Origin of the sequence: Paenibacillus segetis (genome assembly GCF_014639155.1) — a bacterium.
GTDB lineage: Bacteria > Bacillota > Bacilli > Paenibacillales > Paenibacillaceae > Fontibacillus > Fontibacillus segetis.
Map to the genome: position 1 here is coordinate 288358 of NZ_BMFT01000004.1, position 57671 is coordinate 346028.

46 protein-coding genes (2 of these 46 only partly in view) are annotated in these 57671 nt (G+C 42.3%); 30 read left to right on the forward strand and 16 right to left on the reverse strand.

All coding sequences use genetic code 11. The annotated features are described in order from the left end of the window. The 7 genes from IEW05_RS22200 to IEW05_RS22230 all read right to left on the reverse strand — a co-directional run. A protein-coding gene (locus IEW05_RS22200; protein WP_188542045.1) for a GerAB/ArcD/ProY family transporter crosses the window boundary here: on the reverse strand, positions 1-924 show its 5' portion. 195 nt of this gene lie to the left of the window's left edge; the window shows 924 of its 1119 coding nt (coding positions 1-924); the start codon lies at positions 922-924; its stop codon lies off the left edge, out of view. Positions 925-950: 26 nt separating this feature from the next. Beyond that, positions 951-1184, reverse strand: coding sequence for a hypothetical protein (locus tag IEW05_RS22205; RefSeq protein WP_188542046.1), 234 nt, complete (start codon positions 1182-1184; stop codon positions 951-953). 19 nt (positions 1185-1203) lie between these two features. Then, entirely contained in the window at positions 1204-2310 is a 1107-nt protein-coding gene (locus tag IEW05_RS22210; RefSeq protein ID WP_188542047.1) for a GerAB/ArcD/ProY family transporter, read from the reverse strand. Positions 2311-2332: 22 nt separating this feature from the next. Then, entirely contained in the window at positions 2333-3526 is a 1194-nt protein-coding gene (locus tag IEW05_RS22215; RefSeq protein ID WP_188542048.1) for a Ger(x)C family spore germination protein, read from the reverse strand. A 15-nt stretch (positions 3527-3541) separates the two neighbouring features. Next, on the reverse strand, positions 3542-5137 hold the full coding sequence (locus IEW05_RS22220) for a spore germination protein (protein ID WP_188542049.1): 1596 nt from the start codon (positions 5135-5137) through the stop codon (positions 3542-3544). Positions 5138-5235: 98 nt separating this feature from the next. Beyond that, entirely contained in the window at positions 5236-6252 is a 1017-nt protein-coding gene (locus IEW05_RS22225; protein WP_229753660.1) for a bifunctional glycosyltransferase family 2/GtrA family protein, read from the reverse strand. A 6-nt stretch (positions 6253-6258) separates the two neighbouring features. Beyond that, positions 6259-7224, reverse strand: a complete 966-nt coding sequence (locus tag IEW05_RS22230; protein ID WP_229753662.1) for a phosphodiester glycosidase family protein — start codon at positions 7222-7224, stop codon at positions 6259-6261. Positions 7225-7455: 231 nt separating this feature from the next. Between IEW05_RS22230 and IEW05_RS22235 the strand changes: the two genes are divergently transcribed. The 4 genes from IEW05_RS22235 (at position 7456) to IEW05_RS22250 (ending at position 10197) form a co-directional block, all read left to right on the forward strand. Next, positions 7456-7920, forward strand: coding sequence for a MarR family winged helix-turn-helix transcriptional regulator (locus IEW05_RS22235; protein ID WP_188542050.1), 465 nt, complete (start codon positions 7456-7458; stop codon positions 7918-7920). Further along, positions 7913-8764: a DUF6544 family protein gene (locus tag IEW05_RS22240; protein ID WP_229753663.1), complete on the forward strand. Its 852-nt coding sequence runs from the start codon at positions 7913-7915 to the stop codon at positions 8762-8764. Before IEW05_RS22235 ends, IEW05_RS22240 begins: the two co-directional genes overlap by 8 nt. Positions 8765-8918: 154 nt before the next feature. Continuing rightward, entirely contained in the window at positions 8919-9461 is a 543-nt protein-coding gene (locus tag IEW05_RS22245; protein WP_229753664.1) for a PadR family transcriptional regulator, read from the forward strand. Beyond that, a complete protein-coding gene (locus IEW05_RS22250) occupies positions 9442-10197 on the forward strand; it encodes a CPBP family intramembrane glutamic endopeptidase (RefSeq protein ID WP_188542052.1) in 756 nt (251 codons plus the stop codon). The genes IEW05_RS22245 and IEW05_RS22250 overlap by 20 nt, the downstream gene beginning before the upstream one ends. Before the next feature lie 77 nt (positions 10198-10274). On the opposite strand, the gene IEW05_RS22255 is transcribed toward IEW05_RS22250, so the two are convergent. Further along, positions 10275-11120: an AraC family transcriptional regulator gene (locus tag IEW05_RS22255; RefSeq protein ID WP_188542053.1), complete on the reverse strand. Its 846-nt coding sequence runs from the start codon at positions 11118-11120 to the stop codon at positions 10275-10277. A gap of 202 nt (positions 11121-11322) precedes the next feature. Here IEW05_RS22255 and IEW05_RS22260 point away from each other — a divergent pair, with 202 nt between their 5' ends. The 3 genes from IEW05_RS22260 to IEW05_RS22270 all read left to right on the forward strand — a co-directional run bounded on the left by IEW05_RS22260 (position 11323) and on the right by IEW05_RS22270 (position 14890). Then, positions 11323-12621: an alpha-glucosidase/alpha-galactosidase gene (locus IEW05_RS22260; RefSeq protein WP_188542054.1), complete on the forward strand. Its 1299-nt coding sequence runs from the start codon at positions 11323-11325 to the stop codon at positions 12619-12621. Between the two features lie 165 nt (positions 12622-12786). Beyond that, on the forward strand, positions 12787-13446 hold the full coding sequence (gene rnhA, locus IEW05_RS22265) for a ribonuclease H (RefSeq protein ID WP_188542055.1): 660 nt from the start codon (positions 12787-12789) through the stop codon (positions 13444-13446). A gap of 64 nt (positions 13447-13510) precedes the next feature. Further along, the gene (locus IEW05_RS22270) at positions 13511-14890 is read left to right on the forward strand and encodes an aldehyde dehydrogenase (RefSeq protein ID WP_188542104.1); all 1380 of its coding nucleotides are present in this window, start codon (positions 13511-13513) and stop codon (positions 14888-14890) included. Here IEW05_RS22270 and IEW05_RS22275 read toward each other — a convergent pair. Then, on the reverse strand, positions 14868-15686 hold the full coding sequence (locus tag IEW05_RS22275) for a CPBP family intramembrane glutamic endopeptidase (protein WP_188542056.1): 819 nt from the start codon (positions 15684-15686) through the stop codon (positions 14868-14870). The genes IEW05_RS22270 and IEW05_RS22275 overlap by 23 nt on opposite strands. 170 nt (positions 15687-15856) lie before the next feature. Between IEW05_RS22275 and IEW05_RS22280 the strand changes: the two genes are divergently transcribed. After that, positions 15857-17653 carry a helix-turn-helix transcriptional regulator gene (locus IEW05_RS22280; protein WP_188542057.1) on the forward strand — a complete coding sequence of 599 codons (1797 nt, stop codon included), beginning with the start codon at positions 15857-15859 and terminating at the stop codon, positions 17651-17653. 8 nt (positions 17654-17661) lie between these two features. On the opposite strand, the gene IEW05_RS22285 is transcribed toward IEW05_RS22280, so the two are convergent. Continuing rightward, positions 17662-18573 carry a carbohydrate deacetylase gene (locus IEW05_RS22285; protein ID WP_188542058.1) on the reverse strand — a complete coding sequence of 304 codons (912 nt, stop codon included), beginning with the start codon at positions 18571-18573 and terminating at the stop codon, positions 17662-17664. Between the two features lie 162 nt (positions 18574-18735). Between IEW05_RS22285 and tgl the strand changes: the two genes are divergently transcribed. Together tgl and IEW05_RS22295 are read left to right on the forward strand one after the other, a co-directional pair. Beyond that, complete coding sequence (gene tgl, locus IEW05_RS22290; protein WP_188542059.1) at positions 18736-19467, forward strand: spore coat transglutaminase TGL; 732 nt, start codon at positions 18736-18738, stop codon at positions 19465-19467. A gap of 97 nt (positions 19468-19564) precedes the next feature. Then, positions 19565-20464: an aldo/keto reductase gene (locus IEW05_RS22295; protein WP_188542060.1), complete on the forward strand. Its 900-nt coding sequence runs from the start codon at positions 19565-19567 to the stop codon at positions 20462-20464. A gap of 208 nt (positions 20465-20672) precedes the next feature. Here the strand turns inward: IEW05_RS22295 and IEW05_RS22300 are convergent, their stop codons facing one another. Continuing rightward, on the reverse strand, positions 20673-21341 hold the full coding sequence (locus IEW05_RS22300) for an oxidoreductase (RefSeq protein ID WP_188542061.1): 669 nt from the start codon (positions 21339-21341) through the stop codon (positions 20673-20675). Positions 21342-21563: 222 nt separating this feature from the next. On the opposite strand from IEW05_RS22300, the gene IEW05_RS22305 reads away from it, so the two are divergent. Then, a complete protein-coding gene (locus IEW05_RS22305) occupies positions 21564-21773 on the forward strand; it encodes an aspartyl-phosphate phosphatase Spo0E family protein (RefSeq protein ID WP_188542062.1) in 210 nt (69 codons plus the stop codon). Positions 21774-21972: 199 nt separating this feature from the next. Next, complete coding sequence (locus IEW05_RS22310; RefSeq protein ID WP_188542063.1) at positions 21973-23901, forward strand: LTA synthase family protein; 1929 nt, start codon at positions 21973-21975, stop codon at positions 23899-23901. A gap of 71 nt (positions 23902-23972) precedes the next feature. On the opposite strand, the gene IEW05_RS22315 is transcribed toward IEW05_RS22310, so the two are convergent. After that, positions 23973-24386 carry a hypothetical protein gene (locus tag IEW05_RS22315; protein ID WP_188542064.1) on the reverse strand — a complete coding sequence of 138 codons (414 nt, stop codon included), beginning with the start codon at positions 24384-24386 and terminating at the stop codon, positions 23973-23975. Positions 24387-24708: 322 nt separating this feature from the next. Here IEW05_RS22315 and IEW05_RS22320 point away from each other — a divergent pair, with 322 nt between their 5' ends. The 5 genes from IEW05_RS22320 to IEW05_RS22340 all read left to right on the forward strand — a co-directional run bounded on the left by IEW05_RS22320 (position 24709) and on the right by IEW05_RS22340 (position 31290). After that, on the forward strand, positions 24709-27720 hold the full coding sequence (locus tag IEW05_RS22320; RefSeq protein WP_188542065.1) for a copper amine oxidase N-terminal domain-containing protein: 3012 nt from the start codon (positions 24709-24711) through the stop codon (positions 27718-27720). A 163-nt stretch (positions 27721-27883) separates the two neighbouring features. Then, positions 27884-28891, forward strand: coding sequence for a phosphotransferase family protein (locus IEW05_RS22325; RefSeq protein WP_188542066.1), 1008 nt, complete (start codon positions 27884-27886; stop codon positions 28889-28891). Continuing rightward, positions 28888-29886, forward strand: coding sequence for a glycosyltransferase (locus tag IEW05_RS22330; RefSeq protein ID WP_188542067.1), 999 nt, complete (start codon positions 28888-28890; stop codon positions 29884-29886). Before IEW05_RS22325 ends, IEW05_RS22330 begins: the two co-directional genes overlap by 4 nt. Beyond that, positions 29874-30653 (forward strand): GNAT family N-acetyltransferase, encoded by a 780-nt coding sequence (locus tag IEW05_RS22335; protein WP_188542068.1) that lies wholly within the window; start codon positions 29874-29876, stop codon positions 30651-30653. Before IEW05_RS22330 ends, IEW05_RS22335 begins: the two co-directional genes overlap by 13 nt. 166 nt (positions 30654-30819) lie before the next feature. Beyond that, positions 30820-31290, forward strand: coding sequence for an RDD family protein (locus IEW05_RS22340; protein WP_188542069.1), 471 nt, complete (start codon positions 30820-30822; stop codon positions 31288-31290). Between the two features lie 83 nt (positions 31291-31373). Here the strand turns inward: IEW05_RS22340 and IEW05_RS22345 are convergent, their stop codons facing one another. After that, a complete protein-coding gene (locus tag IEW05_RS22345) occupies positions 31374-33101 on the reverse strand; it encodes a putative bifunctional diguanylate cyclase/phosphodiesterase (protein ID WP_188542070.1) in 1728 nt (575 codons plus the stop codon). Positions 33102-33479: 378 nt separating this feature from the next. On the opposite strand from IEW05_RS22345, the gene IEW05_RS22350 reads away from it, so the two are divergent. Next, the gene (locus IEW05_RS22350) at positions 33480-34961 is read left to right on the forward strand and encodes a glutamate synthase subunit beta (protein WP_188542071.1); all 1482 of its coding nucleotides are present in this window, start codon (positions 33480-33482) and stop codon (positions 34959-34961) included. Positions 34962-35052: 91 nt separating this feature from the next. On the opposite strand, the gene IEW05_RS22355 is transcribed toward IEW05_RS22350, so the two are convergent. Next, complete coding sequence (locus IEW05_RS22355) at positions 35053-35877, reverse strand: hypothetical protein (protein WP_194434155.1); 825 nt, start codon at positions 35875-35877, stop codon at positions 35053-35055. Between the two features lie 172 nt (positions 35878-36049). Further along, a complete protein-coding gene (locus IEW05_RS22360) occupies positions 36050-36202 on the reverse strand; it encodes a hypothetical protein (protein ID WP_188542073.1) in 153 nt (50 codons plus the stop codon). Between the two features lie 237 nt (positions 36203-36439). Between IEW05_RS22360 and IEW05_RS22365 the strand changes: the two genes are divergently transcribed. After that, the gene (locus IEW05_RS22365) at positions 36440-37237 is read left to right on the forward strand and encodes a formate/nitrite transporter family protein (RefSeq protein WP_188542074.1); all 798 of its coding nucleotides are present in this window, start codon (positions 36440-36442) and stop codon (positions 37235-37237) included. A 224-nt stretch (positions 37238-37461) separates the two neighbouring features. Beyond that, positions 37462-40332 carry a sensor domain-containing protein gene (locus IEW05_RS22370; protein ID WP_188542075.1) on the forward strand — a complete coding sequence of 957 codons (2871 nt, stop codon included), beginning with the start codon at positions 37462-37464 and terminating at the stop codon, positions 40330-40332. Between the two features lie 79 nt (positions 40333-40411). Here IEW05_RS22370 and IEW05_RS22375 read toward each other — a convergent pair whose 3' ends face one another. Continuing rightward, the gene (locus tag IEW05_RS22375; RefSeq protein WP_188542076.1) at positions 40412-41599 is read right to left on the reverse strand and encodes an ROK family protein; all 1188 of its coding nucleotides are present in this window, start codon (positions 41597-41599) and stop codon (positions 40412-40414) included. A 221-nt stretch (positions 41600-41820) separates the two neighbouring features. Between IEW05_RS22375 and xylA the strand changes: the two genes are divergently transcribed. The 10 genes from xylA to IEW05_RS22425 all read left to right on the forward strand — a co-directional run. Then, positions 41821-43137, forward strand: coding sequence for a xylose isomerase (xylA, locus tag IEW05_RS22380; protein WP_188542077.1), 1317 nt, complete (start codon positions 41821-41823; stop codon positions 43135-43137). A gap of 138 nt (positions 43138-43275) precedes the next feature. Next, positions 43276-44772, forward strand: coding sequence for a xylulokinase (xylB, locus tag IEW05_RS22385; protein ID WP_188542078.1), 1497 nt, complete (start codon positions 43276-43278; stop codon positions 44770-44772). 146 nt (positions 44773-44918) lie between these two features. Beyond that, the gene (locus IEW05_RS22390; RefSeq protein ID WP_188542079.1) at positions 44919-46739 is read left to right on the forward strand and encodes a sensor histidine kinase; all 1821 of its coding nucleotides are present in this window, start codon (positions 44919-44921) and stop codon (positions 46737-46739) included. Beyond that, a complete protein-coding gene (locus IEW05_RS22395) occupies positions 46732-48255 on the forward strand; it encodes a response regulator transcription factor (RefSeq protein ID WP_188542080.1) in 1524 nt (507 codons plus the stop codon). Before IEW05_RS22390 ends, IEW05_RS22395 begins: the two co-directional genes overlap by 8 nt. 175 nt (positions 48256-48430) lie before the next feature. Then, on the forward strand, positions 48431-49921 hold the full coding sequence (locus IEW05_RS22400) for an ABC transporter substrate-binding protein (RefSeq protein WP_188542081.1): 1491 nt from the start codon (positions 48431-48433) through the stop codon (positions 49919-49921). Positions 49922-50071: 150 nt separating this feature from the next. Then, positions 50072-51004 (forward strand): ABC transporter permease, encoded by a 933-nt coding sequence (locus IEW05_RS22405; protein ID WP_188542105.1) that lies wholly within the window; start codon positions 50072-50074, stop codon positions 51002-51004. A 73-nt stretch (positions 51005-51077) separates the two neighbouring features. Continuing rightward, complete coding sequence (locus tag IEW05_RS22410) at positions 51078-51944, forward strand: carbohydrate ABC transporter permease (protein WP_373285856.1); 867 nt, start codon at positions 51078-51080, stop codon at positions 51942-51944. A 29-nt stretch (positions 51945-51973) separates the two neighbouring features. Then, positions 51974-54271, forward strand: coding sequence for a glycoside hydrolase family 3 N-terminal domain-containing protein (locus IEW05_RS22415; RefSeq protein ID WP_188542083.1), 2298 nt, complete (start codon positions 51974-51976; stop codon positions 54269-54271). A 5-nt stretch (positions 54272-54276) separates the two neighbouring features. Then, complete coding sequence (locus IEW05_RS22420) at positions 54277-57390, forward strand: alpha-mannosidase (RefSeq protein WP_188542084.1); 3114 nt, start codon at positions 54277-54279, stop codon at positions 57388-57390. Positions 57391-57419: 29 nt separating this feature from the next. Next, positions 57420-57671 carry the 5' portion of a glycoside hydrolase family 125 protein gene (locus IEW05_RS22425; RefSeq protein WP_188542085.1) on the forward strand. Its footprint extends 1068 nt past the window's final position, so the window shows 252 of its 1320 coding nt (coding positions 1-252); the start codon lies at positions 57420-57422; its stop codon lies off the right edge, out of view.

The following is a 57671-nucleotide window of genomic DNA, read 5'->3' on the forward strand; positions in this document are numbered from 1 at the left end:
CAATGTATGAGCGATACCTACAGCGGATATATAAAATAAAAGGGCTAACCGTACAAAGATTGTGATAAACCACATGAACGCCATGATAACCTCAATCCGTTGTAAAAAATTCCCCATGCTGATCGTTTTGGCTAAGGCAAAGCTAGGGTAGGCATAGCTTACCGTCTTTGTGCCCAACACTAAAATGGTGAGCGTCGTAATGACGACCAATATCACTCCCCCGATGAAGATGCCTGTAAATAAGGCTTTTCCGTTCTTATCCGTGCGTGAAACAAATGGAAATATCATGATTAGAACAATGGGTTCTAGAAAGGGATAGGCGATAAATATGAGAGAAGCCCTCAGCACGGGCTTTATTCCATTATCAAGCATGGGTTGTACAAATTTAAAACTAACATGTGGAAAAACCAATACAATAAACAGAATAAAGAGAAGGATAACAAATGGAAAAAACAGTTCTGCTGCACGAGCTAAGGGTTCGAGCCCAAGTCTAGTGGCCATGATCACTACACTCATGATGATGATAAGAATTGCTTGGATCGGGGTATCCATCATAATTTGAGTTGTCATGAAGTCCCCGATGTTACGAAGCGTAAGTATAGCAATGAGTACAGGAAACGTAAAAATAAACAAAAGTGAAATTACCTTTCCTATCCACTTGCCGAGAAGTCTCTCCGTATACCAAGTAAAGATAGCTTGGGAGAAGCGTTTGCCAAGATAGATGTACAAAGGCAAAATGATTAACCCTACGGCCATCCCTAGCACTGCCGCCATCCAAGTATCTTGTTTCGCCACGATTTGTAACATGGCTGGAATGTTCAGAATGGCGCTGCCGACCATATATAATGCTACCACTATGGAAAACTGGCGTGAGCTTATGTTTACCTTGCCCAACAAATTTACGGTTCCATTATCTTTGGTCATTGCTATATCTCCCTACGCCAGAATTATCATTGTAACCAAGCATCGATCAGATTAGAAATAGGTTTGTACACTGCGATCATGAAGTCCATGGGATTGGGAATATGAATACGTAATGCTTGAGCAATACCTAACGTAGTGCCGAGAAATAGCAGAATGGAAAATACCCAAAGTTCCTTTCGTAGCTTCTTCCTCACAAGAGTTGGCACATCCAATGCGATAATTATTGCAACAACGGCAAGAATTCCTACAGTAGTGAGCATGATATCTCCTCCCTATCCCTCAAGTTTGAGCAGGTACTTTATTTAACTTGCGACAAAAATATACGGCGATTAATAACAAAGGGAAGAGTAAGCCATAAGTAAGATCAAAATATATCCAATATTTTGATAGCAGCCTATTGTAATAGGCGATGTTTGGGGTGATGACTGGAGAAAGCGCGATAAGAAGCACAGCTGAAGGGAAGGCCAACATCCGGTGTTCTTTTAATTTGCACAATTGTGCCAATCCTAGAATGAAACTATAGAAATATATAGATATCTTAAAAAACATGGTAAGCAACCACAACAGAGCTATGGTGGATTCGACTCTATCGAGAAAGTGATCGATAGTCACCCTTCTTGCTAAAGAATAGCTGGGATATATACTTCGGGCAGTCTGTTCGGCACCTAGTACAAGAATGGAAGCAAACGTAAGAAGAGTTAAGATGATTCCCCCTATTAGAGCACCTTGTAGCAAGCTCTGCTTAATCTTTGATGGAGTGTTCACATAGGGGAATACCATCAAGAAAACTACGAGCTCTACAAAAGGGAAAGCTAAACAAGAAATGGACCCATGTAATATGGGTTTTATTCCGTCCTCTAGGATGGGTTGTATTCGCTCAAATTCATATTCAGGTGCAAGGAAGAAGAACAGTATAAAAAACAGGATGAAAATCAACGGTGTGAAAATTTCGGCTGTACGTCCAATGACCTCAAGCCCCAATTGCGCTGCCATGATAATAATACATATAAAGATGATTTGAATTGCCTGGGTAGGGGTCTGCTGCATCATCTCTATAGTCATAAAATCCCCTATCTCCCGTACATGTGCTGTAGCGGATAGAAAGAAGTACACGAGGAACAGGAGGGAAACGAGGGTCCCAAACCATTTACCTAAAATCTGTTGAATCGATTGAATCAAGGTCAAATGGGGATTCAGTTTCCATACCTTGTAGAATAAGTAGACGGTAGACAAACCTGTTACCATTCCGATTAAAATGGATATCCATGCATCTTGCTTCGCATCGAAAGTTGCTATAGAAGGTAATACCAGAATAGAGTCTCCCAGGGTAACGAGCATCACCAATATAGTGAGCTGACGAACACTTATCTTACCGCCCTCGAGCATAGCTTCATTTCACCCCAGATCATTAATTCATTTGTTCCAGGAAGGAGTTGGATACCTTACCTAGAGTTCGAATGGAGTACTTAACCTTCACATTGATCGGAATTTTCACAAAGGTTTGATCCCAATTCTTCTTTAACTTTTTCCAGGCTTTTGGGTTGGAACGATGAATGACTTCACCAAATCCGAAAATATCGACCTTGTATTCGTCCTGCACTTTTTTTACCGTTGTTTCTATTAAATTTTCTAGTTTACGATTCGTCCATTTTTCTACCTCCGCAATATTTTCCGCTTTAGTCAGATCGAGATGACATTGTACCTCGCCTATATTCGCTTCCGAATTCACTTCAATATCGATTCGAGGTTGTTCATCAATTACGCTTCCTTTTACCTTCGTATTTGAGCGAATAACCTTTAATGATATTCTTCCTCCATCGGGACAATCCACATGGCCAACCGTACCTTTAATTTGATTGTCGATATAGTTATAGGCTTTGCCCTCGTCGTCATTTAACCAACCGATGAGCTTATCTTTTTTAAAGACGGCTAATCCTGAGTACTCCAATTCAGTAGGAGACTTGACGCTTTCTATATTTCTCAGGATTTGCCCCTTTTCTGGGTCTCCAAGAATTTTAAGTCCTGTTAATATAGGGTGCTTTCCGTCACTCACTAGATCAAACACAAGTTGATCTATTTTAACTGTTGCTGTAGGTGCCCAAAGTTTCTCTGATGTCTCTAAACTGGAGAACAATCTAACGGCAGGTAACTTTTCAATGTTGGTCAAGACTTTTAACGTATCACTAGCCTTTGCGTCTTTGGCTACAACAATATAGAAGTCATTCCGTGTCTCAGGATCCCTAGACAAGAAATCCAGAGCTTCTCCGATTCCTTCTCTAGCCAATGATTCACCTAGAACCAGGATCCGTAGATGGGAAGTATATATTTTACGGGGACTAATCGTAGTCATTTCCCTAAGTGCCTCTAATACGCTGTAGCCTGAAGCTTCGTATAAGGTCACGGGTGAGCTTGCGCCCCCCTTTTTTCCGGCAACTTCACTTGGCTCTACAATTTGTGCTGAAACCCGGTATTTATCACCTGATTTATCGATGCCTAGACCAACGGCAATAGCCAGATCGTTCAATTCTTTGCGGTTCCAACAGCCGGACAGAAATACAGCCAAGATCATGAAAATACAAAGTAACAGTCCCTTCCGTTTCATAAGAGAACCTCCTGTTTAATCCTGTGGCTTTTCCGGAAGATTACTTTGCTCGCGAATGAAATTTTTCTTCCGACTGATAAGCCGCGGGCGGGAGAACATGGTCCAATGGGGCATTCGGATAAGGGCATCCTTTTGATCCTCAAGGATAAATGGAGCGAACGGGCTCATATAGGGAACACCAAATGATCTTAAGCTGCACATATGTAAGACAATCGCAATAACCCCAATAATAATTCCGAACAAACCGAACGAAGCGGCGAGCATCATCATGGGGAATCGGAGCATTCTGATGGTCATGGACAGGTCAAAAGAAGGTAACACAAAGCTGGAAACGGCTGTAATGGCTACGACAATGACCATAGCCGCGGATATAATTCCGGCCTCAACGGCTGCTGTTCCTATAACTAGTGTCCCGACGATAGATATCGATTGGGCAATTGCTTTGGGCATTCTTATACTGGCTTCTCTCAGAATTTCAAACGATGCTTCCATCATGAGGGCTTCAATGAAAGCAGGAAAAGGAACTCCTTCTCGTTGAGCAGCCAAACTGATCAACAACTGTGTCGGCAACATTTCCTGATGAAATGTTGTGACAGCTATATAGAGGGAAGGGCCTAGAAGAGAAATAAAAATACTGATAAAACGGAGCATACGAATAAGTGAACTGATGTCCGAACGTTGATAATAATCCTCTGCGGCTTGTACAAAGGATATGAACATACTTGGAACAACCAATACGATGGGTGTTCCATCCACCAATATTGCAACTTTACCTTCCAAAAGATCAGCAGCAATGACATCTGGACGTTCTGTATGATAAATTGTCGGAAACGGAGTGTACGTTTCATCTTGTACCAATTCTTCGATATATCCACTTTCCAGTATCCCGTCGATATCAATCCGATCTAATCGCTGATGAACCTCTTGAACGATTGTGTCCTTTGTAATTCCCTTGATGTACATAATAGCAACGTTGGTCTTGGTTACTCTTCCAATTTCTTTCGTTTCTAGCCAAAGGTTTGGGTCCTTAATTTTTCGGCGTATAAGTGCGGTGTTGGTGCGCAGATTCTCAGTAAAACCTTCTTTAGGTCCCCGGATGACGGTTTCAGTAGAAGTTTCCGTTACACCACGGTCTTTCCATTCACGCATACCAATGGTGAAGCCTTGCGTATATCCATCCAATAATAGAATGACATCTCCCGATAGCAGGGACGTGAACAAAGTACGAAATTCGTTAACATCCTTGATCTCTCCAACGGTAAGAATACGCTCCTTTAAGACCTGAAGGGGGTCTTGATGATCCGATCGCATGTTATCCAGACTTGAATTTACGTTATTTTGCAGGAGTGTTTCCATAATGAAGTTCTGCACGGACTTCGCATCGCTTAATCCATCCGTATAAAAAATCGCAGCTTTGATTTGTTTGCCAGGTCCGATCTGTATTTCTCTGACAATAAGATCAGTGCTGTTTCCAAGTGTCGTTTTTATATATTGAATATTGTCCTGAAGATTTGGTTTACACGAATCCTTAGGCAACTCCTTAGTTGAGTCGGATTTTATTTGAGTATTACCTTTAAAAGTTCGTGTGATTAATTCGTTCAAAAATTTCATGAGTTGTTATCCCTTTCCATAAGGTGCTATCAAGATTATCTCCGAAAGGAAAGCGACTTATTCGAAATGGAGGGATCATGATGGGGTGACCCCTACTCTTAATACACATATTTGCGCTGCACCCAATAGCTGAACAGGAAGACGGAAGCCTCAGTCAATAATTTGGCTATAAAGAGTGGAATGGCCAGACCTTCGTGATATAGATAAAGAAGTCCATAATTTAATAGAAGTACAACGATGACGAGACCAAAGTATCTCGGTAGAGAATGGTGGATGTTAGACGTTTTGCTCATACCAAATACATATTTCCTATTCATCGTATAGTTACATATGGAGCTGCACATTCTTGCGACCACCACAGATAGGAATAGATGGTTTGTGAGACTTTGGATTAGGAACAATAGGGCAAAGTCCAGTATTGCTGATAGGATAGAGGAGGCGCTGAACATGAGAATAGGGAGATATACTCTGAAAGAGTCCACAAGAGGATGGAAATGTGACGATTTATTTTTGTCCAGATAAATTGTATCGATATACTCTTCAGTGATGAGGAAACCATCCTTATGTGCCCTTAGTAGCATGTTCATTTCATATTCAAAACGTTCCCCCGGAATCTCACAAAGCCAATCTAGCATGGAGACTGAATATCCGCGTAATCCGGTTTGCGTATCGTGTATCTTTGTACCCGTTGACAGGGTGAAGATTCCGCGTGTAACAACATTGCCAAAGCGACTCCTGAGCGGTACTTTTCCGCTAAATCGCCGGCTTCCGAGGACAAACCTATGGCCCATATGATCTAGTGAATGGGCAATCTTTATAATATCTTCGGGCAAATGTTGCCCATCGCTATCTGCACATATTACATGGCCTTCTAGTCCTGCTTCTCGAATATAGTGAAACCCTGTTTTGAGGGCGCGGCCTTTACCAAGATTGGTATCGTGACGTAAGACCTTACAACCACACGCCTCCACCTCTTGGAAAATATCATGATATCGGTCACCACTGCCGTCATCCACGACAATAATACTAACATTCAAGAGGGCCCTTAACTGAGAGATTAGGTTAAGTAATCTTTCATCAGGTTCATAGGCTGGAATCAGCACGGATATCGTCATGTTTATCTACCTCTCTTTGATATAAAGTATGTCGCTAACACCTCGCTCTTGGTTTTTACCGAGTGGATTATTAACGACCCTACCCATGAAATACATCGTGGATGAACCACCGCCATCCAGATTGTAAGCTTCGGTACATCCAAGATCAGCAAAAACGTCAGCCAACTCTGTTAAAGTCATTCCGCGGCTGTAACCCTGTTTGCGACCATCTACCACGATGAACACATAATGATTGGGAGCGATCATTCCAATCGCGGTTCTAGGATTAGCACCTTGAATAGAGCGATTGCCAAAATTAGTGTCGATCATGACATGGCTGAAGTCCTGGGTGATCTGACCGTCTTCGATCAGTGTTGGTCCAAAGGACAAAGTATGGGTAACACCATCTGCTAGTAGAGTAGAAGAGGGGAGTTGTTCCTCATCGAAAGATTTCATCGTGCCGTCATTGAATAGAGCCAGAGCGGTTCGTACCGGACTATCTCGGAATAAGGTCCCATTCCGAATAATGACACCATCGTTACGGAAACCGTAGTAATCACCGTTAATGGCGAAGATAGCATCATTGCTAGATGCAATCTCTGAAGTGTTCTCTATGATGTTACGACCGAAGCTATTATCGGCAAATGCAGAGAGTAAGTTGCTTGAATCCTGGAGGGTGACGTCGGCTACAAAGTAGGTAATCTGATCAGAACCGGATCCAGTCTGGACCTGATCAATCTTGATCTTGATGTCATCACTGGTATAACTCCAATCATCGTAGGTTGCACTTGACCTCGTGACACCAGCATTGCTCGTACCTTCGGCTGACGACTGTTCATCAGACACGACGACTTCAACGTGTTCAATTAAATAGCGATCCGCGAGTCCATATAGTACAGACCCAATGACCAGAATGATTACAATGGAAATGATGTATAGCTTTCGTTTGGGTTTCTTGCTCGTCAATTTTTTCGTCGTTTTGTTCATCATCATCAGTGCAACACCACCTCGTTATTTGCATATCGCGCCCCTCTCAAGCAAAAGGGGAATGCCTAGCCATCATGATACTTCCGTTAGCTGAATTGAAACTGAGTAGGAGGTGAAAGTGAGTTGAAAGTTTGGGCGGTCGGGTCCTAATTCAATTAGAAGCATTGACAAACCAGCATATAGGTAATATCTTACCTATATGAGTAATATATTACCTTTAGCGAATTGGAGAATATCATGAAGAACAACGTAGAGACGGAACAACAACAAATCGAATTGTTTGGAGGGATCTTTTTACTTGCTAATAAGCTTCAAACCATTGGTGATAGCTATTTGAAGGAGGTCACAACGAAACAGTGGTTCCTAATGATGATCGTAGAGCAATTTGGTGATTATCATCCGACGTTGTCTGAAGTGGCCAAAGAGGTGGGCAGTTCAAGACAGAATTTGAAGCAGATTGCATTGAAGCTGCAAGACAAAGGATTACTAATCATCGAGAAGGATACCAAGGATAGCAGAATTCTTCGGCTGAGTTTGAGTGAGAAAAGCCGAGAATTTTGGGGGAAGAGGGCAGAGCAGGACAAAGATTTTATAATGGGCCTATTTCATGAACTAAGCCCGGATGAAATTGGAGCCATGTGGAGTGGGTTTCATAAGCTGTATGCAAATATCTGCAAATTGGGTGAGAAGTATAGTGAGTAAGAAGAAAATGCTATTTTTTGCGATTGGAGTACTCATTGTACTAGTAATAGGAATCTGTTTCTTTGGGGAGCGAGCTATGAGAACAAGTTATGAAGACAAGGTGAACCATGCCTTATCTACTTCAAAAGTAGTGCAGGATATTGTAACAGAAGAGGACATTGCTGATCTGCCTGCACCTGTGCAGAAATATCTACACTATGTTGGGGTAGTAGGCAAACCCAAAGCACATAATCTACATATGAAAATTGAAGGTGAAATGAAGCGAGGGTTGGATAAGCCTTGGATGAAGGTTGTCGTTGACCAGCATAATTTTTATGATGAATTTACGAGATTGTTCTATATAAAGGGGAAGATGTTCGGTATTCCACTAACTGGTATAGATTCTTATATTGAAGGTAAAGGTAGGATGTTAATTAAATTAGCATCTGTAATTAAAGTAGCTGATGAGACTGGGGAACAGATGAACCAAGCGGAACTGGTTACATTATTAAACGATATTAGCTTGTTATCGCCTTCCGCATTAGTAGATAAACGGATTACTTGGAAAACGGTAGATGAACAAAGCGTTGAGTGTTCAATCGAGGACAAGGGGATGAAGGTGTCGGCAATCCTGTACTTTAATGCGGAGGGTGCATTGATAAATTTTGTAACAGAGGATAGGTATTACACTACACCAAATGGAGAGTTCATCAAAACAAAGTGGAGTACCCCAGTCAAGGATTATAAAACGGTCAATGGCGTAACGTTTCCTACCTATGGAGAAGGCGTTTGGCATTTAGAGAGTGGGGAGTTTATTTACGCAAAGTTTCATATGAAGAATGTCGAATATAATGTTGTGAAATGAAGCAGATTGGTTGGAGTAAGGGCGAGGTGCATAGCACTGAGGTCCTTACTCTTTTTTTTATGGAAAAATAACCCTTGACTATTGATTAAAAATTTATATAATAAAATGTATCAAGACGATATATCGAATAGATACATATTTGAGGTGAATGGGAATGCTGGAATACGTAATTTTAGGTCTGCTGATGGAACAACCGATGAGCGGATATGACATCAAGAAAACGATAGATAGTACGGTTGGATTTTTTCTCAAGGCGAGCTATGGCAGTCTGTACCCGGCTTTGAAGAGATTAACGGAGAAAGGCCACTTGTCTGTAATAGAGACAGAGAATAGTAAGAACAAGAAGATATATACCTTGCTACCGAGTGGGAAAGAGTTGTTCTTGAACTGGTTAGCGGAGCCTTTAGAGACACCCCGTAATGAGCTGCTTGGTAGAATTTTTTTCTATGATCATTTGGATGAAACTACTCGTGAGCAGCGTTTAACCGAATACCTCTACAAACTGGAGCAAGAGATTAAAGGGGTAGGAATGGTACAGCAAATCGTTTCACAAGAGCTAGCGGTACTTCCGAATCCGCAGGACTATTATTACCGGGTGTCCGTTTTGTACAACGGATTAAACCAACTTACCATGGTAAAAGAATGGATCAACAACATTAAAGAGAGGAATGATTTGAATGCTACAAACTCAAAGTAATAAATCATCATTTTTTGTGAAACGTCCGATACTGTTCGTTATTGTTGTAGAGGTATTACTTCTTATCATCGTCACGGTAGGCGGAGCGATTGCTACAATTAAGGAACTGGATTATATCGCTGCCATTTGGGTTTCATTTACTCCAATCGCGCTTATACTCGTTATTTATTTGACCTGGAAGAGGAAGTGGGGTAGCCTCGGGTTCCAGTCACTTTCTACAATTACGAAGCAGAACTGGTTATATCATTTGCCTTTAATTTTGGTGTTGATCACGATTAGTTTGAAGGGCTTTGAAGATTTATCGGTGTCCAAGGTCATCCAATTTGTATCCTTCACCCTGTTGGTAGGGTTTGTTGAGGAGACCGTTTATCGGGGGCTTATTTTAAAAGCGATGCTGAATGTAGGTGTGAAGGCTGCCGTTATTACTTCAAGTCTGTTGTTCGCAGTCACGCATGCTTTGAATATGATCTCTGGTCAAGATCTTGCTAATACGGTCGTACAGATTGTATATTCTCTGCTAATTGGTGTAGTGTTGGCATTACTTATGGTTCGTGGCAGTAATATTTATCCGCTCATCTTGTTTCACTTCTTACATAACTTGATTCAGTTCTTAGGTCCAGAAGCTACTGGTGTGACTTACTTCGATGTGATTGCACTGGTTATCCTGGTTATCTACAGTATTGTACTAATTAAAAGTCTCAACAAGAAGACCATCAAAGGTTCCATCGCAGCATAAAGACATATTGATGAATGACGATCTTGGAGTGATAGTGCAAAACCCGACTTGGATGTTGATCCGGTCGGGTTTTTGCATTATTCAGTCGGTTTCAGATCGCGGGAGTTTCTAGGTGAACTGCCGGTGACTTTCTTGAACATTTTAGAGAAGAGGAATGGATCGGTATAACCGACAGAACGGGAAATATCGCTGACGGACAGCTCTGGATTATGGAGTAATTCGGCAGCTCGGTTCATGCGGTATTCTAACAGAAAGGATTGTAGTGATATACCGAACTTCGCTTTGAACAGGCTAGACAAGTACGTCCGGTCCAGACCAACATAAGTCGCGATGTCTAGAATCGTGATCTTTTGACTGTAGTTGTTCTCCATAAATTTGATTGCCTGTCTAATGTAAGCCTCTTTGGACGGGGAGGTCTTGGGTTCCAGGTTTGGCACCTCTGAGCCAGAGATTAATTCAGCCATCAGTCGATAGAGAATACTTTGACTTAATACATCACCGCTTCGCTGGGAGCGAGCATCCAGCAGATCGTCATAAAATGAGTCGAAATGAGAGCTGTTCTGACCTGTATCAAAGATGAGATGAGCAGGCCCTAAATTTGCACGCTGCATGAAGGATTTGGCATGTAGACCGCTGAAACCAATCCATGAATAGGTCCAAGGATCATGCTCATTTGCTTGGTAATGGACAATGGTATCTGGAGGGATAAGAAATCCTTGCCCAGCCTTTAGGGATTGAATTTCTTCACCGCTACCAAAGACACCACTTCCACTATGGATGTAATGAATAAGGTAGGAATCGCGCAAGCCGGGCCCCCAGGCATGTCCAGGCAGACACTCCTCCTTACCGAAAAATAGTAGATTAAGATCCAAATGACGGGGTAAGGTTTCACTAGTGAAGGTGATATCAATTCGAGATTGCAAGGGTTGTCCTCCTTGAATATTTCTAGTTCAAATAGGAAATGGATGGTCCTTATATTATAACAGGTAATTTAGAGTTATTTACTATGAAAACGGTTAACTAAATTGGATTATGACATGTTTTGAATGGGTTGATCCATGTTGATTTCGCCAATCAAAGTCTATACTGAGGTTACATTCTTACTTAATTGGAGGCGAACATGTAATGTCCAAAATTACTTTTATGGGTGCAGGTAGTACGGTTTTTGCCAAAAATGTTCTCGGCGATGTGATGTTGACTGAAGCGTTGCAGGGATTTGAGCTCGCTTTGTACGATATAAATGAGGAACGTCTTCGCGATTCAGAGAGATTGCTTAATAGCATGAGACAGTCGCTTGGCAGTCAGTGCACCGTAAAGGCGTATACCGACCGCAAGGCAGCGCTGAAGGGTGCTAAATACGTTATTAATGCGATTCAAGTCGGTGGCTACGACCCATGTACGATTACAGATTTTGAAATACCTAAGAAGTATGGCCTACGTCAGACGATCGCAGATACCCTTGGAATAGGAGGGGTCTTCCGTAATTTGCGAACGATTCCGGTGATGCTCGATTTCGCCAAAGATATGCAGGAAGTGTGTCCAGATGCGTGGTTCTTCAACTATACAAACCCAATGGCTGTGCTAACCAATGTCATGAACACTGTAGGCGGAATCAAGACGGTGGGTCTTTGTCACAGTGTGCAGACCTGTGTATCGGGATTGTTTGATGCGCTTGGCATGGATCAAGACGGACTTAAGACTAAAATCGCTGGTATAAATCATATGGCTTGGTTGCTGGAAGTATCTCGTGATGGAGTGGACTTGTATCCAGAGATTAAACGCAGAGCAGCAGAGAAACAGAAGGAGACCCACCATGATATGGTCCGGTACGAGCTTATGCAACGCTTCGGTTATTATGTAACGGAATCGTCAGAGCATAGTGCTGAATACCATCCATACTTCATCAAAAAGAACTATCCAGAGCTGATTGAACGCTTCAATATTCCGCTCGATGAATATCCTCGTCGTTGCATTGAGCAGATCAAGGGCTGGTCCGATATGCGTGAGAAATTATTCGCCAGTCAGCATATTGAGCATGTGCGCAGTTTGGAATATGCTTCCTATATGTTAGAGGCGATGGAAACGAACAAGCCATACAAAATCGGTGGTAATGTCATGAATACGGGACTAATTACCAACCTGCCTTCAGAAGCGTGCGTGGAAGTGCCTTGTCTTGTAGATGCCTCGGGTATTACACCAACTTATGTTGGAGACCTCCCACCACAGCTTGCAGCCTTGAATAGAACGAACATCAACACCCAATTACTTACGATTGAAGCTGCGGTGACCGGGAAGAAAGAACATATTTACCACGCGGCTATGCTTGATCCGCATACGGCTGCGGAGTTGTCTATGGATGATATTGTTGCGATGTGTGACGATCTTATCGAAGCACATGGTAACTGGCTTCCAGCTTATAAATAGTTGTTACTGAAAGTAATTCAAGAAGAGAGATATCTTTAACCTTAGCAAAAGGGGAGAGGATATCTCTTTTTGTTATTTGTACAATGGAATCCGCGCTCGTTATGGTGTATCGTGGTTACAGTAGAACATGCGGATGTATAGTTGTAGTAGGAGGAGAGAAGTGTAGTGGCGAAACAGAAATATTACGTAGTTTGGGTGGGAAAACGCCCAGGCATATACCATAGCTGGGCAGAGTGTAAGGAGCAGGTGGAGCAAGTCAAAGATGCTAAATATAAATCTTATGATTCTAGTAGTGAGGCACAGAAGGCTTATAGCGAAGGCTGGACCAAACATTGGGGGAAGAAGCAGACAGGTAGTAGCGGGTCCAAGGGAACTTCATCAAGCCGTGCTTCATCTTCTTCGTCAGCATCTAGTGCTAGCATCGACTATGATAGCGTATCTGTAGATGTAGGAACTAGAGGGAATCCAGGACCGATTGAATATCAAGGTGTAGACACAAAGACGGGGGAAGTTCTTTTTGCCGTTGGTCCTATTCCTAATGGTACAAATAATCTAGGTGAATTTCTGGCGATTGTGCACTCACTAGCCTATTTGAAGCAACTGGGAAGTACAAAGACGGTATACAGTGATTCAAGAACAGCATTGAAATGGGTTCGTGAGAAGCAAGTGGCTACGAGCCTGGTTCGAGATGAATCGACGAAAGAGGTTTGGAATTTGGTGGACCGGGCGTTGAAATGGTTGGAGAATAATCGCTACGAGAATAAATTGCTGAAATGGGAAACCAAGGAGTGGGGCGAGATCAAAGCGGATTATGGAAGAAAATAGTGAATTGTTGTATTCTGATCAAAGATCTAATTTGAAAAAAGAACGGGGGATTCCTGTGAATGAAATGGATTCTAAAGCCGTGTTATCAATGGTGAGTAAACAACAGCAATATGTCCGCTCAGGTCATACGAAATCAATTGAATTTCGGTTAGAGCAGTTGAAACGATTAAAGACAGTAATTCAGCAAAATGAAAGCTTGATTGCAGATGCTCTATATAAGGATCTTCGGAAGTCTCCATTTGAAGCTTATGCAACGGAAATCGGCTATGTATATGACAGTATTAGTTATTGCATAAAACATCTGAAACAATGGGCTAAGCCCAAGCGGGTCGCTACACCGATTATCCATTTTGGGTCAAAAAGCTATATCTACCCTGAGCCGTATGGTTCAGTCCTCATCATAGGCCCTTTTAATTATCCCTTTATGTTGGTAATGGATCCGCTGATCGGAGCGATCTCGGCGGGAAATTCCGCCATTGTTAAGCCATCTGAGTACACGCCTCATGTATCTGCGGCCATAAGTAAGCTGCTTCGTGACAACTTTGATGAGTCCTATATCGCAGTTGTTGAGGGTGGAAAGGAAGCTACTTCGGCGTTGATTCACGCTCCAGTAGATCTGATCTTTTTTACGGGAAGTACGAAGGTTGGGAAGATCGTGATGCAAGCAGCGGCAGAGAATCTCGTACCGGTTGTGCTTGAACTGGGGGGTAAGAGTCCCTGCATTGTAGATCGTACCGTCGATCTCGACCTGGCTGCTCAGCGTATCGTTTGGGGGAAATTCCTGAATAATGGCCAGACCTGTGTTGCACCGGACTATCTGCTCGTTCATAAGGAGATCAAGCCAGCACTCATCGCAAAGATGAAGGAGCAGCTAATGGCTTTCTATGGAGAAGATCCAAAGCTTAGTGAAGACTACGGGAGAATCGTAAACGAACAACAATGGGACCGTCTTCGTGGCCTTGTTAATGAATCAAAGGTTGTTGTCGGTGGTGAGGGAGATCGTGAAGATATGTATTTCGCACCAACGATTATGAACAATGTAGCTTGGACTGACAAAGTGATGGAAGAAGAAATATTTGGCCCCATTTTACCTGTATTGGAGTATAGCGATCTTGATGAAGCAATTGAAAGTATTAACCTCAGACCCAAGCCTCTGGCCCTCTATTTATTTACGAAAAATAAGGTAACAGAGACTAAGGTGATGGAGCAGGTGTCATTTGGTGGCGGATGTATCAACGATACGGTGTTGCATCTAGTAAGTCCTTATCTTCCTTTTGGAGGAGTTGGGGCTTCAGGAATGGGCGCTTATCATGGTCGGCATAGCTTTGAAACGTTCTCTCATTTAAAAAGTGTGCTAAAGAAATCGACTAAAATCAATTTGAGTCTCATTTATCCACCCTCTAGCTCCAAGAAATTGAAGCTTATAAAGAAATTTTTGAAGTGACTGTAGTTTTGTTGCTTCGCATGAACACAAAGAGCGCTAAGGCATAACCGATAATTAATAGAATTCCGGCATCACCTGTTAAGTATTTAACAATCGACATTTGATTTTGCGTGAACATATCGCCATACGACCATGCTAAGTTATGTGCGCTGTGTGCGATCAGAGCCGGCCAGATACTATTGCTTTTCAAACGAAGAAAACCGATAAACATCCCCGCAAGTACGACGTTTAACAGAAACAGCGGGATGTATACATATAAATTAACGTCGCTATGATAAAGATCTGTAAATATCATAATAGGCAAATGAAATAACCCCCAGATGACACTACTCCATAGAAGCGCTTTGCTTGTGCCCAGACTTGTTAACCTCGGTAGTAAGTATCCACGCCAGCCGAGTTCTTCACCTAGAACAACAGTTACGGCCCCACCGACTAACGTAATGATAAAACGGATAGCTAACTCCACACCTTTTCCGGAATTCTCAGGTGAGACACCGAGGACGCCCAGGCCAGTTGTCCAGATGATAGCGTAAGAGACCCCGATGAGCAATATAGGGGTTAGAAGACCAATCATGAAGGTTTTACCTTGGAAGGTTCCAAACCCTAGTGACTTCCAACCTTCCTTATGCAGCGCTTCACGGGTCACAAGCATAGTAATTAAGGCAGCAATCGAAGGCACTAACATAAACATCGCCGTATTCAGTTCGATTGGTAAGATGAGAAGAACGGCTTCTAATACGGCGACCATGATTATAAATAGAATAGCGTTCCGAAGTGTAATGTTCTTGTTATTCATGTGATTTAACCCCTTCGCGGATATGTTTTATAATCCGATCTTACCGATTGGGGTGTCATAACAACTAGTGATACCGTGTCACATGTTTAAATGACAAAGGGAATTAGCGGTATTACGTTCATTGAACAGCAAAATACAACATGTGTGATAGCATGGATTGGGGATGTTCTATGTTGGCTTGGAGATTGAAATGGAATGATTGGGTACTCTATATCATCCGAACGATTTTTTTGATTTCTGTACTTTATTTTGCGGAGAAATATGGGACGAATAGCTCTGCGCCTATGTGGTTGATATTTGGACTCATCTTGGTTTCTTATGCCGTACCTTTACTTTTATTGCAACTGGGGAAGAAGCCTTATCTTATTTCTGAACTAATATTACTTGCTTTGTTGGTCCCTTACTTAACCTCGATCAATCACTTGCTCACAGGTAATCTAGTCATGTACTGCATGATGGTTGGTTTTTATAATGAACGTAAAATGTACATGGGCTCAGGGATTGCTATCTTACTCATTGCTTTTGCAGGACCCGTGGTATTGTTACCCGAGGCACCCGTTTCGTATTTGTCAATTACGTCGTCATGTCTGATCTATACGGCTTTGGGATTTGTTTTTCATATCCTCGTATCCTCCAAAGAAGAGATTGAGAAGCGTAATGTGATTATTCAAGAGCAATACCGCTTACTGGAGCAGCATGCACGGCAAGTGGAGCAGAACTCGATCCTTAAGGAAAGAGACCGAATTTTTAATGAACTTCAGCACTCTATTAGCCATACATATACAACCCTTGTACTTGGTTTGGAATCATTGAAACAAGAAATATCGACGGAGCGCGAGGCGAACATGGTTGAGCGGATTATGGACGTAACTCACAGCGGATTGAATGAAGTGAAGCAGGCCGTTCAGGACCTAGGGCCATTAGAGTTGAATTTTACCCTGAGCGAAATGATTCATTTAGCAATAGACGAACTCAATAGTACGGGGTGCGAGGTAATTCTACGATTCAGTGGGGAAGAAAGAGATCTTTCCAAGGAGCAGAAGCTTCTATTGATACGTTGTCTGCATGAGGCGGTGTCACTTGCCAAAAGGGAAGGGAACGCAGCTCATATTCAGATCACGGTGAAATGCTTGGATACTAACGTCGAGCTTATTTTACAGGATGATGGGCATGGTACTGAAGAGGAACGTCTATCGAGTGGACTTGAATCGTTACAAGGACGGCTTCAAGATTTAGGTGGCCATCTGCAAATTTCGTCCTTTCTAAATCAGGGAATGACGGTTACGTGTACGCTTCCTATCATTATGGATCAAGCAAATACAACGATTGGAATAGTTGTAGCAGATAGTGAGCCGATCGTTCGGGAGGCATTGGCAGCATTATTATCGATGCAAGACGATATGCAGGTCATCGCCGCCTCTTCTAGTGGATCTGAGCTGTTAGAGTTGTGCCGGGCGGAGCACCCTGACGTGATTCTTCTCTCATCTGAGTATGAAGAAGGCGATTGTCTTGCTTTGATCGGAGCAATAAAGGAAATTTCACCTGAGATCAAGATCATTGTGATGACCAGTTCGGATAGCGACCAACATGTAGTCATGGAAGCCATTCAACTTGGCGTGGAAGGCTGCATGGAGAAAGTTATCTCTTCAAGAGAGCTATTATCCAAAATTAGATCCCTCTATCGCGGTGAGATGATTATTACTCAGCAGCTTGCCAAGCAGCTGGTGCAGTCAGCGAAAGAAGGTTCCCTACGTGATGACGATAAGAAAAATGAGTATGGATTAACGGAGCGAGAACTGGAAGTGCTGCAATATCTGTCTGAGAATTTGAAATATAAAGAGATTGCCGAACGATTATTTCTGGCGGAGGGTACGGTTCGCAACTACTTGTCAGTCATTTACTCTAAAATGAATGTGACTAGTAGAACAGAAGCCACGGAGAAGGCACAAAGTGAGGGGATCATTTAAACGCTGAACTATTTGTGAGTTCTCTTGTTGCGTAATGGATGACGTTTGGCCCGTTTGGTGCGATGGCGAGTTTTTGTAGTAGTAGTAGTTGAGAGTCTCCTTGTTCGAGGTAGCCGTCTCGTTTTGTTGGGAGAGTGAGAATGGCGGCTCGGATGAGGAGATTTTTGTAAGTCATGGACTTTTGTGAGATGCCCATAATGAATCAACTGAATATCCTGTTCACGAAGAATAGTAGGTATTCGGTGATCGGTTAGCGCGAGGAATTCTCGCCCACGTGAATCATGCTTGGAGGGATCCAAGCGTAAACCATACTCAGGATATCCCGGATGACACATAAGTTCTGTCGTTCCATGATTTAGTTCTATTAAATGGGATAGTAGGCGAGAGGCTCCATTCGATGTATCGTAAGTATCCAATATAAGGTGGTCAGTTGTCATCAGTGGACGATCCAGGATGTCAGTTGTATTTGGATTTAACCGTAAAGGAAGTCCGTATTGATTGGCAAACTTCTTCAACACTGAATACACCCGTGGATTTTCAATATGAATGTGATGATGCGAATCCAAATGTGTTGGTGGGAGTCCTGCTGCGACCATTTTGTTATATTGGCTTTGAAACTCCAGTTCAATGTCTTCCTCACACCATTGACCTCGATTACCTGAAAAAGAGCCATCCTCTATTATGAGGGAAGCGACTTTCCCCGGCTCTGAGATCGGTTTTCCCCAAGTTAGGTTGAAATGAAGTCCCACACCTAAAGTTGGTGTTAGTTTTGCCCACCTAACAGCCTGTTCAAAACCTTTCATGTTTACCATAAGGGAGGCACTTGTTAAAGGTCCAAAGGTGTGGGCTTCCATTATTCCTTGGTTTACATACTCAGACATTCCAAAATCGTCTCCGTTTATGATAAGAAACTTCGCCAATGGAACTTCCTCCTTATGTAGATTAGATTATTGTATGCAAGGATAGGGGGACAGGCACCTTGTCCCACCTAAGATGAGATAAAGAACCTGTCCCTCTGTCCCTATGCACGTAAACCGCCCGGTGTGCGTACAATAACCTAGTACGTCATGGGAGGAATGACGATGATTGTTACGATAAATACAGGTGCAGAACAAGCGAACATGCTCGATCTCACAGAAGCTGAGAAAGCGATTTTACAGGCTAAGAAGCAGAGCCCAGTTGTATACAGATATGATTCTCCAGAGGCTTTGAGATTTGAACTAAAGATGAGGACAAAGATCGTGGAAGCTGCGAAAGCATTAAATGGTAGTGGAGTCCAATTTGCTAGGTTCAAGGACTCCCGCTGTAATGAGAGATATTGGTCCCGCACAGATGAGGGAGGCTTTCAATTAAAGCCGTATGTGCTACCTTCAGATGGGATCAATGATATTTTTGCGAATGGATCATTGTATGCATTTGAATGTGCTACCGCTATCGTTATTATTTTGTATAAAGCAGTGCTCGATATGTTGGGTCCTACGGTATTTAATCAGTATTTCAGGGACCTATTACTGTGGGATTGGAATTACGATAAGGACCTTCAGTTAGTTTCAAATAATGGTGTGAAAGAAGCCTACCCCGGCGATGTGTTATATTTCCAAAATCCTGACCATAACCCCAAAACGCCCGAATGGCAGGGGGAGAATGTCATCAAGCTCGCCGATGATTTATATTTTGGACACGGGATAGGAATAACTTCTTCGGAAGATATTCTATCGGCACTAAACGCGAGAAGAACGCCGGGAAGTACGACCCCAGCTTTTCTCACGGATCAGGTAATACACCCTGACTTCGAATATTTACGCAAACTGTAAAACTGGACTTTCCTACGCTCACAAGTGTACAATTTGGGCATTGGTTAGAGATGCCAACGCACATGTGAAGTACAAATTTTGAGCGGGAGGGATTTTCTTGAAGTATCGTAGACTAGGTAAAACAGAGTTGAATGTTTCGGTCATCGGCCTGGGAACATGGCAGTTCGGTGGGGAATGGGGACAGCAGTTCGACCAACACGAAGTTGATGCCATACTCGACAAAGGGCAGGAACTAGGGATTAACCTGATAGACACTGCGGAATGTTATGGAGATCACCTGTCAGAATCATTTATTGGGAACTATATAAGTCGTCGTAAGCGTGAGGACTGGATCATTGCAACAAAATTCGGCCATCACTTCCATGAACGGTTTACGCGTACGGATGTGTTCGATGCCAAGGAAGTAATTAAACAATTGGATGCATCACTAAAAGCGTTGAATACTGAATATATCGATCTGTATCAATTCCACTCTGGCCCGGATGCAGCATTCGATAATGATGATCTGTGGAGTACGTTAGATAAGCAAATCGCTGCAGGTAAGATCCGTCATTTGGGCACTTCCATTGGGAGTAACGATAATCTTCACCAGACAGAGTCCTCGACCAAAGTAAATTCTCAAGTGATTCAAGTCGTATTCAATCGATTGGATCGCACACCGGAGAATAGAGTATTCCCTTCTTGCGAACGCCAAGACTTAGGGGTTCTCGCTCGCGTACCGCTCGCAAGTGGGTATCTCAGTGGTAAATATAAGCCGGGAGCGCATTTTGACAATACCGATGTAAGACATCGTCATGATCCGGAGAGCACGAGATTAAAACTTCAAGAGGTAGAGAAAATTAAACGCGATGAAGTACCAGAGGGTGTAAACATGGCTCAGTGGGCACTGGCTTGGTGCTTGAGACATCCAGCCGTAAGTGCAGTTATACCAGGTTGTAAGAATCCAGCGCAAGTTGAGTCCAATGCTAGTGCAGCGGAGCTTGTTGCGGAGCGTTAAGTCAGGGATGTTGAGGGGAGCTCATTATGACTATTTTATGGGAAAATGTTCTTATAACGCTTCTTGGACTGCTCGTCGTGGCAGGAATCCTATTTGGCGTAATATACATCCTAGTTAAGTCATTTAAGAAATAGTGAGCTATGATTTGCAAAAGGACTGTTCACACAAGTTGAACTAATTCTAACTTGTGTGACAGTCCTTTTTATAGTCAATATTCCTTTGATGCAATCGAAGCCAGTTGATCAGAGGAATAGACGGTAACTCCTGATGTAGACATTTGAGCAGCCCGATACATGGCAAGTGCTACGCTCTTAGCTTGTATAGCTCTATACTTTCTTAATGGGCCTACAAATAAAGGCGAGGCCACTTTAAGGATAACCCCACTAAAGCGTTCCCCTAACCGGAACTCTTTACGATTTCCCAGAAGCAGTGAAGGACGAAGGATAGAGATTGATTGATAGTTGAGCTTACGGAGCTCTTGTTCGAGATTTCCTTTCATTCTCGAATACCATACAGATGAATGGGGGTTAGCCCCCATGGAGCTGATAAGAAGGTACTGCTGTGCACCTTTATCTTTGGCCATTCGGGCTATTGTTAGCGGATATTCTACATCCACTTTATACATAGCCTCTTTACTTTGTGCCTTCTTAATGGTCGTACCCAAGCAACAGAACACATCATCCACAGCAAAATATGCTGCCGTATCCTGCAGTTGATCAAAATCGACAACCCTTTGAGTAAGCTTAGTATGGTTCAATTGAAGAGGAGATCTGACAATAGCAACCACTTGGTCATACTCTTTCTCTTCTAGTAAAACATGCAACAATTCATTTCCGACTAGTCCAGTAGAACCAACGATTAGAGCTCTTTTTCCCATCAAGGGAAGCCTCCCAATTCATGATAATCTTCTAACATTATTCTCTCATAACTATAACATATATACTTCATTTGATCTGGATTAGTGTTCCGGTTTCGCATGTCAATAGATTATTAATTTGTCGGACACAGTATAAACTTAGAATATTTTGTATTATGCATTAAGAAAATATATCTAATATTTGGCAACACCTCCTAAAATATTTAAGAGGAGGTGATCCGTGTGAATAAATCAGAAGCAATAAAAACTAGAATAGAAGTTGCACGGCAGAAGCTGAATCAACTAGTAGATCAATATGGATTGTTAGACCATCGAGTTATGGCACAATCCATACTTCTGGATGAATTGATTAATAAATACAATAATATAAAGTACGACAGCATTAAGAATAAACGAGTGGAAATGCGGAAGCTTATAACCATGGGTTCATAGTATAGCTAATTTTCATATTCTTATTTTGGTATTTTAGTAACGACTTATCTAATGGATAAGTCGTTTTTTTTTCATCTTCAGGTTGGTCATGGCTAATCTTCCATATATCTAGATTAGACTACGATTTTTACAGTGATATAATAAATGATAGAAAATCATGCGATTTGTTAATAGAATCTAAAAATATATAGAGAAAGAGATGGGGAACATTACTACATTTTTCAAATCTAGATCCAATTTTATTGTTACGATTATGCTACTTGTGCTCAAGTTGATATTACTTAGATATTTCTTCTTCTCAGCAATCCATTGGCAAGGTCTTCCCGGGGAGATCCTTTCAATGCTGGTCTTACTCTGTTTCGTAGAGTTGCTTCTACCAAATAAGGGACGCTGGAATTGGCTAGGGTACTTCGGATTTAATTTGATAATTTCATTTATCCTGTTTGCTGCGACACTCTATTTTGCTTACTTCGGGACCGTGCCAACTTATAGGGTTCTAAGCGGATTGAATCAGGTGCCGGAAGTTGGAGCAAGTGTGAGTGCTTTGATTAAGCCACAGCAGTTTCTGTTTTTTGTTGATCTACTTATTCTATTTATATGGAAAATAGTGAGACGATCTCAGCGTAGTACTTCAAACTATGGTTATTCATTTGGTTTTGGTAGCCAAAAGAGAAGAGATAGAAGGTGGCTTTGGAAAGCCGGAATTTCTGCGCTTATGGTAGTCTCAATCTTGATTTCTGGGCTGTATATCGCATCAGGTAAAGATATAGACAATGAGCTTGTTCGCGCTGAAAAGGTTGGATTTTTGAACTATCAGGTGGATGCATTACTTCGGAATCAAGAAGAAGAACGTAAGATTGCTGAAGGTAATCTTCAGGAGACCATCACCAAAATTGAGCAGCTTCAGTCTACTTACCCATACCGCGATAATGCGAATACAGATGGGCAGCCTCAGTATTTTGGAGCGGCTAAAGGGAAAAACCTGATCGTGGTACAGATGGAATCATTTCAGAATTTCCCGATTCATTTGACTGTTGACGGTCAGGAGGTAACACCTGTGCTGAATGGATTGGCGAAGGAAGGGATTTATTTTCCTTATTTATACCAACAAATTGGACAGGGAAATACGTCAGATGCGGAATTCATGTCCAATACGTCGATCTACCCAACAGGTACAATTGCGATGTCTACGGGATTTGGCAGTCGAGAACTGCCAAGTCTACCGCGCTTACTTCAAAATCACGGTTATGAGGCGAATACGTTTCACATTAACGATGTGACCTTTTGGGATCGGAATAAGTTATATCCTGCACTTCATTTTGATAAGTATTACGATAAGCCTTATTATGAAAATGATCATTTCAACGATTTTGGTGCCTCGGATGAAGAGATGTATCGGGTTGGCGTAGAAAAATTGCAGAAACTTAAGGATAGCAATCAATTGTTCTATGCTCAGTTTGTGACCACGTCAAGTCATTCTCCGTTTATTGTGCCCAAAGATCGGCAACATATGACGCTGCCAGCAGATCTTGAGGGTACGAGTCTGGGTAACTACTTGCTTGCAGCGAATTATACTGACTATGCTATCGGCACTTTGGTTCAGCGGTTGAAAGATACGGGCATGTGGGATAATACAATGTTAGTATTTTACGGGGATCATTTTGGGGTAAACTCTAATGAGACTAGTGCGGCTGAAATTACTTCGAAACTAGGAGTTCCTTACGACGATAAGGTTAGCCGTTTTAACATACCTTTCATTGTGCATATTCCGGGCCAGAACATGGGCGTTGTTTCTGAACGTTCAGGTGGCCAGGTTGATATGTTACCAACAATAGCAAACTTGCTCGGGGTATCTTTGAAAGATGAACAATTTACCGCGTTGGGTCAGGACTTGCTCAATATCGATCGAAATGTGTTTGGTATGCGATATTACCTTCCAACAGGTTCCTTCTTTAATGATGAGATTATGTTTGTTCCAGGAAAAGGGTTTGAGGATGGGACGGCTACATCACTGAGAACATTGGAGCCTATCGAGGATTTCTCAGCATATCGACAAGATTATGACTATGTGACTCAACTGATGAAGCTGTCGGATGAATACGTTAATTTGTTACCCAAACGTCACTAGCTACGGCATATAAAAATGGTGCTTCAAGGTTGATGTAACTAACCTGAAGCACCATTTTTTTGCTGGAGTTATTAGGATAAATCATATCTCTTGAGAACACTGTCTGCGACGATACTGGGTATCTCATCTAACTGTTGTTCATATTGTTCTTGCGTCAAGCTTCCTTGAGCATATCTTACCGTGACTTGCTCACGAAGTTGCGAGACTTGCAGGTCAATAATCTGATTCACATCTTTATGATTGGACTCCGCCATATCTGCTAGTGAATGTCCTTCAAGTAATTCTTCATAAATGCCTTCTTCATCCGTAAATCCAAGGGCTTCGATCACCGGATCTACTTCGGTTTCTTTAGCATCGTTACTGAGATCAGTTAACTTTGGTGGGTTTAGGGCAACAGCTGCGCTGGCTGAGTAGCCTGATAATCCAGGGCTAAGTGTAACGACAAATGCCATCGTACCGACGATAATGACTTGTTTTATATTCATTGTTTGAAATATCCTCTCTAGACAGGAATGATGTTATTTTAAAAATAGTATTGATCGTGTACAAGGAAAAAAGAGTCTTATCTATCTTACTACGAATAGTAACCGCTTTAAGTTTCAAATTAATCAAAAACAACAACCAACTCAGGTCATACATAATGGTAAGGAACTATCCACGAGAATCAATAAGACTTTTTGTAGGTTTCTTATTGTCTCTTTGGGTTAATTTATTGTAACCGGAGAAAATGGAAACTTTTATCTCTGTTGGTACGTCAAATAGTTAGGAAAAAAATTGAACTTTTCTATTATCCAGGAGGATGAGCGTGTGAAGAAGTTATGGATTACTCTGTTGGCAGGTTTATTAGTTGTACCGTTGCTGTTTCAAGCGCCAGCTCAAGCAGCTACGCCCATCAGTATTTATATTGACGGCGTTCGTCTGGCGACAGATCAAGCACCAATTATGGTCCAAGGGCGGACGATGTTGCCGCTACGAGCAATCTTTGAAGCGTTAGGTGCTAAGGTTCTGTGGAATCAAAAGGCGCAAACGGCAACTGCGATCAAAGATGACACGACTATTGTATTAAGGATTGGTTCAAAGGTGGCCACGATTAACAATGAGGCTGTCACTTTAGATGTACCTGCTCAAAGTCTGAAGGGAAGAACGATGGTTCCTGTTCGATTCGTCAGTGAAGCATTAAATCAGGAGGTTGGCTGGAACTCCAAGACACAAACCGTGACTATAACTTCAGATGCTGGTAATGGAAATAATGGAAGTGGAAATGTGAATCCAGTATCTTATGTTACGGTGAAAGACATCGGTGATGCGGGTGATGGACGTGACCTGCAAGTGAGCTTCTCGAAATCATCCAATGAGTCTTTGGTAGATCACTACCGAGTCATGGTGGTTAAGGCAGCAAATGCATATAATTTTAATTTATCTGCAGCACTTAGGGTGACATCCTCTAATTATTCCACAGTGCTAGCTACAAGTACTGATCCTGTGGTTAAATTGACAGCAAATTCAAGAGATGTCGATGGTAATTTAATTGGAAGTAACCAAGCATATGTAGCATTTGTCTTGGCAGTTGGTAAAGGAAACAACGCTAGTGCGCTTTCGAGTGCATCTTCAAGCATTACGCTTGATAACGGTGCTTACGTGTCAGCAGTGACAAATGTAAAGGCAACTGATATTAGCGATAACGGGGACGGTCGTGACTTATCTGTTAGTTTCACTCGCCCTCAGGTTGAATCCAATATTTCTAATTATCGAATTCTAATTGTGAAGACTAAAGACGTTAATAATTTCACTTTAAATGCTGCTAACAATGTGAGCAGTCAGAACTACACTACTGTTTATAAATCAACTGGAAGTAATAATACGTTAACTGGCACGTTGACTTCTTCTTCGAGAGATACTTCGGGTGAATTGATCAAGAATGGTGTAGCATACACCGCTTATGTTTTATCTGTAAGTAGCAATTCTGCTGTAGCATCAAATAAACTGTCGTCCGGCTCAGCTTCACTTACGTTGAACGCTAGTCCTGTAACAGCTCCAATCATTACTTCAGTAGAAGATATTAATGATTATGGAGATGGTCGTGATTTGCGAGTCAACTTTACCAAGTTGTCAGATGAGTCTAAGATTAGTGGCTACCGAATTTTCGTCGTCAAGGCTAGTAACTATGCGAATTTTAATTTATCAAAAGCAAATGCAGTCTCCAGCTCCAACTACACGCAGGTAAATAAAACTGGATATAATATCAGCCAAATTTTATCTTCCGGCGCTAGGGATGTAGATGGGGTTACCGTTAGAAACGGAGTTAGCTATCGTGTGTTCGTTATGGCGATAGGCAGTGGTAGCAATGCGGGATCTAATGCGTTGTCGGCAACTTCCCAAGCGATTACACTTAGCAACAATAGCGTAGGTACTGTATCGAGTTTATATGTAAAAGATGATAGTGATTATGGCGACGGTCGGGATATGCGCGTATCCTTTACCAAGGCTTCCGATGAGTCGAATATTAGCGCTTATCGAATCATGGTGGTACCAACAAATTATTATGGAAACAACTTCAGTTTGTCAGATGCGAATAGTGTATCAAGCAGCTACTACACAGAAGTGCGCAGAGGTTACAATTACAACGATCTCTTGCCATATTATGCTCGAGACGTACGCGGTGATTTAATTACGAATAATAAGAGTTACAGAGTGTATGTTCTATCCGTAGGTTATGGTAGCTACTCCGGTAGCAATGCTTTATCAACCGGATATCAGATTACATTGACAAATAATTTTGGTGTAAGTGCGGTTACCAATCTAAAAGTTGAGGATATAGCTGATAATAATAATGGTAGCGATATGAAGGTGACCTTCGATCGGGTCAAGGATGAATCGAACATTAGTGGATATCGCATCCTGGTGGTACCGGGTAATGGCACACTCAACTTAGATCAAGCAAATAATAGTTACAATACTTTAGTACCCAAGACAGGATCCAACCTTACTAAGGTGCTCGATAAATCAGCAGTGGATGTTAATGGATATCCAATTAGTAATGGAACATATAGAGTGTATGTCCTGTCCGTAGGTAGTGGAAACTACTCTGGTAACAATGCATTATCTAACGGATACTCGATTACACTTACAAACAATAAGGCCATTAGTAAGGTTACTAACTTAAGTACGAGAGATGTTGGCGATAATGGCAATGGTAGTGATCTATATGTTTCTTTTAACCATCCCCAGGATGAGACAAATATTATCGAATATTTGATTTATGTTGTTAAATCTAGAGATTTCAATTTAACGGATGGGAAAAACCTGAACTACACAAAAGTGAGTAGGGGGAGTGATTTTGGTAAAGTATTAGGGGCTGGTGCAAAGGATACAGACGGAGATTATATCAAGAATGATGTAGCTTATTCGGTAGTTGTCCTATCTGTAAGCAATAGCAATAGTATAAGTAATGTATTATCCGTGACGTCTTCGATAATACTTTTAGATACTAAACCAACACCAACACCAACACCAACACCAACACCAACACCAACACCAACACCAACACCAACACCAACACCAACACCAACACCAACACCAACACCGACACCGACACCGACACCAACACCGACACCAACACCAACGCCAACACCAGAACCAACATCAACACCAGAACCAACATCAATACCAGAGCCAACATCAACACCATCAGGATCAGAAACAACAGCAACAACGGCAACAGCAACAACAGCAACAAGAACATCATCAACGTCAACACCTGAACCTACGGTGAAATCTCTGGTCGGACCCTACTGTGTTTTTGGACGTGAGGAGGATTAAATTTATTTGTATACAAAAGTCTGACCTTTAATGGTCAGGCTTTTGTTTGTTTTAATTGTTAATAGTTAAAGAGTTAACTTGTTATCACCTCCCAATTTGACAACCCCATCCATCCTTTTGTACCCTTGAATGAAACAAGGGGAAGGGGGATGAGGTTGATCCCATGAGTAATCTCGGACAATATGTGCTACCTGACGGAACGCTCGATGATCGGAATATATGGCAAAGAGAAATCTTGTATCGAGGGATGAATGGCAAACGGGTGGAACGATTTTTTGTATCGCCAGAACAAAGCTATGTGTTCAAACCCCTGACGAATGATGCTTCCGAAGATCGAGAAATCTGGGCGTATCAGCATATCCTACATTCGTTTCCCAAGATCTATCCCGAGCTTCTTGCATCATCTGGACTAGGGAGTGGAGCGCAAAGCTGGACGATCTTTGAGGATCTCGGTCTACTGCATCATGAATATAGCCTACAACACGCCCTAAAGGTTGTTAAGGAGATGGCTCGTTGGCATTCTGTGCCTACCTCATACTTGAGTGAAGCCCCTTCCATAGGACCCAAACCCCCTATAGAACAAATAGCGTCCGAATTACTTCAGCGTATAGATGATGTCCCAGCCGTTATGCAACAAATGGGGGTGTCCCATCGATTCCTTGAGGATGTTCAGCTCGTAGCGGAAGGACAAGCTTTTACTGAGAAAAAGGTATTATGTCATGGTGATCTTCATTTAGGAAATTATGCTGTAACATCAAGCGGGCAACTCTACATTTTGGATTGGGAACATGCCCATCTGAATTTACCGCTATGGGACCTGTATCATTTGATCGATATGTCGCATCCCCTGTTTCCGAAGCAGATGACAAGTGTGCAAAGAGAATCGATTTTGAATGGTTATTTAGAGCAAGTTGCTGTCCAAAGTTCTGGTTCTACATACGTGCATAATAGAGATGCTTTTAAACTTGATTATTACCGCTTCGCTGCGGTATTCTCACTTTGGATGCTACTGTTGATTCAAGGGGATCTTCGCCAAGAAAAGGCACTCTGGCCCAAGGATAAGCTACTAGCTCAATGGGAAGAAACATCGTTGAGTTTGACGGAGTGTTTGGGACGTCTAGATGAATATAAAACGAAATATAACTATATAGATAAGTCGGTGAATTTATGAAAAAAGTCGGGTTGGTGATGCGGAAAATTCAGTTTGCGGAGGCCCAAGGTCCAAGGGTGTTTGCTGAGCGACTTCGGAATATCGCTTTGGAGTTAGGCGTAGAAATTGTGTTTATTTCTCCAGAGAGGCAGGTCAGTGGGCATGACTGGATTCCAGGGTATGAGCATGAAAAGGGAGATTTGGTTAACTACGATATCGTACTAGACCAAATTTATTCGCAAAATATTGAACATGTTATATACACCGTATCCGGCTTTACATTCTTGAAGATGTTTCTTAAGAATAGCGTGTTGTTTCCTCATAGCTTTCCTGATCCTGCACTGACAGGTTATGAAATGATGAAACCATTCTACGGAATCGTGGATAAAGCTATTGTACAGACGGAGTTTTTGAAGCGTCAGTTCAATCAAGTTTTTGGTGTTACAGATGTTAATGTCATCCCGATTGGATTCAATGAGGAGATGGCGAAGCAACATTTTGACCCAAGTGCTGTTATTGACAACCGTATACTTTGGATTGGAAGGGACGAAGAGAATCGACGTCCGGATTTGGTACTTGAGTATGCGCGTCAGAACCCCGACAAGGAAGTGTTCATGGTGTTTGGGGGGGAACGTTATAAGGAGAGTATGAAGAAATACGATATCCCGATGAACGTTACTCTGCAGTTTGCTTTGACTCAGGATCAGATTTTTGCGCTTATGAATTCCTCCAAAGTATATTGGAGCTGTTCTAAATTTGATACTTTTGCGATGCCGCTAACGGAGGCGCTTGCGATGGGCAAAATTGTCGTCAAACCGGAGCATCCTTGCTACGACCATATTAGTTCTCGGCATGCTTTTGCTGGAAATGAGCGCAATTGGTTTGAACTAGTTAATATGGCGGCTGCTTCTCCACTTAAATATTCAGCAGAAAACCGTGAGTATGCATTTAGGATGTTCTCAAGCTCAGTCATGAAACAAGGATATAAGGAGTTCTTTGATCAATGGCTAAGATAAGCGAGCTAATATATTCAGAAGAATTATACCGATCTCTAGAACACCTTGCAGCCAATGCATGGCCTCCGCGAGAGCAAGCGGATCTAGGGAATTGGCGACTCCGTGCACATGAGGGGGTCACAAGGCGAGGGAACAGTGTTCTTACAGCAGGACCTTTTCCAGAGGGGGATTGGCTGGAGGAGGTAGAGAGATTCTACCGAAATCGCGGCATTCTTCCATGTTTCCAAGTGAGTGATTCTTCTCCCCCAGAATTAGATAAAATACTTGAACTTAAAGATTACGCTGTCATTATGCAGTGCTTCATGATGGTTGCCTCTTGCGAGGAAATTCTACGGTGTACAGCAGCACAAAATCTATCGTGGAACACAATGTTTAACCAAGAGATCAATGACCTCTGGCTTGATGATTTCATTGAGATGGAAGAGTTCCCTGAGGATCGTAGGTCAGCCTATGGCTCCATTTTTGCGGCAATCAAAGATCCTAAGTGCTTTGCAGCTCTGCTCGAAGATGGTGAAAGAATAGGACTTGGAACAGTTGCCGTCGAAAATGGATGGGGTGGCATTAGCAATGTTGTTGTTGCTTCAAGTCATCGTAGAAAAGGAGTTGCTAGTGCCCTAATCCGTGCCCTAACGGAGTGGTCAATGGAGCATGGGGCGGGGCATATGTATCTCCAGGTACTCAGGAAAAATACAGCTGCCGTTGATCTGTATCAAAAACTAGGCTTTTCCGCGGTATCATCATACCATTATCGTGTTCATAAGGAATGATAGGGAAGCACCTTCGGGTGCTTTTTATTTTATGAAAAATAGGTGACTTAACTGTTCTCGGCAATTAATTTTATCTAATGAATATCATATAAAAGGATTATTCAACTGAATAAAGAATTACAGTTAGATGCGTGAGATTGAAACCATATGAAGGATGGCGATCAAAATGCATGATAATATGGAGTTCTCCAAGTTTGATTACAATCGACATAATCAAAATAACCAACACCAACATCATCAAGAAATGATCTATCATAACCCTAATCCTGATTATGTAGGCTTTTGGGTACGATTTCTCGCATATTTAATTGATGTCGTAATTTTAGAAGTTTTATCATGGATATGGCCATTCAATGTTGGGATAATTAGTTGGATGATTGGGTTTGTATATTTTACGTACTTACCTAGCACTCCATGGCAGGGGACGATCGGGAAACTAATCGTTGGTGCCAAAATTGTAGATGAAGAAGGCAATAGAATATCCTATCTGCACTCCATTGGACGATACCTTTCCTCTATAGTATCGGGTCTCATTTTGTGTATTGGGTTTCTGATGATCGCGTTCACTGATCAGAAGAGGGGGCTGCATGATTATATGGCAGGTACCTATGTGTTGAAAAAAGAATCTCAGCTGTAATGTCAGTGACATTCTCGCTTAGGCAAAGACCCGCTACTGATCTTAAGATCGGTAGCGGTTCTCTATATTATACTAAGATTAATTTATTCTCTGTTGGACAACAGTAACTGCTTCAAAGAGGCTTCGTTAAGTGGTCGGCTGTAATAATAGCCTTGAATTTGATCGCAGCCGTTATCACGCAGGAAATTAAATTGATCCTCGGTTTCAACCCCTTCAGCTAATACGGTCATCCCAAGCGATTTGCCTAATTGAATGATTGATACGAGGAGAGAGCTATCCCGTAGAGAGTTAGGTGTCTCCCGTATAAAGGTCCGATCAATTTTTAGAACCTGTAGTGGCAGCTCCTTTAAATAGTAGATCGAGGAATAACCTGTTCCGAAATCATCGATGGAAAGGGTGATTCCCTTTTTCTGAAGCGTATCTAACTTTTCCATAATGAATAGTGGTGTGTTAAGTAGGGATTCAGTCACTTCAAGCTCTAAATATTCCGGAGCAAGCCCGGTTTGCTCTAATACATTCTGTACCATATGGACGAACTGTGGGTGTTTAAATTGCACAGCTGAGACGTTTACAGACACGGGTAGCTTAGGAAGTCCAGCATCTTGCCACTTCTTGTTTGTTCGGCATGCCTCTGACATGACCCATTCCCCTAGCTGTACGATAAATCCCGTATCCTCTGCGACAGGAATGAAATTATTAGGAGGAACTAATCCCTGCTCAGGATCGTTCCAACGAATTAAAGCTTCAAATCCGATGAGTGCAAAAGTAGAGGTATCAATTTTGGGTTGGTAATGGAGTTCGAACTGCCCTTCAGATAAGGCCCTCGGCAACTTTTTCTCAATATTTATCTTCTCATGCAGTCTATCCATCAAATAGTAGTCGAAATAGTGCGGACCGTTCAATGACTCAGCCTTAGCTTCTTTCATCGCCAGTTCAGCATGTTTGAGTAGTTTGGTTACATCCTGACTATCATCAGGGTAGAGGCTGATGCCCATACCACACCCCGCAACGATCTCCTCATCGAATACAGAATAAGGCTTCTTTAATGCGTTGCTCAAACTATTTGCTATCTCATGGATTTTGAGCGGGTCGGAAATGTCAGACAAGAATATGATAAAGTCATCTGCAAAGCTACGGCAAATGGGTGTCCCTTCATCCAGTGAGTTCTTCAGCCGTTCGGCTACTTTTCTTAGAAGCTCATTTCCCATTGTTTCGCCATAACTTTCATTGATATAACGGAAACGATTTAAATTCACACGCAGAACAGCGGCTGTCTTGTCTTTAGAATCAGGCTCTTCGAATTTTGATTTCATAATATCCTTGAAGTGATTCATATTTAGCAGTTCAGTTAAGGGGTCAAAATAAGAAAGCTGCTGAATTTTTTGTTTAGAAGCGTTACGTTCTTCTACCTCTTTAGTGACGTCAAATTGAAGACCGATAAAATAGATCACTTCACCTTCGCGATTAACGACGGGACTGATGATAAATTGATTCCAGAATGTGCTGCCATCTTTCCTATAATTCTTGATGGTAACTGTATCAGGACGGCCTTCTATGATAGCCCGACGGATGATCCCCAGATGGTTCTTGTCCGTTTCTTCGCCTTGAAGAAATCGACAATTACGCATGAGAACTTCTTCACGCTTATAACCGGTGTTCTTCTCAAATCCCTGATTAACGTAGACCAGAGGATTATCCTTAAGGTTTGGATCAGTTACAGCTATTCCTACACCCATCAGATCAATGGAATGCAGCAATGCGGAGGAATTAATAATCGATTCGATACGAGTCTGATAATCGGCTTTTTTCATAATAAATCCCCTTCGAAGTGAGCCATAATATGTATGTACTTACTGCTGATATCCATGTCTGGCATCTTTACGAGATATGTCTTAACCCATCATACATGTGGTTGCTAAAGGAAATCAATGGGTTTCCTCACCCGATATAGCCCAGTATAGCTTTTTTATCTATAGATCGGGCTATATCATGATAAAAAATTCCCGGATTAATAAAGAGAAGAAAGTTTGCATGATTTGTATGAATGTTTAGCCAAGATGACTAGTGCGTGATCTTCCTCATTCTAATGACAAGCATTGGAATGGTAACATGAATTAATTTAATACGTCATAGTGATAATGCGATAGAGAGATAGATTTCATTATGTTATTCATGAACGGAGGAGAACGATGGGAAAGGCAACCGGTTTTTTAGAATATGAACGTGAGGTGCCTGGGGAGGTCGATCCATTACAACGGATCAATGCTTGGCAGGAATTTGTCATACCATTTGAGGAAAAGAGACTGACCATACAAGCTGCACGTTGTATGGATTGCGGAACGCCATTTTGCCATGTCGGTAGAATGTTGTCGGGAATGGCATCGGGATGCCCCATACACAACCTCATACCGGAATGGAATGACTTGGTGTATCGAGGAAGCTGGAAAGAGGCTCTGAAGCGTCTGCACAAGAATAACAATTTCCCTGAGTTTACTGGTCGAGTTTGTCCGGCACCATGTGAAGGGGCTTGTACTGTTGGGATGAAAGGTTCTCCGGTTACGATCAAGAATATAGAGAAGGCCATCGTGGACAAAGGATTTCAGGAGGGTTGGATTACGCCGACCATCCCTACAGCTCATACGGGCAAAAGGGTGGCTATCGTTGGTTCTGGTCCGGCCGGTCTTGCTTGTGCAGATCAGCTAAATAAGGCGGGACATGATGTAACGGTATACGAACGTGCCGATCGAATCGGTGGCTTGTTGATGTATGGGATACCTAATATGAAGCTAGACAAAGGAACGGTACAACGGCGCGTTGATCTCCTTGCCGCAGAGGGAATTACTTTTGTAACTAATATGGAAGTAGGTAAAGATATCACTATAGAGGAACTAAAGAGCGAGTTTGATGCTGTAGTACTGTGCGGAGGGGCTACGAAACCTCGTGACCTGATGATTGATGGTCGTGAGCTTCAAGGTATTCACCAAGCGATGGAGTTCTTAACACGTAGTACGCAGAGCTTACTGGATTCAGGACTTCAGGATGAGAAATATTTGTCTGTTAAAGACAAGAATGTGATCGTCATTGGTGGCGGGGATACGGGAACGGATTGCGTGGCAACGGCAATCCGACTTGAATGTCGTAGCGTCATGCAACTGGAGATTATGCCACAGCTTCCGTTAACTCGTCAGCCAGGTAATCCTTGGCCGGAATGGCCGAAGGTTATGAAGACGGATTACGGTCAGCAAGAAGCCGCGAGACTGTATGGTACGGACCCGCGCCGTTATTTAACCTCAAGCAAGAGTTTTATAGGTGATGGACATGGAAATCTCTCGGCGATTCAAACCGTGAATGTCGAATGGGTAACCGATCCGCAAGGTGGTATAGTTCCCGTTGAGATTCCTGGCAGTGAACAGATCATCCCAGCTGATATGGTATTATTGGCTCTTGGATTCACAGGTCCTGAAGGGGGACTAGTGGAACAATTAGGAGTTGAACGGGATGGACGTTCGAATGTTAAGGCAGAAGAACACTATATGACAAATATTCCAGGTATCTTTGCTGCTGGAGATATGCGGAGGGGACAGAGCTTGGTCGTATGGGCTATTCATGAAGGACGCGAGGCTGCTCGTGAAGTGGACTGTTATTTAATGGGGAGTACTGATCTGCAGTAATTTATATCTTATAAATTTGGCATGTGGAATTTAATATAGAAGTTAAAAGCTGACCTTACATAGTAATGTGTAGGGTCAGCTTTTATTTGAATTATGGTAATTGCAATTTGGCACGCCCTAGAACGGCACTAATTTTAACCTCAAGGTTGTAAATATTCTGCTTATAAGTTGAAACTTGACCAGAGAGGGTCAGGAGTCGGGCTAGTGAATCACCTGAGCGATCTGCGTCACCTTTTTTTGCAGCCCCCTTGAAGTTGGTCCATTCCGTAGCAATACTCTTGTTAGGTGTCGATTGCAGGCTTCGCTCCGACTTTATCTTTGTTTTTAATGGATCAATTTCTGCTAGAATCGAGCGCACTTGTGTTGCTTTTCTTGATTTATCAGTCTTGGCAGTCTTGAGTGAGGCTTCCTTGGCTCTGATATCTTGCCGAGCTAAATCAACCGTAATTTTTAACACATCGGCTTGACCTCGAAGCGCTTTGTATAGGGTTTTATCTTTGAGGGATTTTGCAGCGGTAGCCTGTTTTGTTAGTGAGCTGTAGGTGGTGAAAAGAGGCTGATATTTTGCCTTAGTCTGCTTCACTTGGTCCTCCAGTTTGATGATCTTATCCGCGTCGATATCCTTGATTTTCTTGCGTAAGGAGGACAGTATAGTTTCGTTGGAGTAGTGCAGTGTTGAGGTTTTGCTGTCCCAATCCGCGGATTGCTTCTGAAGTGAGGCTAAATCATCGTATTGTTTCATTAACTTAGTTTGTTTCGCACCGCCTGCGGCTTGCGCGGTTTTCGTTAGTGATGCCTTGACTGCATCGGTGAATTGTAAAGTGGCAGCAAAGACGGAACTACTACTCCATAACGTGGTTGTCAGAAAGAGTGCTACAACAAGTACAGCAGTTAACCTTAGCTTTAACTTATTCAAGATCATTCTATCATCACTCTCCTTGCCAAAATGATTTCAACATAACGCAAAAAAGCACCCATAAGAAAGACGTAATTACGCCTTTTCTTACGGGTGCTTCCATCGTAAGTCGTTTCATTTAGGTTATTTTCGTCCAATATACAGGATAACCTTCATCCTGTCAACGTGACCATTATTTACTAATTTCCGCCAGGTTTGCTTGTAGATTTTCTAGCTTACGAATAATTTCTTCCTGCCATTTCTGGTCACCGAGACGGGTGGCAAGGTTGAGTAGATCCAAGTAATCATCGATTTGCAACGAAGGTTTTCGTAGGGCTATTCTCATAAGCTCAAAGCTCCTTTTTGTTTATTTATATAGTGAAGGTTAATTAATCAGCAATAATGATAATCATTATCATATAGATATATTTATCATTATGCACAATCCCGGATCAAATGTAAATATCCGAAGCATGAAAAATGAGGATAAATCAGCGCATTTTGTAAATAATGAAGCATCATAAGCATAAGCTTATTGTGCTGGAAATCAGAATTTTGGACACACACTATATAAGGAGGCGCTATGGAAACAGAATCGTTATTAAAAGTTGAAGAACTGGCTTTGAAGAAATATAAAATTTTCAAACAAAGCCAGATTCGCTACATCGCTAGAGCAATGCTTGCAAGCATGTTCATCGGTTTTGGTGTTATTGTCGCCTTCAAAACAGGAAATTTTTTCTATATGGAACATTCTCCACTAACTTATCCCATGGCGGCCCTTACGTTTGGCGCTGCAATTATTCTTATTGCCTATGGTGGTGGGGATCTTTTTACGGGTAATACGTTTTATTATACTTATGCCGCCTTAAGGAAGAGGATGAAATGGAAGGAAGTTGTAAGGCTATGGGTCCTTAGCTATGTCGGAAATATAATGGGAGCAGCGATATTCGCTTTGCTAATTTTCTTAACGGGACTATTTACGGATTCGTCAGTGAACAGCTTTTTATTAAACGTTGTAGAGCACAAGATGACTACATCCGCTTTTGAACTTTTTTTCCGAGCTATTCTATGTAACTGGTTAGTTTGTCTTGCATTCTTCATCCCCATGTCGCTCCAAGGGGACGGTGCGAAAATGTTCGCGATGATGTTATTCGTGTTCTGTTTCTTTATTTCGGGGTATGAACATAGTATTGCAAATATGTGCACCTTTGCGATTGCCCTCGTACTGAATCATCCTGGAACGATATCGTTTGCAGGGGTACTTCACAATCTGATTCCAGTCACGATCGGAAACTTAATTGGTGGAGTTCTGCTTATGGGTGTGATGTATTATTTCGTGAATAAGCCTTTTCTTGATACTGAGGATAGTGAAAGTAAATAGAAGCCAACTGACAAATAATTAAACCTAAATGCAACCGACATATTCCTTCGTAAGGGGGGAGAATAGTCGGTTTTTTTGATAAACGAATAATTAATCGACATATAGCGCATAAAAGGAAAAATATGTATTTAATAGTGACACAAATATGTTAAAATTAAACAATGAATCTTACATATGGATTTGGTTTCTACTATTTTATCTCGTAAAGGTGGCGTGGCATCCGAATGAAGCGGATTTCCTTGATGATTTTGGCCGCTATAGTGGCAGTATTATCAGCAATTCTGAACCCTCATCTGGTGTATGGGGAACCGCTTGTGGGAATTACTCAGTCACAGTATAAATTCTACGGGATTTTCTTTATAGCCGTTATTGTATTTATAGCTTTGAGTTATCTGGTGCTGAAATTGTATATTAATCACTTAAGAAGGATCATTCATGGAGAACGAGAGCTATCTAAGGATGTATTTGACCATGCAGATCTTTTTATTTGGGCCGTACATAGGGATAAACAGGTTCTAAGAGTTAACAAATATGCTCAACGGCTGATCGGGATGGGCGAAACAGATATTCTTGGGAAAAAATATAACGAACTGTTGTATGTACAGGATTACTATGTGAAGCTTGTAGAGCTCATGGATGATGCACTTGGTATGAAATTTGTCGAGCATAAGGAAATCACGCTTAAATCTTCGGAACAGGGGACTCCTAGAACTTTTTTGTTCAGAACGGCTGCGATCAATGGGATATCGGGAAATCCTGATGTATTTATTTGCTGTGGGATCGATATTCATGATCGCAAGCTAAACGAAAAAAAACTACAAAATAGTTATCAGGAGCTTGAAAGGATTTATGAAGAGCTCGCATTAACGCAGGAAGAGATGCAAGTTCAACTACATGAGTTGATATCGAATCAGGACAAATTGAGGGAAAGCGAAGAGAGATTCCGCCTAGCTTCTCTCGGATCGGGAGCGGTTATCTGGGATACGGATCCAGCTACCGGCAATTATTACGTATCCGATCGATTTTACGATTTGCTTGGATACAATAGAATGGAAATGCCTGCAACGGAGGAGCAGTGGAGATCGCTGGTTCATCCTGATGATGTAATCCCCACGGACAAAATGAGACAAGCCTGTATTAATGGGAAGTCTCCTGTGTATGAGGCCGAATACCGTATGATCAAGAAAAATGGAGAGCATTTGTGGATCCAGGCACGAGGAATGATAAGAAGAAATGATGAGGGAACCCCCGTAAGGTTCTCTGGCTCAATGATCGATATAACGGAGCGTAAGAGTTATGAAATACAGTTAGAGCATAGTTATCAAGAGCTTGAAGAGACCTATGAAGAATTGGCAGCAACTCAGGAGGAATTAAGGAATAACTATGATGCGTTGGTTGTGAATGAGCGTAGGCTACGTAGGAGCGAAGAACGCTATAAGTTAGTAGCGGAGTCGTCAAATGGTGGGATATGGGAGATCGACCTCATCGAGAATCGTCGATACTATTCTTCGAGATGGTTCCAACTTCTCGGCTACCAAAGTGAGGAGGATGTGACTACAGAATTGCTGGAGTATCTTCTACATCCCGAAGATGCAGAGCGGGTTGATGTTGAAATGAAGGCGACTCAATCGGGGGAGAAGCCATTTTTTGAATGCGAGTATCGTCTGCGGAAGAAGAATGGAGAATACAACTGGTTCATCGGAAGGGGTAAAGTGTTATTTGATGAGCATGGACAGGCTTGTCGAATGGCAGGTTCAGATGTGGACATTCACGAATTGAAAATATCGCAAGAGAGACTCAAGCATCTTGCTTATTATGACGAGCTAAGTGATCTACCGAACCGTCTGTATTTACTGGAGGAACTGGAATCATACCTATCTTATTCCCAAGGCAAAGCCGCTTTGTTCTTCATCGATCTAGATAACTTTAAATATATCAATGATACGTTGGGTCATAAGTTAGGCGATCGAATTCTGAAGAAAGTGAGCCTCAGATTATCTGCCTTGGTCGGGGAAGAGTGTATGTTGTTCAGATTAGGCGGGGATGAATTCGTTATACTTCAGATGGATATTGAGAACGAAGCAGAAGCGGAAGGGCTGGCATCGATTTTGATACAGGGCTTTAAGGAGCCTTTCCGGATTCATGAAAGCGATTTATATGTATCGATTAGTATAGGAATCTCCTTTTTTCCGCAGGATGGAATAAGTGTTGAGGAGATACTAAAGAATGCAGATGTTGCTATGTATAACGCTAAAGAGGCTGGCAAAGGAAAATATATGGTCTTTCGCTCTTCATTCCTTACAAAATTCAATGAGCGGGTATCTGTGGAGAAATATCTTCGAGAAGCTATTAAGGGTAATCAATTTGTGCTGTATTATCAGCCACAAGTAAGTCTTAAAACGGGACAAATTGTGGGGTTCGAATCGTTAATTCGGTGGAATAGTCCAGAGTTTGGTTTTGTTTCACCAATTTCGTTCATTAAAATTGCTGAGGATAGTAGACTGATTGTGCCCATCGGCGAGTGGGTTTTATCTCAATCTTGTACTTTCGCTAGAAGTTTGCATGATCTAGGACATGGAGATTATAAAATTTCAGTGAACATTTCAGTTGTTCAATTGATTCAGGAAGAGTTTGTTGATATGGTGCTCCGTATCTTACATGATACCGCTTTGAATCCAGCCTACTTGGAACTTGAAATTACTGAATCTGTCTTCATAGAGTCGTTTGAGATAGTCATTCCAAAGCTGGAATTTCTGAAATCGCTCGGTATCCAGATTGCACTTGATGATTTTGGAACGGGATATTCTTCCTTGGGTTATTTGAAACAAATGCCGATCACAACGTTGAAGGTAGATAGGACATTTATTGAAGAGGTACCGGACCAGCAGGATCACCATTCACTCGCTAGAGCTATTGTACTGATCGGCAGGAGGATGGGGTTAATGGTAGTAGCTGAAGGGGTAGAAACGAAGCAACAATTAAAGCATGTCAAACGAGCAAAATGCGATGTAATTCAAGGGTATTTCATCAGTCAGCCTCTAAAAGAAGAAGAGGTCATTAGATTGGTCCAGACCCATCAGGTTTATGAAATGTGAGTTATCTGACTAGAAAACAAAGACCGACAGGAACAGATTCTGTTCTTGCCGGTCTTTGTGTAGGAGTAAGTCTTGATTTTTACAAGCTTGGGACTACGGGGGTCACGTCCGGATCAGCTAGAAAGGACGTAATCGGCATCGAAGCTGCCCCTAATGCTGTGGACCGGATACCCAGAGCAGCAAAAATGACATTCGTTTTTTTTCGATGGTAGGATAAACTTCGAGCTTCAACAGTCCGTAGCATCGCATCGCGGAGCATGTCACCCGCTAGTGAAAGTCGGCTTCCAATGACGATCAATTCCGGATTTAAAATATTGATGAGATTCGCCAGACCAACGCCTAAATGCACGCCCAAGTCGTCCAATAAGGAGAGGGCTCTTTCATCGCCCCTTTTAGCCTGAAGGATGACTTCCTCTAGATTAGGAATCGAGCTGCCCTTCCACAGAACGGCGGCTTTGTCCATGAGCGCTTTCTCCGAGGCGACCGTTTCCCAGCATCCACGGTTGCCGCAGCGGCAGAGAGGACCGTTTTCGGCTATTGTCATATGGCCGACCTCGCCAGAAAAATTGGATGTACCACGGTATAGTTCTCCGTCGACAATAATTCCCGAGCCAATCCCGACTCCGATACTGAGATAGATCAGATTAGCGGAATCACATCCAGCACCATATAGTTTTTCGCCGATTGCCCCGGCATTTGCCTCATTGTCAATATGAATCGTATTTCCGAACCCAGGAAGAAGTGAATCCTGGAGAGAGACGGTATCCCACCCTAAATTGGGTGAGGAAACAACGCGACTCTTCTCATCAACGAGTCCAGGCACTCCGATACCAATTCCGACGATACCGTAAGGTGAGGAAGGTGTTTTTTTGCTGATCAAATTAATATGTTTTCGAATTTGATTCTGAACGGTTTCCGGTGAGGAGTCGACCAAAGGAAGTATTTTCTCCTGAATGACGGTCCCCTCTAGGTCGACAAGGAGCATAAGCATATCGCTAACGCGAATATCAACACCGATGGCGTAACCTGCACTACGGTTAAATAGGAGTAATGTCGGTTTCCGTCCACCACTCGACTCACCCGGTCCGATCTCAGTAACTAGCTGACTTTCAATCAGTTCTGATACAAGTGAGGATACTGTTGCCTTATTTAATCCGGTGACGGAGGCGATGTCTGCCCGTGACAGCGGTTGTTGTTGTCGAATCGTGTCCAGCACGATCGTTTTGTTCATTTTTTTGATCAATTGCTGGTCGCCCGTTATCTTCATTATTCTTCCTCCACAACTCGTTTACCTATGTACTACTTGATATCATAACATACTTTTTTGGTGAAATTTCAACAACTTTGTTAGTTTACTAGACAAACTAAGTTAGGCGTGTTACGATCATGGTGAAGAGAGCATACGCTTCCTAGTTTGGAGGGTATGCTACTACAAAGCTAGTGAATGAAAAGGCTTACCAAACCAAAATTAGCGGGGAGGACTCCATTGTGAGTTATTTCAAGAATGTAAACAAAATTAAGTATGAAGGCGCAGGATCGAGCAATCCACTGGCATTCAAACACTATAATGAGAATGAAGTAGTATTAGGTAAATCAATGAAAGAACATCTTCGTTTTGCGGTGGCGTACTGGCACACATTAACGATGGATGGTAGTGATCCGTTTGGTAAAGCAAATATGATTCGTCCATGGGAAACCCTAAGTGGTCTGGATTTGGCGAAGGCTCGTGTAGAAGTTAACTTTGAATTCCTTGAGAAGCTTGGAGCTCCTTACTATTGCTTCCATGATCGTGATATCGCTCCAGAAGGAGATAGCTTGCAAGAAACGAACGACAATCTGGATGTAATCATCGCCAAACTTAAAGAAGGTATGAATGCAACGGGCGTTAAATTGCTGTGGAATACAGCAAACATGTTCACTAACCCTCGTTTCGTTCATGGTGCTGCTACATCATCCAATGCTGAAGTGTTTGCTTATGCTGCAGCACAAGTGAAAAAAGGTCTGGATACAGGTCTTGAACTTGGTTCCGAGAACTATGTGTTCTGGGGTGGACGTGAAGGTTATGAGTCCCTACTAAACACAGATATGGGTCTTGAGCTTGATAACCTAGCGAGATTCTTCCATATGGCGCTTGATTATGCTAAGGAAATTGGCTATACAGGCCAATTCTTGATCGAACCAAAACCAAAAGAGCCTTCTAAACACCAATATGATTTCGATGCAGCAACAACGATTGCATTCTTGCAAAAATACGATCTTCATAAGCATTTCAAACTTAACCTTGAGGCGAACCATGCAACGCTCGCAGGTCATACATTTGAGCACGAGCTTCGCGTAGCCCGCATTAACAACATGCTCGGTTCAGTTGATGCTAACCAAGGCGACATGCTGTTAGGTTGGGATACTGATGAATTCCCAACAGACGTAGCTTCTGTAACTTTGGCTATGTATGAAATCTTGGAGAATGGCGGTTTGGGTTCAGGTGGCGTTAACTTTGATGCTAAAGTAAGACGTGGTTCCTTCGAACCTGAAGATTTGTTCTACTCGCACATTGCAGGTATGGATACTTTTGCTAAAGGATTGAAAGTAGCTGGGAAATTGATTGAAGATAAATTCTTCGACAAGTTGCTTGACGAACGTTATGCTAGCTTCAAATCCGGTATCGGTGCTGATATCGTTGCAGGTAAGACTGACTTGAAATCGTTGGCAGCTTACGCAATGAAGGGCGGCGAAATCAAGAACAAGTCTAACCACTTGGAATTGGTTAAAGCTCAATTGAATGAATACATGTTTTCCACTAAATAAATAGTATTATTCGGCTAAACGGATAGTCATCATGCTGAATTAAGGGGACGCCTGTCGTCCCCTTTTTAATAACTGAAATATGCTAATGATTTAGAAAGCCAAAGCGTTATGCTGTGGTTTATGAGGGGAGATTCAGTGATGAGTTATGTAATCGGTATCGATCTCGGTACGAGTTCGGTGAAGACGGTATTGGTGAACAAGAACGGAGATATCAAAGGAGAGGCTACTGCCTCCTATCCGCTTATTCAGGAGCGTCCGGGATATAGTGAGCAGGACCCGGAATTGTGGGTGAGCGGAACGGTTGCCTGTTTGAAGAAGTTGATTCAAGAGAATGAAGTATCCCCTGAACAAATAGAGGGTGTGTCTTTCTCGGGGCAGATGCATGGTTTGGTTCTGCTTGATGAGCAGAACAAGCCGCTTCGTCATGCGATCCTCTGGAATGATACGCGGACAACGAAACAGTGCCGTGAGATCGAAGCTAAGCTTGGAGACAAACTGCTTACGATTACAAAAAACGCTGCTTTGGAAGGATTCACTTTGCCCAAAATTTTATGGGTACAAGAGAACGAGCCAGAGCTATTTGCTAAGGCAGCTTGCTTCGTGCTTCCTAAGGATTATTTGCGTTATCGGATGACCGGCCTGGTCCAAATGGAAATATCGGATGCAGCAGGAACACTGCTCTTGAATGTTTCAGAAGGAACTTGGAGCACAGAAATCACCGAGGCATTTGATCTCAAAGAGGGATTTTGCCCACCCATTGTAGGCAGTACTGAAGCAACCGGTACACTGTTACCACAGTTTGCTGAGCAAACGGGACTTTCATCAAATACTAAAGTATTTGGTGGTGGAGCAGATAATGCTTGCGGCGCAGTTGGTGCAGGTATTGTTCGTACGGGTGATGCCCTGTGTAGCATCGGGACCTCGGGTGTTATTCTGACCTATGAGGAAGACAAGAACAAAGATTTTGCAGGTAAGGTACATTTCTTCAATCATGCACATCCAGGTGCATTTTATGCCATGGGTGTAACCTTAGCGGCGGGATACAGTTTGACTTGGTTTAAGGAGTCATTGGCACCAGAACTGAGTTTTGAGGAACTGTTAGCACCTGTTGCGGATGTTCCAGTAGGATCTGAAGGTTTGTTGTTTACCCCGTATCTTGTTGGAGAACGTACTCCGCATGCGGATAGTGTTATCCGTGGTAGCTTTATTGGACTGTCCGGTACACATGGACGTCAACACTTGGCGCGAGCTGTGATGGAAGGAATCACATTCTCCCTTCAAGAGTCGTTAGAGTTGTTCCGGCAGGCGGGTATTTCAGTAGAACGAGTCATATCCATTGGAGGCGGAGCTAAGAATCCAACTTGGTTGCAAATGCAAGCAGATATCTTCGGTATCCCAGTTGTCTCACTGAAGAATGAACAGGGACCAGCCATGGGTTCTGCGATGATGGCAGCGGTCGGTTGTGGCTGGTTCAGTAGCTTGAAGGAATGTGCTGATAAGTTTATTGGCTATGGTGCTACTTATGAACCAATTCCAGATCACGTAGAGAAATATCGTCGTCTCTTCCAATTGTATCAACAAGTATACTCAGCTACGTCTGAGCTGAACAAGGGATTGCAAGAATTCCGCGGTTAATGACCACCCCGATAGAACTATGTAAACTTCAAGCGCCTGTTCTCCAGTATCTCTGGAGACAGGCGCTTGTTCTATAGAAGGAAAAACGGTTATGATTGATTAGTTAACATGAACAGCACTGGGCTGACGTAAGTAAGGAGGATGTTATGCTATTCACCAAAATTTACAGAAAATATTTCAAAAATAAATTGTTTATGAAGATGATCTTCTTTTTCTCTATGATTACGATTGTAACCATTATTATATTTTCTTACTTGATGTTTACCACAATGTCGCAAGCGACAGTTCAGAGACAACTGGATATTCAGAAAAGCGCGATTCAAAGTGTAGGTAACTACATTGATAATAAATATGAATCCGTACAAACGATGGCGCGTGATATATACAGAGATAGTGATTTGGCGTCCAATACATCCTATTTTCTGGAACATCCTTATGAGGAATATGTGAAATATAGATTGGACCGTTTTTATAGTGACAGCGGTACGACAAGTGACCCTGTGCAGGTTTTTAGAAATCGGGTAGAGGATGACTCTGACATAACGAGTTTGATGTTGTATAGTGCTGCGCAGCAGTATTTATATGTGTATAACAATACGCAGTTTAAAATTATTAGTACGAATGCTGCACGGTCTTTCGTTCCTGATGCCATGTATTCTGAAGAGGCTTCCAACATCTCCATACCGAACATCTGGATTAGAGAAAGTATTGATTTGCCGGAATCGCCCATGTTTTCAGTGCGAGTACCTATAAACAATAATGTGTCGCTACGTAATATTGGACAATTACTTGTTTATTTCAATTCCAATAAAATATGGGGTAGTCTGGATAATTATAAAGATAAATTTAAAGGTACAATTCTTGTGTTATCTAGTACTGGCGATGTTATTTTTGATTCGTCGGGTATTTATTATGGCAATAAGTATCCATACGCTGAACAGATAAACACGGTATACGATAACGATGTAACCAAGGAAGGAATGTCGATCACGAAGTTAACCGATATTCAGGGTGGATACACTGTACTCAGTTTGGTCCCTAAGAATGAACTAGCTGCTTCGTATCGTGGAATTAGAAATACGATTCTAATGATTAGTTCGATTTGTATTTTGTTCGCAATTTTGATCTCCTCCTTGTTCATCAATAATTTTGCTAAACGAACGCATAGCATTATCCAATTTACAAGAAAGGTGAAGAATGGTGATTTAAACGCGAGAGTTACAGAGATTAGAGAAGATGAACTTGGACAAATTTCTAAGAGTTTCAACGAGATGCTAGAGGAGCTTAATTTGTATATTGATCGGGTCTACAAAGCAGAAATTAAGCAAAAACATACCGAGATTGCTGCATTAGAGGCGAGAGTTAATCCTCATTTTTTATACAACACACTTGAAGTAATTCGGATGCGAGCGATTTCTCAAGGGGCATCGGATGTTGGAGAAATGATCTATAGCCTTTCGGTACTGTTCAAAAGTTATGTTCAGCAGAAGCCAAGGTATACGCTGAAGGATGAACTTGAAGCCTGCCGAATGTATTTGGAACTATTCAGGATTCGATACAAGGATAAGTTCACTTATCAAATCCTTTGCGACAAGAAGCTGGAGAATAAAATTGTATTAAAAATGTCTCTGCAGCCGATTATTGAGAACTACATTCTCCATGGGATGCGCACGGATTGGACGGATAATCAAATCAGAATTACGGTGACAGATGAGAATGAATACCTTTGTGTTGAAGTTAGAGATAATGGACAAGGTATTCATCCAGAGAGATTGGCACAAATTAAGGAGGGATTGCTCCATCCTGATATTTACTCGGGGTCATTTGGCATTCGTAGCATACACGAAAGACTAAAATTACTGTATGGAAGAATGTATGGTGTTGATATTGAAAGTGAACTAGGAAAAGGAACAGTGGTAACCATATGGTTCCCCAACCAAGGGGAGGGTGATCTCAACAATGTATAAAGTGTTTATTGTAGATGACGAACCGTTTATTATTGAGGGTTTGTATGATATTGTCGATTGGGCTTCAATGGGGATGGAGATTGTGGGTCAAGCTGAGAATGGGGCTGAAGCATTAGAGGCGTTAAAGCTGATTCCTGCGGATATTCTGGTTACCGATATTTCCATGCCGAAGATGAACGGACTTGATCTCATTCGTAATGTACGTGAATTTCGGCCGGAGCTTAAAGTAATCGTGTTAAGTGGATTTAATGATTTTGATTATTTAAAAGAGGGCATGACACTCGGTATAGAAAATTATTTGTTGAAGCCGATTAATCTGGAGGAATTCAAGGCAACACTGAACATAGTAGTTGAGAAATTAAATGAGTCTAAGGCAAGGTATGCTACCTTAAATGAATATAGCATTATGATTTTGCGGGACAATGTGATGCAACGATGGATAAAACAACAGATTCGTCCCCGGGAGTTCCAGGAACGTGCTGATCTTCTGGGCATTGTTCTTGATAAAAACTTTGTAATGGTTTCGCTATTACGATTGGAGCATTCTAATCAAGAGGTATTCGAGATCGTACTGAATCAGTTGAAGAGTAACGAGGGGATCATTCCATTCCGTGATATGGATGGAGACATTGTATTGTTGTATAACTTTGATGATCCGGAGCAGGGAATAAACGAAGCAAATTTGATAAATAATAAACTGATGAGTGTCCTGTCAGCGTATGAGCCTCTGCGTCTGTCCATAGGGAGTGTGGAAGAAATAGAGGTGGAACCATCCCGAAGTTACACCTTCGCCAAAAAAGTGCAGGAGTACTTCATGATCTTCCCGGAACAAAATGTTCTTCGCTATGATGACCTCAAAGAGCACCAAGCAAATGCTGAAGATGGTCTCCATATGAACTGGAGTGACTACGCCAAGCTAATTGTAGCTAAGAATAAAGAGGGACTACTTGCACGTATTGAAGTGGATTTTGGATCACTTCGGCAAATGGGAGGAATATCCCCTGGTCTTCTTCAGGACATAGCCATGGAATGGATTATTCGTTTCAAAATGCAACTGGAGGAAATTCGGCATGCTGAAGAGCCTGATCTTTACAAGCTTCATTTCGAGAGAATTCGAACAACATTTTCTATTGATGAGCTGATTGATATCATGAAGGAAGTTGCGAATATTACTATAGATTCTCTGACTAACGATATGAAGAGTCCAGTAGTTCAGCAGGTGCTAAATTTTATCAAGCAGTCTTATAACGAAGATGTGTCACTTAAGACACTTGGAGCTTTATATAATATCCATCCTGTCTATTTGGGGCAACTGTTCCATAAGGAGGTTGGTGAGTCTTTTACTGATTATATTAATTGGTATCGGATTGAAAAGGCCAAGGAGTTACTTCGAATAAGTCAAATGAAAGTTCATGAAATCGCTCGAAGTGTCGGTTATTGGGAAACTGGATATTTTTACAAGCAATTTAAAAAATATGTAGGGATCTCCCCGACAGAATATAAAGGGCTCAGTTAGCGATTCCCGCTAGCGGCCTTTTTTTTCTTTATTTTGTACATGATCTTTAGTTTGTACAGTATTTATTTAGTTTCACTTCTATTTGAAAATGCTTTCATAAATTAAAGTTAAGGTAGTCCTTATGGGACGCAGACAAGATAGAACAGTAAGGTAATCAAAGGGAGGGTATTCAACAATGAGTACAAAAAGAAAGAAGTTTTCTCTTTTATTGACATCGCTGATGGCGCTTACACTATTGGTCAGTGCATGTGGTGGCAACAACGCTGGTAACAGTGCTAGCAATGCATCTGGATCAGGAAAGTCTGAAAAGCCAGTTGAACTGATCTGGTATACGGTCGGTGCTCCACAAAAAGATGTGGACAAGGTTATGGAAGAAGTTAATAAGTATACTAAAGAAAAAATAAATGCAACCATCAAAATGAAGATGATTGATTTTGGTGACTATTCGCAAAAAATGCAAGTAATGGTCGCTTCAGGTGAGCCAATGGATATTATGTTCACTTGCTCCTGGGCGTTTGATTACGTGCAAAATGCACGTAAAGGCGCATTTATGGAACTAGATGATTTGCTGAAAAATCAAGGTAAAGACATTGTCGCAACTCTTGATCCTGCATTCTTAGAAGGTTCTAAGGTTGATGGACATAACTATGCAGTACCAGCTAACAAAGAACTTCCAGCTCAAGAAGTATGGCGTTTCAACAAAGAACTTCTTGATAAATATAACTTGGACATTTCGAACGTGAAATCGATGGAAAGCCTTGAGCCTTTATTGAAAACAATCAAGGAAAACGATCCTACCATTACACCGTACGCTATGGTTAAGGATTTCGTACCTATGATGCCATTTGACTACGTTATTGAGAAATTGCCAATGGCAGTGTATCAAGACACTACAGATTATAAAGTAGTTAACATTTTGGAAACTCCAGAAATAAAAGAAACACTAAAAACAGTACGTAAATTCTATAAAGCTGGATATGTTTCCCCAGAAGTATCTACAATCACTTCTGCTGATGACTTGTACAAATCCGGTAAATGGTTGGTAGACCGTGCGTCAACTCAACCTTTCGCAGACAACCTTTGGACTACAAGCCTTGGATATCCAATCGTCTCCACACCTGCTGGTGACCCGATTGTTTACAACTGGTCCGTAATGGGTTCGATGCAAGCGATCTCTGCTAACTCCAAATATCCGGAGAAAGCAATGGAATTCCTTAACTTGTTGAACACTGATCCTGTACTTCGTAACATGATCGATTCCGGTATCGAAGGCGTTCACTACGAAAAAGTTAGTGATAACGTGATGAAGAACTTGGATAAATCTAAAGACTATGATATGCCAACATTCTCGTTGGGTAACATTATGATCACTTATTTGAATGAAGGCGACCCTGAGAACAAATGGGACGAGTTCAAGAAATTTAACGAATCTGGTATTAACGCTCCATTGTTAGGCTTTAACTTCGATACTTCGAAAGTAACGACTGAATTGGCTGCGGTACAAAACGTGAAGGAAGAGTTCTGGTCCGCATTAATGACAGGAACTGTTGATCCTGACGAATACCTGCCAAAAGCTAATGAGAAGTTTAAAGCTGCTGGATTGGATAAAATCATCGCTGAAGCTCAAAGACAAATCGATGAGTGGAGAGCAGCAACAGGTAAATAACATCAGAATAACTGGAGAAAATCGGGCGGGTGATGCCTTTCGCCCGATTTTTTTCATTCAATTTACGTTGGCGGCCATTTTCAACATGTCCAAAAAAGCCAACAGTCAGCAAGGTTGAAATCACTACTTTCAGGAGGGATAAACGTGAAAATGGTCGGAGAGTTTTTCAGAAATATCAACAAAAATAAAGTTATGTTATTCATGGTTCTTCCCGGCGCACTTTGGTTCCTCTTCTTTTCCTATTTACCGATGCTGGGAACGATTATAGCCTTTAAGGAATATCGCTTCAGTCGCGATGGCTTCTGGGCCAGCATAGTGAACAGTAAATGGGTTGGATGGGACAACTTTAAATTCCTATTTAGCACGAATGACGCTTATATAATCACGCGAAATACATTGCTTTATAATGTTGTTTTTATCTTTGTAGGGCTGGCTTTATCGGTGCTATTAGCTATTGTATTATCAGAAATCACAAACAAACGTCTCTCCAAAATATATCAAACTGGCATGTTCCTACCTTACTTTCTATCATGGGTCATTGTCGGTTATTTCACGTTCAGTTTCTTAAGCGCAGACCGTGGATTGTTGAACGGGGTATTTGAATCTTTAGGTATTCAACCGATTCAATGGTACGCGGAATCAAAATATTGGCCGTTTATTCTAGTACTCGTATATTTGTGGAAAGCAGTAGGATATAACAGCGTTGTGTATTTAGCGTCTATTATGGGGATTGACAGATCGCTTTATGAAGCCGCTATGATTGATGGCGCTAGTAAGATGCAACAAATTCGGGCAATTACGCTACCACTTCTTAGACCAATCATCACGATCATGACACTATTGGCTATCGGAAAAATATTCTATGCAGACTTTGGTCTATTCTATCAAATCCCGAGAGATTCAGGGACGTTGTACGGAGTAACAAACGTTATCGATACTTATGTATATCGTGGTCTTAAATCAACGGGTGAAATTGGTATGAGTGCAGCAGCAGGGTTGTATCAATCCGTTGTAGGTTTTGTTCTAGTTATGACATCGAACTATATCGTACGCAAATTCGACAAGGACAACGCCTTGTTCTAATATACTGAAGGGAGTGAGTAGTGTGTCTCAAAGAAAAAAGAAAGAACGCGATTTTCATAACCTATCGACACCAATGAATATTTCATTTAACCTCATTGCCGGCATCTTTGCTATTCTGTGCGTGTTTCCTTTTCTGTTTGTGGTCATCATTTCCCTCACAGATGAAAGTGCACTTGCGAACAATGGTTACAGATTGATTCCTGAAAAATGGAGTTTTGCGGGTTACCAATATGTATTTGATATGGGAGATTCATTACTTCGTTCATATGGGGTGACGATTTTCGTCACGGTCGTAGGGACTATCATTAGTTTGTTGTTTATGGCTTTTTACGCTTATGCGGTTTCGAGAAAGAGCTTCAAATACCGTAATTTCTTTTCTTTCTTCGCCTTTTTCACGATGTTGTTTAATGGGGGACTTGTTCCAACCTATATCATCGTTACACAGCTTTTGGGCCTCAAAGATACCATTTGGGCTTTGATATTGCCGCTGGCTGTAAATGCCTTTTATATTATGATCTTACGGACTTTCTATAGCACTAGTGTTCCTGATGCTATTATTGAATCAGGGAAAATTGATGGCGCAGGGGAGTTCCGAATTTTCCTCAAGCTGGTACTTCCTTTATCCCTTCCGGGTCTAGCAACTATTGGTTTGTTCAGCACACTGGGTTACTGGAACGACTGGTTCAATGCACTACTCTATATCGACAGTCCAAACCTTGTACCGTTGCAATCCATGTTGATGCGTATTGAAACTAGTATGCAATTCATCATGCAGAACGCATCAAACAGCTCGATCAGTATGGAAGCTTTGAGATCCATGCCTCAAGATACTTCACGTATGGCGATGGTTGTTCTAGCTACATTACCTATTATTTTTGCATATCCGTTCTTCCAACGTTATTTCATTCAAGGACTTACGGTAGGTGCTGTTAAAGAATAAGGTCTTCACAGAAGGAGAGAAGGGAAACCATGATCTACAAGGATCGTAACAATTCTACTTCAGAACGAGTGGAACATTTGCTCAGTCTGATGACTTTGGAAGAGAAGATCGGCCAACTGATCCAACCCTTCGGTTGGCAGACGTATGAGAATATAGACGGTAAAATTGCACTTACAGAGTCTTTCAAGAAACAAGTGGAGAATGGCGGTATCGGCTCGTTATACGGCGTGCTTCGTGCAGATCCGTGGACAGGGGTTACGATTGAGACGGGCCTCTCCCCTGAAGAAGGGGCAGAGGCTGTCAACGAAATTCAGCGCTATGCAATAGAACACTCCCGTTTGGGTATTCCTATCCTAATTGGAGAGGAATGCTCCCACGGTCATATGGCGATTGGCGCTACGGTATTTCCAGTACCACTAAGTCTCGGAAGTACATGGAATGTGGATCTGTATCGTGAAATGTGCCGTGCTGTAGCTCGGGAGACCCGGAGCCAAGGTGGAGCGGCTACTTATTCGCCGGTACTAGATGTTGTTCGTGATCCTCGTTGGGGTCGGACCGAAGAATGCTTCGGTGAAGATGCTTACTTGATAAGCGAACTTGCGGTTGCTTCTGTAGAAGGTCTTCAGGGCGAATCGTTGGATCAAGATGACAGCGTAGTCGCTACGTTGAAGCATTTTGTTGGATACGGTAGCTCAGAGGGCGGCCGTAATGCAGGCCCTGTCCATATGGGCAAACGTGAGTTACTTGAAGTTGATATGCTTCCGTTCAAAAAGGCAGTGGAGGCTGGCGCAGTGTCAATTATGCCAGCTTATAACGAGATAGATGGAATGCCGTGTACGACGAATAGAGAACTTCTCCAGGATATTCTCCGTACGGAGTGGGGCTTTGACGGCATGGTTATTACTGACTGTGGTGCTATAGACATGTTGGCTACAGGTCATGATACAGCAGAAGATGGGATGGATGCAGCAGTACAAGCGATCTCTGCGGGCATTGATATGGAGATGTCCGGTGAAATGTTCGGCAAGTATTTGCTTGAAGCTGTACGCCAGGGAAAACTAGCCCCATCGATTGTAGATACTGCGGTTCGCCGAGTACTGAACTTGAAGTTCACACTCGGATTGTTCGATACTCCGTATGCTGATCCAAAGAAGGCATCTGAGGTCATTGGTAGCGAGGAACACATCGCACTTGCCCGGAAGATTGCCGGAGAAGGTATTGTTTTATTGAAAAATGAAGGAAAAGTACTACCTTTATCGAAAGAGTCAGGTACAATCGCTGTCATTGGGCCTAATGCTGATGTAGGTTACAACCAACTTGGTGACTATACTTCACCGCAACCAACCTCTAGGGTAACAACTGTCCTAGGCGGTATCCGTAGTAAGTTTGCAAAGGAACCAGATCGCGTGCTGTATGCGCCAGGATGCCGGATTAAGGATGATTCCAAAGAAGGTTTTGATTACGCTCTTAGCTGCGCCAAGCAAGCAGATACGATTGTTATGGTTGTTGGAGGATCCAGTGCACGTGATTTTGGAGAAGGATCGATCGATCTGAAGACAGGTGCTTCGAAGGTAACGGATCATTCATGGAGTGATATGGACTGCGGAGAAGGCATCGATCGTATGTCTTTGACGTTGTCTGGAGTACAACTTGAACTCGTTCAGGAGATTCATAAGCTGGGTAAACCGGTCATAGTGGTTTATATAAATGGTCGTCCGATTGCAGAACCTTGGATTGAAGACAATGCTCATGCGATTCTTGAGGCTTGGTATCCAGGTCAAGAGGGTGGACATGCGATTGCTGATATTTTGTTTGGTGATGTGAATCCGTCAGGTAAATTGACGATCTCTATACCGAAACATGTGGGGCAACTCCCGGTTTATTACAATGGCAAGCGTTCGAGAGGTAAACGTTATCTAGAGGATGACTCACAACCACGTTATCCGTTTGGGTATGGACTAAGTTATACAGAATTTAGTTATTCCAATCTCAAGGTTCAGCCAGAAGTGATCCCTGCGGATGGAGTAGCAACCGTTACGGTAGATGTAACAAATACTGGTGCTTTGGAAGGTGCAGAGGTCGTTCAGATGTATATTTCTGATACGGTTAGCAATATATCGAGACCAGCTAAGGAGCTAAAAGGCTTCCGCAAGGTGACATTAGCTCCGGGAGAGAGCAGAACCGTTGAGTTCACAGTCGGAGCTGAACAGCTACAGTACATTGGTCTGGACTATAAACCAGTTGTAGAACCTGGGGAATTCCGCGTACTCGTAGGAAAACACGTGAACGATACGCTTAACGCAATATTAATTGTGCAGGAGGATTAATATAGATGGAACGGATCAGACGTTTTATCAGGGAGCTTTCCGAGTCTCAATGGTTGGAACAGCGTGAATTTCGCGATTGGGAGATCATGTCATCTACGTATAAATTGCCTGGAGAATACGACAATGTAGCCCCTTATACGGATGGACATGATTTTAATCTTTTTCCTAGTAAACAAGGAACAACCTATTTCTTCCGTTCCCGTTTGGAGATCCCACAAGACTGGTTGAAATCCCATGTCGGGTTGATCTTTCAATCTGGTGGCGAAGGTTTACTTCGTATAAACGGGAAGTCTTATCAAGGGTTAGATCGAAATCATACATTTGTTACATTAGGTTCGAACATCATAGAACGTCCAATGGAACTTGAAATTGAGTTATTTGATCCCATTCCTGAGCCTGTGGACCCGTTGAATCAGCAGGCGGTAATTCAACCGCCAATCCGCTCGATTCAAAGCTCGATCGTTATTGTCAATCGTCCGGTACAGAGTCTGATGTATACGGCAACAGTTATTCGTGATTCCGCCGTATTATTACCGGAACAGGATTTCCGTCGTACACGTCTGATTGAAGCATTGTATAGTGCAATGGATGAATTTGTAGCACTCGACAAGGAATCTATTCGCGAAGGCAGTCTAGTTAAGGAAATAGACCTGCGTCTGAAGAAGAGAACTGCCGAGATCGGCGGGAATGCCGAGGGTACAATTCACATGGTTGGGCAATCTCACATTGATATTGCTTGGTTGTGGCCGGTAAGAGAGACGGTTCGTAAGACGAGTCGAACTTTCTCAACGGTTGATGCGCTCATGAATGAGTTTCCAGAGTATCAGTACGCTCAAAGCCAACCTCAGTTATTTGCTTTCCTAAAGGATAATGACCCTGAACTCTATGAACGAGTGAAGGGAAGGATTAAGGAAGGACGCTGGGAGCTTGTTGGTGGGATGTGGGTAGAACCTGATTTGAACATTCCAAGCGGCGAGTCGCTGATGCGTCAAATGTTATATGGACAAAGGTTCTATGAGGAAGAGTTCGGAATGACCTCTGAGATCGAATGGTTACCTGATACGTTTGGGTATTGTGCCTCTCTGCCTCAGATCCTGAAGCATGGTGGAATTCAGTATTTCATGACGACAAAGCTCGGATGGAATGATACGAATGTATTCCCATATGATCTGTTCCATTGGGTTGGTATCGACGGAACACCGATGTTGTCTTACTTAAATCATGGTGTGAATGAAAATACACTTCCGAAAGATGTGCATGAGCATTGGCAATCCTTCCGAGAGAAAGCGAAGCATAACGAGCAAATGCTGTTATATGGACATGGAGATGGTGGCGGTGGGGCCACTCGCGAAATGTTGGAATACATTGATCGTGCGGAGCTAATGGTTGGACAACCTGCCAGCAAATATAGTAATGCCGCTGAGTTCTTTACCGGAATTACAGAAGCAGCGCCACAGCTTCCTGAGTGGCATGGAGACCTGTATCTTGAGCTTCACCGCGGAACCTATACAACGCATGGTCGCAATAAGCTGAACAATCGGAAGGCCGAGGTTCTATACCGAGAAGCTGAATTATGGAACACACTTGCTTCGCCGGATATGGAGGCAGGACTACGGGATGAGGCTAGTCAGTCACTGCATGATGGCTGGAAACTAATTTTACTCAACCAGTTCCATGATATTATTCCGGGCTCTGCAATTACTGAAACCTATGTAACATCGATGAAAGAGTATACGGAAATTTTTGAACATGGAAACAAAGGGCTGCATCAAGGCTTGAACGTGTTAGCTGAACAAGTGAATACGGAAGGTGAAGGTACACCTTATATCGTATTTAATAGTCTCGGCTGGGCTCGAGATGCCGTCATTGCAATCAAGGGTGAAAGTGAATTAGCTGGACATGCCGTTTATGATGCAGATGGAATCCGCCTAGATATGGATCATGATACCGAAGGTGAGAATACAGCTTGGGTTCGAGTACCTAGTGTCCCTGCGTTTGGCTATAAGACAATTTGGTTGAGAACAGAAGAAGGATTAGCTAACTCTATTTCGGTTCAAGCTGATGCTAATGACAACAGTTTGGCTAACGGTTGGGAAACTCCATATTACCGTATACGGTTTAATGACCGAGGGGAAATGGTTAGTCTGTTTGATAAAACGGCTAATCGGGAGACTATTAAAGCAGGAGAAAGTGCGAACCGTCTTCATTTCTTCCATGACCGTCCAACGCTTTGGGATGCCTGGGATATTGATACTCGGTATGAAGAGCAACCAGCGGGAGATGCTGAACTACTGGAGATGAAACTTCTTAGCTCTGGAGCCATTAGAGATGTGCTGCGTTTCCGCTGGAAGTTGAATCAATCGGAAATTACACAAGACATGATTTTATATCATCATGATCAGCGCATAGATTTCAAAACGAAGGTAAGCTGGAATGAATCTCATAAGTTGCTGAAGGTTGGCTTCCCAGTGGATGTGGTAACGGACAAAGCGACCTATGAAATTCCGTTTGGCTCATTGGAACGTCCAACTCATCGTAATACAAGCTGGGAGCAGGCGCAGTACGAGGTATGTGGCCACCGTTTTGCCGATGTATCCGAGCGCGGATATGGTGTCAGCTTGTTGAATGATTGCAAGTATGGCTATGATATTCAAGGTAGCACCATTCGCCTGTCATTGTTGCGTGCGCCAAAATGGCCAGATGTCTCGGCTGATCTTGGCGAGCATGAGTTTACTTATTCGCTTTATCCTCATATGGAAGACTGGCGTCAAGCTCATACACTCAGGAAGGCAGCTGAACTGAATCATGCTCCTGTTGTTGTAGCATCTCAGACTAAGCAAGGTTCACTACCGAGTATGCAATCTTTAATCCACTTCTCAGGACAACATGTTGTACTCGATACGGTTAAACCGTCTGAGGATGGGAAGGGAAGTATTCTGCGTTTTTACGAATCAGCAGGTGGTCGGGAAACGGTAGAACTGGAATGGCCACAGGATTGTACTGAAGTCTTCTTATCTAATGCCTTGGAGCAGGAGATAAATATGATAGAATATGTTGGAAGCCGAATAGAACTTCAATTTAGCCCGTATGAGATCAAGACCATTAAAATTAATTACTAAAATATATAATCTAAAGGAGCTAGACTACCATGGAACAATTCAGACTCCCGAAAATACCGATGCCTGAACTTACGCTGCCGGTAGCGATACAAGAAGTACTGGCGGAAGCCGAGGTAAAGCTGGCTCATCGACCAAAACTATTGCAATTGTTCAAGAATTGCTTTCCTAATACATTAGAAACAACAACAAAATTGATGGATGACGGAACAACCTTTGTCATCACAGGGGATATCCCAGCTTCTTGGCTACGTGACTCAGTAGAGCAAGTGATTCAATACGTA

Excerpts from the sequence above, each read along its gene's own strand:
- IEW05_RS22310 (WP_188542063.1), top strand. The coding sequence starts at position 21,973 with ATGGGGAACATTACTACATTTTTCAAATCTAGATCCAATTTTATTGTT.
- IEW05_RS22420 (WP_188542084.1), top strand. The coding sequence starts at position 54,277 with ATGGAACGGATCAGACGTTTTATCAGGGAGCTTTCCGAGTCTCAATGG.
- IEW05_RS22205 (WP_188542046.1), bottom strand. The coding sequence starts at position 1,184 with ATGCTCACTACTGTAGGAATTCTTGCCGTTGTTGCAATAATTATCGCA.
- IEW05_RS22390 (WP_188542079.1), top strand. The coding sequence starts at position 44,919 with ATGCTATTCACCAAAATTTACAGAAAATATTTCAAAAATAAATTGTTT.
- IEW05_RS22370 (WP_188542075.1), top strand. The coding sequence starts at position 37,462 with ATGAAGCGGATTTCCTTGATGATTTTGGCCGCTATAGTGGCAGTATTA.
- tgl (WP_188542059.1), top strand. The coding sequence starts at position 18,736 with ATGATTGTTACGATAAATACAGGTGCAGAACAAGCGAACATGCTCGAT.
- IEW05_RS22405 (WP_188542105.1), top strand. The coding sequence starts at position 50,072 with ATGGTCGGAGAGTTTTTCAGAAATATCAACAAAAATAAAGTTATGTTA.
- IEW05_RS22235 (WP_188542050.1), top strand. The coding sequence starts at position 7,456 with ATGAAGAACAACGTAGAGACGGAACAACAACAAATCGAATTGTTTGGA.
- IEW05_RS22225 (WP_229753660.1), bottom strand. The coding sequence starts at position 6,252 with ATGACGATATCCGTGCTGATTCCAGCCTATGAACCTGATGAAAGATTA.
- IEW05_RS22260 (WP_188542054.1), top strand. The coding sequence starts at position 11,323 with ATGTCCAAAATTACTTTTATGGGTGCAGGTAGTACGGTTTTTGCCAAA.
- IEW05_RS22250 (WP_188542052.1), top strand. The coding sequence starts at position 9,442 with ATGCTACAAACTCAAAGTAATAAATCATCATTTTTTGTGAAACGTCCG.
- IEW05_RS22335 (WP_188542068.1), top strand. The coding sequence starts at position 29,874 with ATGGCTAAGATAAGCGAGCTAATATATTCAGAAGAATTATACCGATCT.
- IEW05_RS22270 (WP_188542104.1), top strand. The coding sequence starts at position 13,511 with ATGGATTCTAAAGCCGTGTTATCAATGGTGAGTAAACAACAGCAATAT.
- IEW05_RS22330 (WP_188542067.1), top strand. The coding sequence starts at position 28,888 with ATGAAAAAAGTCGGGTTGGTGATGCGGAAAATTCAGTTTGCGGAGGCC.
- IEW05_RS22210 (WP_188542047.1), bottom strand. The coding sequence starts at position 2,310 with ATGCTCGAGGGCGGTAAGATAAGTGTTCGTCAGCTCACTATATTGGTG.
- IEW05_RS22315 (WP_188542064.1), bottom strand. The coding sequence starts at position 24,386 with ATGAATATAAAACAAGTCATTATCGTCGGTACGATGGCATTTGTCGTT.
- IEW05_RS22400 (WP_188542081.1), top strand. The coding sequence starts at position 48,431 with ATGAGTACAAAAAGAAAGAAGTTTTCTCTTTTATTGACATCGCTGATG.
- IEW05_RS22215 (WP_188542048.1), bottom strand. The coding sequence starts at position 3,526 with ATGAAACGGAAGGGACTGTTACTTTGTATTTTCATGATCTTGGCTGTA.
- IEW05_RS22340 (WP_188542069.1), top strand. The coding sequence starts at position 30,820 with ATGCATGATAATATGGAGTTCTCCAAGTTTGATTACAATCGACATAAT.
- IEW05_RS22300 (WP_188542061.1), bottom strand. The coding sequence starts at position 21,341 with ATGGGAAAAAGAGCTCTAATCGTTGGTTCTACTGGACTAGTCGGAAAT.
- xylB (WP_188542078.1), top strand. The coding sequence starts at position 43,276 with ATGAGTTATGTAATCGGTATCGATCTCGGTACGAGTTCGGTGAAGACG.
- IEW05_RS22345 (WP_188542070.1), bottom strand. The coding sequence starts at position 33,101 with ATGAAAAAAGCCGATTATCAGACTCGTATCGAATCGATTATTAATTCC.
- IEW05_RS22415 (WP_188542083.1), top strand. The coding sequence starts at position 51,974 with ATGATCTACAAGGATCGTAACAATTCTACTTCAGAACGAGTGGAACAT.
- IEW05_RS22245 (WP_229753664.1), top strand. The coding sequence starts at position 8,919 with ATGCTGGAATACGTAATTTTAGGTCTGCTGATGGAACAACCGATGAGC.
- IEW05_RS22325 (WP_188542066.1), top strand. The coding sequence starts at position 27,884 with ATGAGTAATCTCGGACAATATGTGCTACCTGACGGAACGCTCGATGAT.
- IEW05_RS22350 (WP_188542071.1), top strand. The coding sequence starts at position 33,480 with ATGGGAAAGGCAACCGGTTTTTTAGAATATGAACGTGAGGTGCCTGGG.
- IEW05_RS22375 (WP_188542076.1), bottom strand. The coding sequence starts at position 41,599 with ATGAAGATAACGGGCGACCAGCAATTGATCAAAAAAATGAACAAAACG.
- IEW05_RS22360 (WP_188542073.1), bottom strand. The coding sequence starts at position 36,202 with ATGAGAATAGCCCTACGAAAACCTTCGTTGCAAATCGATGATTACTTG.
- IEW05_RS22230 (WP_229753662.1), bottom strand. The coding sequence starts at position 7,224 with ATGATGATGAACAAAACGACGAAAAAATTGACGAGCAAGAAACCCAAA.
- IEW05_RS22280 (WP_188542057.1), top strand. The coding sequence starts at position 15,857 with ATGTTGGCTTGGAGATTGAAATGGAATGATTGGGTACTCTATATCATC.
- IEW05_RS22220 (WP_188542049.1), bottom strand. The coding sequence starts at position 5,137 with ATGAAATTTTTGAACGAATTAATCACACGAACTTTTAAAGGTAATACT.
- IEW05_RS22365 (WP_188542074.1), top strand. The coding sequence starts at position 36,440 with ATGGAAACAGAATCGTTATTAAAAGTTGAAGAACTGGCTTTGAAGAAA.
- IEW05_RS22395 (WP_188542080.1), top strand. The coding sequence starts at position 46,732 with ATGTATAAAGTGTTTATTGTAGATGACGAACCGTTTATTATTGAGGGT.
- IEW05_RS22275 (WP_188542056.1), bottom strand. The coding sequence starts at position 15,686 with ATGAATAACAAGAACATTACACTTCGGAACGCTATTCTATTTATAATC.
- IEW05_RS22410 (WP_373285856.1), top strand. The coding sequence starts at position 51,078 with ATGAATATTTCATTTAACCTCATTGCCGGCATCTTTGCTATTCTGTGC.